Here is a 50474-nt window from a genome sequence, read left to right on the forward strand (position 1 = left end):
TCCCAGCAGTGACCGCACCAGCAGTGCCCGTCCGCATAGCGATCGGGAAGACCGCGGTCCCCGCGTAGCACCGGAACGCAACGCAGCGGACCTGCGCAGTTCCAACCGCCCGGACCGCGACCGTTCACCGGAGATTGATCCGGATGTGACAGGCCAGGAACTGGACAAGGTAACCCGCGCCCAGCTTCGGATCCTCGACGAGCGCAACAACGAGTGGGTATCCAAGCACTTGGTCATGGCCGGGCGTTTGATCGATTTTGTTCCTGAGCTGGCTTTCGAGCACGCGCTGGCTGCAAGCCGTCGCGGTGGCCGTCTGGCCTGTGTCCGTGAAGCTGTTGCCATGACAGCCTACGCGGCAGGCAAGTACGGGGAAGCCCTGCGTGAATTGCGCACCTTCCGCCGCATCAGCGGTTCCAACGTCCACTTGCCGCTCATGGCTGACTGTGAACGCGGTCTGGGCCGACCCGACAAAGCTATTGACCTCATCCAGTCCGAGGACGCACAAACGTTGGACACTGCTGGCAAGGTAGAACTGGCCATTGTTGAATCCGGTGCCCGCGGCGACCTTGGCGAAATGGAAGCAGCCCTCTCAGCCCTGGAAATCCCGCAGTTGGATATCAACCGCGCCTTCTCCTTCAGCCCCCGCCTGTTCCGTGCCTACGGCATGGTGCTGCGCGCAGTCGATCGTAAGGATGAAGCCAAGACCTGGGAGCGCCAGGCACTTGTTGCTGAGGAAGCACTGGGTGTGGACGAGGGATTTGACCAGCTCATCATTGATCTGGGCGACGATGAGGACATCCCGTTGGAATCGCCGCGCGTTCGTGTTGCTGATGTCATGGAACCGGCCACCGCGCCGGTCATGGACGACGACGCCAAGGTACAAAGCGCCGAACTCACCTCAGAGGATGGGAGCCAGGACGAGGTCGATACCGATGACGCCGAGTCCTCCTACTTCGAATCCGATGATGCTGAATCAGACGCTGACAGTGTAGAAGAAGATGAGTTCAGCGCTGCTGAAGGCGAGGAATCAGATAATCCCAGCAGTGAGCACTAATATCTTGCTGACTGATTTTGATGCGGTATTGGCGGATCTGGATGGCGTGGTTTACGCCGGTCCAGCCGCCATTCCCGGGGCCATTGAGGCTCTGAATGGCCTTGCGGCCCGCAACGTCAAGCTGGCGTACGTAACGAATAACGCTTCACGTACGCCAGCGCAGGTTGCCGCGCATTTGCGTGAGCTTGGAGCTCCTGCCGAGGACGGCCAGGTGGTCAGTTCAGCCCAAGCTGGAGCGGCCCTTCTGGCCAAAAAATTCCCGGCTGGCACCAAGGTTCTGGTCACTGGCAGCACGGCTCTGGCCCAAGAAGTTCAAGCCTTAGGAATGAGTGTTGTTGCCAGTGCTCATGAGGCACCCGAGGTGGTTATTCAGGGCTTTGACCCGTCCCTTGGCTGGGCAGATCTGGCCGAAGCTACCTACGCCATCAACGCAGGTGCTGTGTGGATTGCTACCAATACCGACATGACCATTCCTCGTGAGCGTGGCATTGCCCCGGGGAACGGGACCTTGGTCGCAGCGGTTCGGGCCGCCGTCGGGCATGATCCGTTAGTTGCAGGAAAGCCTGAGGCGCCCTTGTTTCATACTGCGGCGAGCCGGCTGCAGGTGCTGGCTCCGCTGGTTGTGGGCGACAGGCTGGACACGGATATTCTCGGCGGTAACAACGCCGGTATGGCCACGGCGCTGGTCCTTACCGGTGTTGATTCAGGGGACTCGGCGCTGCGGGCCCGTTCTGCGGAACGCCCGCACTTCATCATTGCGGACTTGGGTGGGCTATATGCCCCCTATCCGGAGGTGACATTCCACGCCGGCACACTCACCTGTGGTGCTGCTTCCGCACGCGTAGTTGTGGATCAAAGCGGGCGCCAAGGCGTGCAGATTGCTGGGCGTGCCGACGATCTCAATGCTTGGCGTGTTGCCTGTGCTGCATGGTGGCGGGCCGTTCCTGAGGCTGCACAGTCCACTGATCCGTTCCTTGACTGGTGCGTGGAACTCCCATGATTGAGCCCGTAACTGAGCCCACCACTGAGCGCGTGACCGTGCCCACTGGAGATCCGTCCGTGGACGCCCTCGTGGACCTGGCTGCATCAACAAGCCAGCTCTCCGCCGGTGAGCACAAAGCGGTGTATTCGGCCGTCATTGAGGGGCTGGAACGCGAACTGGATGCCGATCCCGCAACTGCGCCGGCCGGCACTCCCAGTAAGAACCGGGAGCTACCATGACCAGGCTGGATCAAGAACTCGTTAACCGCGGGCTTGCGCGCTCACGCACCGTGGCGGCAACGCTCATCAAGGCCGGGCGCGTGCAGGTGGGCGGCGCCACGGTCCGCAAGTCTGCGCTGAGTGTGGATGAGCACAGTGACATTATGGTGCTGCCAGGAACGGAAGAGGACTACGTCTCCAGGGCCGGACACAAACTGGCCGGTGCTTTGGCGTATTTCCCTGATGTGTCCATTGCCGGCAAGCGCTGCCTGGATGCCGGAGCGTCCACCGGTGGCTTCACCGATGTGCTCCTACGCCGGGGTGCCGCCACCGTGGCCGCCGTGGATGTGGGGCACGGACAATTGGTGGATTCGCTGCGCAATGATACTCGGGTGGCCGTCCACGAGGGGCTAAACATCCGCTACATGCTCCCGGAAGACATTGGCGGTCCAGCAGATCTCACGGTCTGCGATCTTTCCTTCATTTCCCTGACCCTTGTCATGGCGCCCTTGACGCTCTCAACCAAGGTGGGCGGGCAATTAGTCTTAATGGTCAAGCCACAATTTGAGGTTGGTAAGGACCGGCTGGCCCGGACAGGCGTGGTGAGTAGTGAGAATGAACGACGCCGGGCCGTGGCCCTGGTTGCCTCCGCTGCGGTGGCCAGTGGGCTACTTTTGGAGGGCATTGGGGTGAGTCCGCTGCCCGGGCAAGATGGAAATATTGAGTATTTCCTACTGGCCAGCCGTCTTGTGTCGGCGCCTGCACCTAAGATCGAAGAACAGGACCGCTCCGTGGAGACGTTATTGTCGCTACTCTGGCCCTGAGCCCTCACTGGGCGTTTGGAAAAACGGGCACAACAGCCCCACCAGAACAGCTACACGAGGATGAGGAAACAGCACATGACTCGGCGCGTCTTGATTCTGGCCCATACGGGCCGTGAAGAGTCGATGCTTGCAGCCCTTGAGGCGTGCGTGGAACTACATGCCAACAACATTGTTCCCGTCATGTACGGCGATGAACTTGCCGATATGACAGGTTACTTGGGTGTTTCCAGCGTCAACATGGAAATCCTTGACAGGGATGTCACGCTCGCCGAGATTGAACTTGTCATGGTGTTGGGTGGGGACGGAACCATTTTGCGCGCCGCCGAGATCGTCCGGGATTATGATGTCCCCTTGCTCGGGGTCAACCTGGGCCATGTGGGTTTCTTGGCGGAGAGTGAGCGAGAAGAGCTCATTCAGACGGTCTCCGCTGTTGTTCAACGCAGGTATTCCGTGGAGGAACGCATGTGCCTGGACGTTATTGTCAGGGTGGCCGGCAAGGTCATGGCTCATACCTGGGCGTTGAACGAGGTGGCTCTGGAAAAGGGCAACCGGGAACGCATGATTGAAGTTGTTACCGAAGTTGATGGACGTCCGCTGACCTCCTTCGGTTGCGACGGCGTGGTCATGGCCACCCCCACAGGGTCCACGGCCTATGCTTTCTCCGCCGGGGGACCTGTTGTTTGGCCCACCGTGGAAGCCCTGCTCATGGTCCCCATCAGCGCCCACGCCTTGTTTGCAAAACCACTCGTGGTGGCTCCCACCTCCACACTGGCCGTGGAAGTTTTGAGCCGCAACGGCGCGCATGGGGTCATTTGGTGTGATGGCCGGCGCACCGTGGAACTCCTGCCAGGGGCACGCATTGAGGTCACCCGCTCGGCGAAACCGGTGAAGTTGGCCCGAACCCAGCAATCCACCTTTTCCGAACGCCTGGTGCGCAAGTTTGAGCTCCCTGTCCAGGGCTGGCGCGGGCCCTCCGTGGAGGAGTCTTCGGTACCCACCACACAATTACCCATCATCAGAACGCCCAAGCCCAAGAGTCCTCTTGAGGGGCACCCGGCCGGGCAGATTCCCCAGCCCCCGGACCTGACCATTGTGACCCACACAGAGAGCTATTCAGGAACCACGGGATACTACGGGCAGGACAACGCATGATCGAAGAAATCCGGATCCGGGACTTGGGTGTCATCTCCGAATCCACCCTGCCGCTGGGACCTGGGCTCAGTGTGGTCAGTGGTGAAACCGGGGCCGGAAAGACCATGGTGGTGACCGCCGTCGGGCTCTTGTTGGGAAACCGCGCGGATGCCGGGGCCGTGCGCACAGGAGCCAAAACGGCCTCCGCGGAGGCAACTGTGACCCTGCCAGCGGGGCATCCGGCCCTGCTACGGGCTGTGGAGGCCGGCGCGGACCTTGACGAGTTCGACGGCGGTGCCGAGCTGATTCTGGCCCGCACCGTCAGTGCGGATGGACGCAGCCGCGCCCATGTGGGCGGACGCAGCGCCCCCATTGGTGTCCTCAGCGAAATAGGGGAGACCTTAGTTGCCGTGCACGGGCAGTCGGATCAGATCAGACTCAAGAATCCCTCAGCTCAACGTGTTGCCCTGGATAAGTATGCGGCGGAGGCCAACAAGGGCTTTACCGGAAAGCTGCGCAGTTACAAGAGTGTTTTTGAGCGGTGGCGGGCCGTCCAGGTCCAACTGCAGGAACTGCGTTCCGCGAGCCGGGAACGTCTGCGCGAAGCCGACTCCTTGACCACCGCACTGGCCGAGATTGATGCCGTTGAACCGCTTCCGGCGGAAGATGAAATCCTCAAGGCACAGGCCGTGAAGCTGGGCAACGTGGAGGAACTGCGCAAAGCTACTCTCGGCGCTCATGAGGCGCTCAGTGCTGCTGACTACGGTGACGGGTTGGATGCCATCACCCTCGTGGACAGTGCCAAACGGCAGGTGGAAGCGGTAGCTGACGCGGATGAAGAACTGGTGCAAACCACTAAGCGTCTCTCCGAAGTGGGCTTTTTATTGGCCGATATTGCCCGGGACCTTGCCAGCTATGCCACGAACCTGGACACGGAGGGCCCTGGCCGGCTGGCCGAGGTGGAGGACCGCCGCGGGGAGTTGGCCGTTCTGGTGCGCAAGTATGCTCCCAGCATTGATGAAGTCATTGAATGGGCAGATGCTGCACGGCTGCGCCTGAGCGAGCTCAGCGATGATTCTGGCCGGATTGAAACGCTGGAAGCCGAGGAAGTGGCTGCGCTGGCCGAACTGGGCGTGTTGGCGGGGGAGGTGAGCGCGTTACGGCACAAGGCTGGGGCGAAGCTTGCCAAGGCTGTCAGTGCCGAGCTGAAGGCTCTCGCCATGCCCGATGCCAGGCTGGTCATTGAGATTACTGGTGCCGAACGGAGTATCCACGGCGAGGATGACATCGCCTTCCTCTTGGCACCTCATGCCGGGGCTCTGCCGCGCCCCCTGGGTAAGGGGGCCTCCGGTGGTGAACTTTCCCGAGTGATGCTGGCGCTGGAAGTGGTGTTGGCGGCCGTAGACCCCGTTCCCACTTTTGTGTTTGACGAAGTTGACTCGGGGGTGGGTGGCAAAGCTGCGGTGGAAATTGGCCGCAGGCTTGCCATGCTCGCCGAGCACGTGCAGGTTCTGGTGGTGACGCATCTGCCCCAAGTGGCCGCGTTTGCGGACCATCACGTGTTGGTGACCAAGAGCTCTGTGAGCAAAAACTCAACAGGGATTACCACCAGCAATGTGAAGATTCTCAGCTATGAGGAACGGGTGGTTGAGCTGGCCCGTATGCTGGCAGGACAGGAAGATTCCGCCACGGCACAGGCCCATGCCAAGGAACTGTTGGCACAGGCCGCAAGGGTAGCAAAGTAAAAATAAGGGGTGGGTGCACAGAAATTGTGTACCGTTCGCGAACGTTTATTGGTTCATTAGATGATAGGCTCAAATCCCGTGGTGCAACGATCAAATTCCCGGTTCAGTGGTCAGTCCAAGACGACCAAACATATCTTCGTCACCGGCGGAGTCGCTTCCTCGCTCGGGAAGGGACTGACGGCTTCTAGCCTCGGTCACCTCCTGCGCGCACGCGGCCTCTCGGTAACAATGCAGAAGCTCGATCCCTACCTCAATGTGGATCCAGGCACAATGAATCCCTTCCAGCACGGTGAAGTCTTCGTCACTGACGACGGCGCCGAAACGGACTTGGACATTGGCCATTACGAGCGCTTCCTTGATGAAAATCTTGAAGGTTCTGCCAACGTCACAACAGGACAGGTGTACTCCACCGTTATTGCCAAGGAACGCCGCGGCGAGTACTTAGGTGACACGGTGCAGGTCATCCCGCACATCACTGATGAGATCAAGCGCCGCATGCGCCTGCCATCCGAAGGGGAGAACGCACCTGATGTGATCATCACCGAAATCGGCGGCACGGTGGGAGACATTGAGTCTCAGCCGTTCTTGGAGTCCGCACGCCAGGTGCGCCAGGACGTGGGCCGTAACAACGTGTTCTTCGCCCACGTCTCACTGGTGCCTTACATTGGCCCGTCGCAGGAACTCAAGACCAAGCCCACCCAGCACTCAGTTGCTGCGCTGCGCTCCCTAGGTATCCAGCCTGACGCCATCATCTTGCGGTCAGACCGTATCCTGCCCGACGCCATGCATGCCAAAATTGGCCGTGCCTGTGACGTGGATGTGGAAGCCGTCATTGGCTGCCCGGATGCTTCCAGTATTTACCAGATCCCCAAGACCTTGCACGAGCAGGGACTTGACTCCTACATTGTTCGCGCCCTGGACTTGCCCTTCAAGGACGTTGACTGGACCAAGTGGGACAAGCTGCTCGAAGTAGTGAACAACCCCGCACACCACATTGAGATTGCCCTGGTGGGCAAGTACATCGATTTGCCTGACGCCTACCTGTCCGTGACTGAGGCGCTGCGTGCCGGCGGTTTCGCCAACGCCACCAAGGTCAAGATCCGCTGGGTCCCCTCCGATTACTGCGCCACCGAGGCCGGTGCCCGCACGGCCCTGGCAGATGTTGACGCCATCTGCGTCCCGGGTGGGTTCGGCATCCGCGGTTTGGAAGGCAAGCTGGGCGCTTTGAAGTTTGCCCGCGAAAACCTGATCCCCACCTTGGGCCTTTGCCTGGGGCTGCAGTCAATGGTGATTGAGTACGCACGCAACGTTGTGGGACTCGAAGGGGCTTCCTCCTCCGAGTTTGACGAGGACCCGAAGTACCCGGTCATTGCCACCATGGAAGAGCAGCAGGACATCGTGGACGGCAAGGGAGATCTTGGCGGCACCATGCGCTTGGGACTCTACCCGGCGGTGCTCACGGAAGGTTCTGTTGTAGCCCAAACATACGGCACCACTGATGTTGCAGAACGTCACCGCCACCGCTACGAGGTCAATAACAAATACCGTGAGCAGATTGCAGCTGCTGGTCTTGTCTTCTCTGGAACGTCACCGGATGGCAAGCTTGTTGAATACGTAGAATTGCCTCGCGAGGTTCACCCGTACTACGTCTCCACCCAGGCACATCCGGAACTGAGCTCCCGGCCCACCCGCCCGCACCCGCTCTTTGCCGGACTGGTAGCGGCGGCCCTGGAGCGCCAGAACGCCACACGGTTGCTGGAGGGCTAGATGAGAGACCCTGGTACACCGCTGGCAGGGCCGGGTTCAACTCCTGAACAGGAGGACGGCTCGGGGCCCGTTGCGGATAAATTTAGCACCCGCACCTTGCGGTCCTCCTCGACGGTGTACCAGGGAAGAATCTGGGATGTTGTCTCAGATACCTTCAGTCTCACGCCGGACTCGGAGCCGCTGACACGGGACTATATTGCCCACCCCGGCGCCGTGGCAGTTGTGGTGCTCAATGAAGAAAATCAGGTCCTGTTATTGAGCCAGTACCGCCACCCGGTGCACATGGTTCTCTGGGAAATCCCAGCAGGACTCCTGGATGTTCAGGGTGAGGACTTTGTTGTTGGGGCTGCCCGGGAATTGGCTGAGGAAGCCGATCTTGTAGCAGCGCAGTGGCACGTCCTGACTGACTTTTTCAACTCACCCGGATCCTCCAGCGAGGCCATCAGGATTTATCTGGCCCGGGATCTTAGTCCCGTGCCGCAGGATCAACGCCATGTACGCACGGATGAGGAAGCCGAGATTGCATTCCGGTGGGTTGACTTAGCGGAAGCGGTTGAAGCAGTCCTGTCCGGACGCATCCACAACCCGTCCGCCGTCGTCGGAATTTTGGCGGCAGCACAGGCTAGCGCCGGCGGTTTTAGCCAGCTGCGTGATGCCCATGCGCCGTGGCCGGAACATCCGGCCCAGCGCGGTCAGTGAGTGCCACTGCACCTGCTGACGGGCCGGCGCGTCCGTCAGCGGTAGACCGGCACATCAAGGACTATTTACTGCACGTGAGTGTGGAGCGGGGCCTGGCTGCCAATACGCTCCAAGCCTATGAGCGCGATCTTCGCCGCTACGGACTTTTCCTGACAGCGGCTGGCGTGGACCAGGTGGAACAAATCACCCGGCGGCACATCAGTGAATTTTCCCAAGGTTTATCAGACGGAGCCGACGGCGGATCAGCCCTTGGTCTGCGCTCAGTGGCCCGCACCGTGGTTTCGGTGCGTGGCCTGCACAAGTTTTGGGCTCTCGAAGGCATCAGCACAGCCGACCCGGCCGCTGATGTCCACCCGCCCCAGGCCGGGCGCCGCCTTCCCAAAGCTATTAGCGTGCACAGTGTCACCCGCATTTTGGAAGCTGCCGGGTCGGAGACTCCTGCCGGCTTGCGGGATGCGGCCATGCTGGAATTTTTATACTCCACGGGAGCCCGCATCAGCGAAGCTGTGGGGTTGGATGTGGATGATCTTGTGCTGCCCACGGAATCTGATGCAGGGCCTTCCCTGGTCCGGCTCTTTGGCAAGGGTTCCAAGGAGCGGATAGTCCCGCTTGGCTCTTACGCTCTGCGGGCGCTGGAGGCATATTTGGTCCGGGGGCGGCCCGCCCTAGTGGCTAAGGGCCTGGGGACTCCTGCGCTTTTCCTGAACGCCCGGGGCGGACGAATCAGCCGCCAAAGCGTGTGGACCATCTTGAAAACAGTGGCAGAAAAGGCCCAGATCGAAGGTGAGGTCTCACCCCACACCTTGCGTCATTCCTTTGCCACGCACCTGCTTGAAGGTGGCGCTGACGTCCGGGTGGTCCAGGAGCTGCTAGGGCACGCCTCTGTAACCACCACCCAGGTGTACACCTTGGTCACGGCGGAGACGCTGCGTGAAGTGTACGCTGCAGCGCATCCACGCGCGCTAGGCTAAAGGCTGGCGCGCGCGAATGGGCTGCTGAAAATCTCGCTAAAAGTCTCCCGAGGTAACGTTGCTACGCCGTGACGGCCAAGGCATCGATTTCCACCAGCATGACCTCGTGCGGCAGGTCCACGAAGACAGTGGTGCGTGAGGGCAGTGCGCCGCTGGGCACATTTTCCTTGATGAAATCGCCGTAAACCTCGTTCATGGCGGGGAAGTCCTCACGCTTTGTCAGGTAGACACGGAACATGATGACGTCCTCCACGGAAGAGCCGCCGGCCGCCAGAATGGCCTTCACATTTTCCAGCGTGCGGCGGGTCTGCACCTTCACATCCCCTGCACCAATGTACTCATTGGCAACAGGGTCCATGGGCCCCTGCCCTGAGACCTGGAACATATTGCCCTTCTTCACACCTTGCGAGAAGACGTAAGCAGGTGCCGGCGCGTTGGTGGTCAGTACTACTGTTTTTTCACTCATGGAGTGTTCCTTTCGGTGGAACCCAGCCCAGGTCTTTCGAAACGGCCTCGGTTGCGGTTATTAGTGGTGGCAACAATTTCAGGAGATCTTCATAGCTGAGCAGAACTACGGGCACGGAGATTGACGCTGCCGCCACCACCCGCCCGGAGGCGTCTCGGATGGGCGCAGCAATGCAGTGGACAAAGGACTCGTGCTCGGACTTATCATGTGCCCAGCCTTGTTCACGGACCAGCTCAAGTTCTGTCAGTAGTGCTTCCGGGCTGGTCAGCGTGTTCTCGGTCATCTGTACGTAGTCCAGTCCGGCGGCAATCTGTTCTTGTTGCTGGCGCGGCATATCGGCCAAAATCACCTTCGCCACGGCTGCTGAATGGAGGGCCGCCGTCAGCCCGATCCGTGAGTACATGCGCACCGGGTGGTGGGATTCGTACTTGTCGACGTACACCACTTCGGCCCCTTCCAACTGAGCCAAGTGAATGGTGTGGCCTGTGGTCTGGTTGATGGCGGCCAGGTGTGGGCGGGCCGCCAGGCGAATGTCGCGCTCCTCAAGGGCCTTGGCAGACAATTCGAAGAGCTTGCGTCCCAGCTGGAATTCACCGGCCCGGTTGCGGACCAAAAAATGCTCACTCTCAAGGGAGTGCAGCAGGCGCATGACGGTTGTCTTGTGGACGTCGGCGTTCGTGGCCAGCTCATCGAGCGTGGCTGGCCCATTGGCTAGTTGGGTGAGCAGGCCAAGGGCCCGGATTAGGCTCTGGCTCATGCCAGTCCCCCTGATAGTGCGGGGGAGTCGATCCGCCCCGGCGCCACATGGGTGCCCGCCCAGTCCGCTTCCGAGCAGGCCAGGATGCGCTCCAGTACCTCTGCCTCCGGTAGCGGGCCGCGGTCGCCGGGGACGGTGAGGGTGCAGGCCGCGCTGAGATGCCCACGCCGCAGCGAGGAGCGTTGGTCCAGGCCGCTGAGCATACCGCTGAGGTAACCGGCCGCAAAGGCGTCACCGGCACCAACAGGTTCCAGCACCGTGACGTTCAACGACGGCACTTCCACCCGTCCGCCGTCGCGCATGAGTGCAATGGCGGAGCTGGCAGCATTCTTGAGCACAATCACCGCCGTGTCCGGCAACAGGGCCCTGAGCTGCGCCTCGTCATTGGTGCCGAAGGCGGGCAGGGCCTCATCCGTACCAACAAGCACGACGTCGGACTGGTTGGCCAGGGTGCGCAGCACCGCCTTGTCCGTGCGGCGCCACAGTGCCTCGCGCCAGTTGACGTCGAAGGATACCAAGCGGCCGTGGCGCGGTGCGGTGAGGACGGCAGTGAGCATCTGGCGGCAGCCGGGGGAGAGGGCCGCAGTGATGCCACTGAGGTGGATCAGGCCGGCCGCTTCCAGCAGGGACGATACGGCCGGGTTGGTCAACATGGCCGGACTCATGGCGGAGGCGGCCGAGCCTTGGCGGTAATACAGCACCGAGCTTTCTGCTGTCGCGGAATTCAGCGCCGCCGGAACTTTCACATAAAGGCCGGTGGGCAGTTCCTCATCCATTTCCACCCCGCTGACACCCACTCCGTGGGAGGCGAGCTCGGCCAAGATGCGAATGCCAAAACCGTCGCGGCCGGTCCGGCCAACCCAGTGTGCCTCAACACCCATGGCGGCCAGTCCCATGGCCACATTCGACTCAGCGCCGCCCACTCCGTAATAAAGCTCCGTGGCTTCGGCCAGTGGCACGTTGCCAGTGGGGGTGAGCATCGCCATCGTCTCTCCGAGGCATACAACTGATGGCATGAACTGGTGCACTTTCTCTCTTGGGTGGGATGGTTCGCCGGGTTAGGGCAATGCCCGGCACATATTGTGGCCCGAATCTCATGGCCGCCTTGACTGGCGAATCCTGACCATGTTAGACATGTTCGTGGTGAGTTTGCAACTAGCGTTGCAGAATACGCAACCAGGCCACAGGGTTGGCCTGTGAAGGGACTATTGACAATGGGCAGCAACGCACCGTCATCGGACGGCACGAACATTTCAGGCACTAGCGCACCAGGCGCGAACACCTCAGGCATCAACGACGAACTGGTGGATGCCCTGGGTGCGCGGGAACTGGGGTGGTGCTACAAGGCCCTGCCTGCCGCCGCGCACGGCCGCAGCGCGGGCGACTACGTGGCCTCCGGAGTCTCCCTCGCCGAGCTGCAGACTCCCTTGCTGACACTTGACGCAGCAGCCATGGCAGCCAACGTAGCCCACATGGCTCGCTGGTGTGCGCAAAAGGGTGTGCTGATTGCCCCGCACGGCAAGACCACCATGGCCCCGCAAATGTGGCGGAACCAGCTCGAAAGCGGTGCCTGGGGGATCACGTTGGCCAACGCGTCCCAGCTGCGCGTGGGCCATGAGTTTGGCCTGCGCCGGGTCATGCTCGCCAACTCCCTGACGGATCCCCAAGCCATCACCTGGCTAGCCGGGGCACAGGGGCCCGATTTCTCTGTGGTCTCATGGGTTGACTCCCTGCAGACCGTGGCGTTGCAGGAAGGCGTCCTGGCCGGTAGCCCCGGCGCCGTACTGGATGTCATCGTTGAGCTTGGTGGGGCAGGCGGGCGCACAGGTGTGCGCAGCATTGCCGGGGCACTTGAGATTGCCCGTGCCATCCGCGCCGCCACCCACCTGCGCCTGGTTGGCGTGGGCGGCTACGAGGGCTCCCTCGCACACACGGCCGACGTCGGAGACCTCGCCACTGTGGGCGGCTACCTTTCGGGTGTGAAGGAGCTGCATGAGCAGCTGCTGGCCGAGGGGCTATACGCTCCCGGTGCCGAGCTCATTGTCACGGCAGGCGGCAGCGCATACTTTGACGACGTGGTGAACGTGCTGGGCTCCTGCCGTGCCGAGGCAACAGATAGCAGCCCCCAGATTGATGTCATTATCCGCAGTGGCGCCTACATGGTCCACGACGACGGCTTCTACAGGGGCATTTCACCCTTCGCTCGCGGCGGAGAAGCAGCAGCCGGACAGGCCCCCTTTGCTTCGGCCATGCACGCGTGGGCGCGGGTTGTCTCCCAGCCTGAACCCGGCCTTGCCATCCTTGACGCCGGCAAGCGCGACCTGCCTGTTGACGAAGGACTGCCGGAGCCACAAATGCTCGGCACTACCCTGGGCGGGCCCCTGGAAACCCTGCACGGAGCCTCCATCAGCGCCGTCAACGACCAGCACTGCTTCCTGCGTTTTGACCCCGCCACAACCACCGTCGCCCTTGGCGACGTGGTCCGTCTGGGCCTCTCCCACCCCTGCACGGCCTTCGACAAGTGGACACTGATCCCCGTCCTGGCTAACACGGCGCACCCAGAGACCGCGCACCCAGAGGCAGCAAATTCCAACGGCTACCAGCTCGTGGATCTCATCCACACCTTCTTCTAAGCCATGGATATCAACAACAACCAGGCCAGCACTGCCGAGCGGACCATCATCAGCAATGCCACTGTCGTGGACGGGAGCGGGGCGCATGGGTTTCTGGCAGACGTGGTGCTTGAAAATGGTGCGATCCACCAGATAGCCGCACCGGGTAGCCATGCCGGCCAAGCGGGCGTTATCGATGCCACTGGCCTTGTCTTGAGCCCCGGATTCATTGACATGCATGCCCATTCGGACCTGCAACTTTTCCTGGCACCGGGCCACTATGCCAAGCTCAGCCAAGGCGTCACCACCGAGCTGCTGGGCCAGGACGGGCTCTCCTACGCACCCATTGACGACGCCACCCTCACAGGTGTGCGGGCGAAGATTGCCGGCTGGAATGACAACCCGGAAGACTTTGATTTCTCGTGGCGCACAGTGGGGGAGTACCTGGACCGGCTCGATCAAGGCATTGCCACGAACGCCGCCTACCTTGTCCCACAGGGCACTGTCAGGGCCATGGTTCGCGGCTTCCACGACGGTGCAGCAACCCCGGAAGAGGTGGCAGCCCAGCAAGGGATCATCCGCACCGCCATGGAGGAAGGCGCCGTAGGCATGTCCTCCGGGCTGACCTACACGCCCGGAATGTACGCAACCACGCAGGAGTTGGCACATCTGTGCTCCACTGTGGCGGATTTTGGTGGTTTCTACGCCCCGCACCACCGCTCCTACGGCAAGGGCGCGCTCGAGGCTTACGGCGAAATGATCGAGCTCAGCCGCACAACCGGCTGCGCCCTGCACCTCTCCCACGCCACCATGAACTTCGCCCCCAACAAGGGCCGTGCCCCCGAACTTCTCGGGCTCATCGACCGAGCCTTGGACGAGGGCGTGGACATTACCTTGGACACGTACCCCTACCTTCCCGGAGCCACAACCCTCTCGGCTATCCTGCCCAGCTGGGCGTCCGCCGGCGGGACCGAGGCGACTATGGCGCGGCTGCGTGATGCGCACACACTGGCCCGCATCCGCGAGAACGTGGAAATCTACGGTTCGGACGGTTGCCATGGGGTGGTTGCGGAATGGGGAACCCTGGAAATTTCAGGAGTCAAAAATCCTGAGCTGGATGCTTGCGTAGGTAAAACCATTGAACAAATTGCTGCGGAGATGGGGGAAGACCCCTTTGACACCTTTGTGCGGATCTTGCTGCAGGACAGCATGGCAACCGGCATCCTGCAGCATGTAGGGCACGAGGAAAACGTCCGGGACATCATGGTTCACCGTACTCACTGCGGCGGCAGTGACGGCATCCTTGTCGGGGCGAAACCGCACCCGCGGGCCTGGGGCACGTTCCCGCGCTTCCTTGGCCACTACAGCCGGGAGCTGGGACTGCTCAGCCTTGAGGAAATGCTCCATCACCTCACAGGGCGCCCCGCAGCACGGCTGAAACTTGTGGACCGCGGCTTGATCCGTGAGGGGTACGCCGCCGATCTAGTCCTTTTTGACCCAAAAACCATCAATGCCACAGCAACATTTCAAAACCCGCGGCAGCCCGCTGCGGGCATCCACTACGTCTTTGTCAACGGCATTGCCGCCATCGAAGCGGGCACACCCACCGGCGCCCTCGCCGGCCGGGCACTGCGCCGCACTCCAGAAGGAACCCGCCCCACACCATGAACGCCACCGAATTCATTGCCCGGCTCGAAGATGACCGCACCCTCGCTGTGGTCCGTGCCCCCAAAATTGCCGATGCCGCCGAACTCTGCCATGCCCTCGTGGCTGGCGGCATCAACAGCGTCGAACTGACATACACAACCCCGAACCTGCTCCAGCACCTTACGCGTGCGGCCGGAACTGCCTCCCAACACGGCGCCGTCGTCGGCGTGGGCACAGTCTTGACGGCCGAGCAGGCCAAGGCTGCAATTGACGCTGGCGCGCAATTCCTGGTCACCCCGGGGCTCCGGCCCGAGGTGGCCCAAGTGGCCGTCGCTGCTGGCATCCCCTTCGCCATGGGGGCTATGACCCCCACCGAGGTGGCCATGGCGCTGGACCTAGGCTCCGCCGTCGTGAAGATCTTTCCCGCCAGCGCCATGGGCCCGTCATACCTGAAGGACCTGCAGGGCCCTTTCCCCGGCATCAAGCTACTGCCCTCAGGCGGCATCAATTCAGCCAATGCCAAGAACTTCCTCGACGCCGGGGCACTTGCCGTCTGCTGCGGCACGGCCGTGGTGCCGCCTGCCGTCGTAGCCGCCGGCACATGGACAGAGATCACAGCCCGCGCCGGCGCCTTCACCGCAATCCTTTCCTAATCAACTATTCTTTGGATAATTTCATATGACAAGTTTCATCAACTGGCTCCACCACGACACGGCGGGGCTGTTGCTTCTTGCTGCCGTGGGCATTGCCGTCCTGCTCATCCTGATCATCAAGGTCAAACTCGAACCCTTCATTGCTCTGCTGGTGGTGGGCGTCCTCGTGGCTCTGGCCGGCGGAGTTTCCGTGCAGGATCTGGTGGGCTCAGCCACCAAGAGCAGTGACGCCATCATTGAGAAGGGTTTCGCCGGGATTCTCGGTCACATCACTGTCATCATTGGTTTGGGCACAGTGCTGGGCGCCATCCTGGAACGCTCCGGCGGCGCCGAGGTCCTCATGGGCCGACTGGTAAAACTCTTTGGCGAAAAGGGCACCCCCCTTGCCATGGGTGTCACCGGCTTTGTGTTGGGCATCCCGGTCTTCTTCGACATTGGCATCTTTGTACTGGCGCCTCTGGTGTACGTTGCAGCGGTTAGGGGCGGGAAGTCACTTGTGCTGTACGCCCTGCCTCTGCTCGCGGGACTGTCCGTCACGCATGCATTCCTGCCGCCGCACCCCGGCCCGGTAGCCGCAGCCGGTCTGTTCCATGTGGACTTGGGCTGGCTCATCATCATGGGCCTGGCCTGCGGTATCCCCGCATGGTTTGCCTCCGGAATCCTCTGGGGAAGCTGGATTGGCAAGCGCGTCATGGTCAACGTCCCCGAAGACCGCGTCATTGATGAATCCGATGAGGCAAAGCGGATAGGTGAACCTGCCCTTGGCACCGTACTGCTCGCCATCGGCATGCCCATGCTCCTGATTCTCGGTGGCACGTTCGGGAACATCTTCGTGCCCGACGGCGGATTGCGCACCGCCCTGCAGTTCGTGGGAAACCCGGCCATCGCCTTGACCATTGCCGTGCTGCTGGCCATGTGGTTGCTGGGCACCCGGCGTGGCATGAGCCGCGAAGAGTTGGCCGAGCTGACCTCCAACTCCTTGCGCCCTGTTGGCATGATCCTGCTCGTTGTGGGCGCCGGCGCATTCTTTGGTGCCGTGCTGGGAGCAACAGGTGTGGGCACCGCCGTTGCGGATTCTCTTGCCACTGCCGGGTTGCCGTTGCTGCTCTCTGCCTTCGTCATAGCGGCCGGCATGCGGATCGCTCAAGGTTCGGCCACCGTTGCCATTGTGACCACGGGCGGCATCTTGGCCCCCAGCGTCCTTGCAGCCGGGTATTCACAGCCGCAACTGGCGCTGCTGGTCATGGCCATCGCCTCCGGGTCAGTCATTGCCAGCCACGTGAACGACGGCGGTTTCTGGATCATCTCCAAGTACTTCAACATGTCCGTCAAGGACACCCTGAAAACCTGGACGGTGCTGGAAACGGTCCTGTCCGTAGTTGGCTTCGGTATGGCTGCACTGCTCTGGCAGTTCGTCTAACAGAACACAGAATACTGAACGCGAAGGCTCCCGGACACATTGTGTGTCCGGGAGCCTTCGCGTTCACGCACTTGTTCAGGTGTATTGGCCAGAGGGCCACGCTTATTTCAGTGCAGCATTGCTGCGGCCTTGCGTGAGCCGAGCTTGACGGAGATCTGCAATCCCGCCTGTGCAGCCATGGGACCCACCTCCCGCACCTTGGCGGGGGTCATGCGTGAAGTCAGTGAGGACACGCTCAGGGCAGCAACAACCATGTCATCGTGGTTGAAAATGGGCGCGGCCACGCACCGGACCTCGGGCTCGTTTTCACGGTCATCAATGGAGTACCCGCGGCGCCGCACCGAGCTCAGTTCAAGCCGGAGCAGTTCCGGATCTGTGATGGTTTTCGAGGTGATGGCTGCCAGCGGTACCGAAAGGATGGGGGCCACAACTTCCTCCGGGCTGTACGCCAAAATAGCCTTGCCCACGGCCGTGCAATAGGCGGGCATTGAGGCTCCAATCCGGGAAGCCATGCGCACTGTGGCCTGGTCTTCAACCTTGTCCAGATAGACCACGTCATGGCCTGAGAGAACCACCAGGTGGACGGTGTTCGCCGTCATGCGCATGAGGGCACGTAGTTCTTCATTCGCGGCGCTGCGCAGATCCAGGGAGTCAAGATAAGACTGGCCCAACCGCAAACTGCCAAAACCCAGCCGGAACCTACCGCTCACCCTGTCCCGCTCAATGAGGTTCTTTTCCATGAGCGGCGCGGCAAGGCGCAGCACGGTGCTCTTGTTGACGCCGGAGAGTTCCGCCAACTCTGCCAAAGCCAGGCCCTCCGGAGAGGGGTGGTCCGAGACAACCGCTAGCAGCAACAGAGCCTTACGCAGTGAAGAAGAGTCATTGCGTTTCTCGCCTACTGTGCCGCCAGTTGCCGCTGTTCCCGCAGCGTCCACGGCAGTCATGATGTTATACCTTCCACGCCAACGGCAGCATGGCTCGCACGGAGTTCCTGCTCGTAGTCGCGCTTCCAGCCGGCTATCCCGGGGCGCTGTTGCCACGGGTGGGGGCCGTCCAAAGGACGGAACGCCACTCCCATGGCTGCCAGCCGGTCCAGGTGGCTGGACTCCAGCCGGTGCCGGAAGTCACTGAAGTCACGGTGATCGGGATTGGACCAGAACACCTCGGCTATGGCACTCAACCGTGGGTATGCTGCGTAGTCCACATGACGGGCAGTGGGCAGGTGTTCGGTCCAAATGTTGGCTTGCGCCCCCAAAAGACGGCCCGGGTAGTCCCGTCCTGCCGTGTCAGGCATCGGCTCAAATCCGTACACGGCTTCCAGCGAAGTAACGAAGCCCACCGGGACAGGTTCGCCGTCGCCGTCGGCCTGCCGGTGATCAAGGTAAAGCTTGTGTTCCGGGCACATGACCACGTCATGGCCACCGGCCAAGGCATCCAGCCCGCCTTGGTATCCGCGCCAGGAATGCACCAAAGTGCCTTCTGGCAGGCCAAAGTCGCCCACCTCATCCCATGCTGCACATTTGCGCCCCAAGGTGTGCAGATGCGCAGCTAGCTGGCCAATGAACCAGCCGTGCAGTTCCGCTACGGAGCCCAGACCGAGTTCGGCAGCGCGCTGGCGGGCGAACGCGCTAGATTCCCACTGATCACTTGGCACCTCGTCCCCGCCCAGGCTAATCCAGGGGGAGGGGAAGATCTCCGCAACCTCTTCGAGGACATGGCGGTAGAAGGTGATGGCAAAGTCCGTGGGCTCAAGGACCGTAGTGTTGATGCCCCACCGCGTCCACACCTCCAGTGCCGCACCGGCCGGCCCCAAATCCGGGTAGGCGGCAATGGCGGCCTGGCTGTGCCCGGGAACATCAATTTCCGGAATGACCGTGATATTGCGTTCGGCTGCGAAAGCCACAATCTCCCGCAGATCATCCTGGGAGTAGAAACCGCCGTGCGGTTGGCCGTCAAAAACCCCGGCACGCCACGCACCCAGAGATGATTCGCGCCGCCACGCACCCACCTCCGTCAGTTTCGGGTAGCGATTGATATGAATACGCCACCCTTGATCATCCGTGAGGTGCAGGTGCAGAACGTTGAGTTTGTGCATTGCGGCCACTTCAATGAACCGAAGCACATCATCCTTGGGCTGGAAGTGGCGGGCCACATCCAGCATCACGCCACGATAGCCAAACCGCGGCTTGTCAGTGATGGTCACCGCTGGCAACTGCCAGCCGCCGGCAGGGGCTACGGAAGCTTGCCGGAAGGCGCTGGTGCCCAGTAACTGCAAGAGGGTCTGTGCAGCATAAAAAGCCCCGGCCTCAGAGGAAGCAGAAATCTGCACGGAACGCTCAATGCTGAGCGAATACTCTTCCGGCGCAAGAGAGCTGTCATAGGCGAAGGTGATGGTTGCACCGCTGGCCGAGGCCGCAGGCAGATCCCAGCCGGTTGCGGCGCCCAGTGCGCGGGCCAACCACCGCCTGGCACCGGCAAGTTGCGGGCAGGAGGCCAAGGAAGTGCCAGAGTTCAGCTCCAAGACCTCTCCGGAGGGTTCGGCAATCACTGACCATGGACGGGGGACCAAGAGATGGGATGTCAAGGAAAATCCTTCGTAAAGTGCAAAAGGGTGGTTTACATGTCTGCCTGCTGCAAGGTTAGCCCTTGACTGCGCCGGCGAGCCCTGACACCAATTTGCGTTGGACAGCGATGAAGAAAATCAGGACAGGAATGGTCATGATGACCGAGCCGGCCATGATGGCACCCCAATCGTTTTGATCTGGTTTGAAAAACGTCAACAGAGCCATGGGCATCGTGGAGTTTTCCTGGGCCGAGATGATGAACGTCTTTGCGAACAGGAAATCATTCCACGTGGAGATAAAGGAAAACACAGAACAGGCCACTACGCCGGGGGCGACGAGGGGGAACAAGACTGAGCGGACAAAGCGGAAGCTGCTGGCGCCGTCGAGCTTGGCAGCCTCTTCCAACTCGATCGGGACAGCAGCAACAAAGCCGCGCAGCATCCAGATGGCGAAGGGGATGGAGAAACCCATGTGGACAAGGATCAAGGAGCCCAAATGGTTCAGCCCGATGGCCGGGATCGCGTCGCCGAAGCCCTTGAACAGGAAAAACAACGGGATGGTCAGAGCCTCGATGGGCACCATCTGCGCAACCAGGATGATGATGAGCAGCTTGGTGCGCATTTTAAAGTTGTACCGGGTCAGCGCCACAGCCGCCAGAAATGCCAGCGCAGTGGAGAGCACCACCACGCTCAGTGCCACAATCAGGGAGTTCATGAAGTACTGGCCGAAATTGTTCACACTGAGCACCCGGGCGAACGAGTCAAGCGACGGGGTCAGCGTCCATGGAGTGGAGTCACCGGCGTCGAGCGCGGTTTTGGGTTTTAGCGCTGATAGAACCATCCAATACAGCGGGAACGCGACGACCGCGGCAATGATGACGCCAATCAGGTTCACCCCGATGTTCTTCGGTGGCTTCTTGGTGCTCGGAGTGCGTTGCCTGGCGGGGGCCGCGATGGGAGCCTTGATGCTGGTTTCGAGTGTGGTCACAGTACTTCACCGTTCCTTTTGAGCAGGCGCAGATAAACGAGGGTCACGACGAGCAGGATCAGTGTCATGATGACCCCAATGGCCGAGCCCAGTCCGTAGAGGCTGGCGGCGAAGGCCTGTTGATAGGAGTACACGTTCAAAACCATGTTTTGCCCCGCAATGCCGCCGCCGTTTGTCATGACGTAGATCTGGGAGAAGACCTTGAAGTTCCAGATGATGGACTGGATGGTGATGATGATGACAATGGGGCGCAGCATGGGCAACATGATCGAGTAGAAAATACGGGGGAGGGAGGCGCCGTCGAGCCTGGCAGCCTCGATGGTTTCCGTGGGCACAGCCTGGATTCCGGCATAGAGGGTCACCATGACAAAGGGGAAAGAACACCACACTACTTCGCTGGCCACCAAGCCAAAGGCCGTCCACTTCTCATAGGTCCAGGAGAAGTCGTTGAACCCGGACAGGCCAACACCTATCAGTACCTTGTTGATCAGGCCCTGGGTGGAGTCAAAGAGGAACAGCCACACGGCACTGCCTGTCACGGCGGGTGTTGCCCATGCGCCCAAGGACACGGCAAAGAGAACTGTCCGCACCCAGGGGCGCAGGCGGGAGGCGAACACTGCCAGGGCGCCGCCCACTAGAAGCGTCAGCACCACGCAGGCACTGGCGAAGATGACGGTGTCGCGCAGGACGGTCCAAAACTCAGGATCGCCCATGAGGATTCGGTAGTTTTCCAGACCAGTGAACACGAGCGGGGCGCTGCCACTGACCTGGGCCTGTCGGTAGTCGTACAGGGACATGTTGATGAGCTGGTACAGCGGATAGCCCAGGAGGGCTATCAGGACAATGAGAGCTGGAGCCAAATACAGCCAGTGTTCAACCCGGGATGCCCCGCTGACGCGCTTCTTGCGCATCAGCGGGGCAGTGGGTTTCTCGTCCTGCAGGGAAGGCGCAGCGGTGACGGGAAATTGAGTGGACATCAAAAACAGCCTGTCTGGAAGGTGGTGGGCACTACTACTTGGCTTCGAAGATCTTGTTCATGGCGGCAGCGGCATCTGCGCTCGCCGTCTCGACGTCGGCCTTCCCAGTGACAATCTGCTGGTACATGCCGGTGAAGATGCCCTTGGCGTCAATAGTTGACCAGGTGTCTGTGATTGGCACGAAGTTGGTTCCGGCAGCGATCGTGTCAATGAAAGGGGCCACGTAGGCGTTGTCCTCTGCCACGCTCTTCTGTACGTCGCTAAATGTTGGCAGGTTACCCATCGCATCGAACATGGCCTGCTGGTTCTTCTTGCTGGCCAGCTCCTTCACAAAGTCAGCCGCCAGGGTATGGCGCTTGGAGCTCTTGAACACGCCCAGGTTGTTGCCACCTGCGAAGGCCGGGGCAATGGAGCCGGCGGTGAGGCCAGGAACGGGAACTACTGCGAACTTGTCCTTGAATTCACTTTCAGCAACGGCCTTGTAATTGAAGTCGCCACCAATCGTCATGGCAGCCTTGCCGGCAATGAACTGCTGGACGCTGGCGTTGCCACCAAATTCTGCGCAGGTCTTGGGCGGGCAAATATCGTCCTTGACCAGGTTCGTATAGGCCGTGATGCCTGCACGGGACTCTGCGGAGTCCAGACCGGAAGTGAACGTTCCCCCGTTATCGGCAGCAATGCTGCCACCATGGGCCCACAAGTACGGCATGGCTGAGAACTGTGAGGCGCCACCGACAGAGATGCCGAGTGTGTCAGGGTTTTTGGTGCGGATGGCGCGAGCTGCCGTCTCAATCTCGGCCAGGGTCTTGGGAACTTCGACGCCGGCCTCCTTGAGCAGGTCTGTGCGGTAGTACAGGGCCCGGACGCCCACGAACCACGGCACACCGTAGTTCTTGCCGTCAATGGCGGTTGTTTCAAGGACCTTGGGGTCCAGATCCTTGCCTTCATCCCATGCTTCAATGTCCGCAGTCATGTCGGAGAGGCCACCTGCTGTGACGTAGCTGGCCAGGTCGGTGTTGCCGAATTCGGCCACGTCGGGTGCGCTGGAAGGGTCGTTGAAGGCGGCTTTGAACTTCTCGGCGCGGGTGTCAACAGGGATGTACTGGACATCTACTGTGACGTTCTTGTGTTTGCCCTCGAAGGCGGCAATGGTGTCATCGACCACCTTTGACTTGGGGTCCTGGTTCACTTCCGAGAACAGCCAAACACGCAGGGTGCCGGTGGCCTCATCCTGGGATGAAGCAGCATTCTCCGAGGTGGGAGGAGCGCAACTGGTCAATGCCATGGCGGCCAATGCGGCCACGGCGAGGGTACGGGTGAATTTCACGGTGTCTCCATGGTTTTTGGTGGGGTGCGGTGATGACTGCAGGAACTGCAGTGAGCATGAGATGACCATAGGAGAGTGCCGGTGCGCGAATGAAGCCCAAAGATCAAAAGTTTCGCTATGCAAAACTAAGCTTCACCGGTTGGTTTTTGCAGATTGTTTGTGCTGCTCGCCACACAATGAAAATGTGTTTCATATTTACTGACTGTGAGCTGCTGCATATTTCCACAGTGGGGGACTATTGTGAAAGATTCCGCCAAAATCTGCGTAATTTTCTGCCGTCGGGGAGTTTCCTCCACTCGCTGCCGGATGTGAAAATGTGTCATCACGGCCGTGGTTGGACTCTTCTGGCAGGGCTGGAAGGTGTTTGTCCTCGCTGGACTACCGCCGGAGTGCGTTTTGTAAGGCAAAATCGGGTACCGCATAGCGCGTGCACCTTGTGCATGTCCGGAATGGGGCTGACCGGCACGGCGGACCGGCGCCTACCTAGCGGGCACTTTGACTGGGCACTGCGGCTGGGTGCTCCGCCCGCGTGGAGCACGGCATAAGCTGGGATCATGAGTGCTGCTGATGTAACCCTATGTTTCCTCCTCCGTGAAGGCCCAGCCGGAGAAGAAGTGCTGCTCGGTCTGAAAAAGACCGGGATAGGAACAGGCAAAGTGGTGGGGATCGGCGGCCATGTGGAGCCGGGAGAAAGCGTTGTCGCCGCTATCTGCCGTGAAGTCGCAGAAGAAACCTGCATAACCATTGAACCCATGGATCTTGTGCCCGCTGGGACTGTGGAGTTCCTCTTCCCGGCCAAGCCTTCCTGGGATATGTTCACCACGGTGTTCCTGTGCCGGGTGTTTGCCGGGGAGGCGCAAGAAAGCGAAGAGATTTCACCTCAGTGGTACCCCGTCCACGAACTGCCGCATGAACATATGTGGGCCGATGCCATTCATTGGCTGCCAGCATTTTTGACAGGGGAGCGCGGCCATTGGCGGGTTGAGCTCAATGACGACAATGAGACGGTGGCTTCAAGCGTGCACACGCCACCGCGTGGAGCCGTTCCGGGGGATCACTTCGGCAGCTAGCTAGCCGGTGCGGAGGCAGGTGCTGGAGCTGGTGCAGTGGTGGGAGCCGGAGGCAGGTGCTGGTGCTAAGGCTTGGCCACTGTGAGCAGGAACGCCGAATCTTCGAGGGCCTCCACGCTGTGACGGGCCAGTGGAACTACCAAGTGGTCACCGGGAGATCCCTCCCAAGAAACATCGCCAGCTCTCAAGACTAGCTTTCCCGCGATGACGTGAACTGTGGCTTCGCCAGGGTTGTCATGCTCGTCCAAGGAGGAGCCTGCCGTCAGGGCCACCATGGTCTGCCGCAGAACCCGCTCATGGCCACCATAGACAGTCCGAGCGCTGCGGCCGCTGCTTTTAGTCTTCGCGGAAGCCAAGAGCTCCCGTGCCAGTGCCGTCAGGGATGACTTTTCCATGATGCTCCTTGAAGAGGTGGGTTCAACAACGTCTCTTCACAGTACTCCGAAGCCGCCGTCTTCTCGCCCCACGTGGTGTGGGCCGTTGAGAGTGTCGGCATTTGTGTTGCCCGCCCGCCGGGGCTCATGGAGTTTTCCTATGCGCCAGTGAAGTGGCTGCGCGTGCGCAGCTGACACTGTTGCGCCGCGCCAGCACCCAACGTGGAGCATAAGAGAACTCGCCGGTTGCAAGCCTACAAACAGGTGTGGCGCAGCAACTGCCATCGAAATTTCGATGCAATTACTGCGCCACCGCTGGTGACAGCCGAGAATTTACGCCACGTGGCGCTCAGCAACACCGTTGTAAGCGCTCAAGGGGCGGATCAGGGCATTAGCCGCGCGCTGCTCCATGATGTGTGCCGTCCACCCGGTGATGCGTGAGGCGATGAACAACGGCGTGAACATGTCAGTATCGAAGCCCATCAGGTGGTAGGTGGGCCCGGCGGGGTAGTCAAGGTTGGGCTTGATAGCCTTGGCCTCGCCCATGGCCTCCTCCAGACCGTCGTAAAGGCCCATCATTTCCGGACGTTTGTAGTGCGTGATCATCCGCTCCAACGCAGCCTTCATGGTGGGCACGCGGGAATCGCCGTTCTTGTAGACCCGGTGGCCGAACCCCATGATCTTCTTCTTCGCGGCCAGAGCATCCTCCATCCACGCCTTGGCTCGGGTGGCGGCCTCCTCCCGCGATTCGTCGGAACGGATGCCCAGCTCCTCGAAGGTGTGCATAACTGCCTCGTTGGCTCCGCCATGCAGCGGGCCCTTGAGTGCACCGATTGCGCCGGTGACGGCCGAGTGCAGATCCGAGAGCGTGGAGGTGATGACCCGTGCCGTGAACGTTGAAGCGTTGAAGGAGTGCTCGGCGTAGAGGACCATGGAGACGCGGAACGCATCCACCACCTCGGGTGCCGCCTCTTCGCCGAAGGTCATCCACAAAAAGTTCGCTGAGTAGTCCAAATCCGTGCGAGGCTGAACAATTCCCAAACCACGACGGCGGCGCTGATCGTAGGCAACCACGGCAGGGAACTGTGCAAACAGTGACTGTGCCTTATCCAGCTCAGCCTCGGGGGAGGAGTCCTGTGCCAGGGCATGGTTGGCTCCCATGACGGAGACCGCTGTGCGGCCCACATCCATGGGGTGGCAATCCAACGACAATAGGTCAATGGCGGCCTTGACGCGTGAATCCAGTGACCGGTTGGCCCGCTCAAAGGCTTCAAAAACAGTCAGTTCCTCCTCGCGGGGCAGTTCGCCGGTCCACAGCAAAAGAGCTACTGCTTCAAAAGACTTGCTGGCTGCCAGCTCCTGGACCGGATAGCCGCGATAAAGCAACGAGTTTGAGTCCGGATTGACCTTGGAAATGGCTGTGTAATCGGCAATGACCCCGGCAAGACCCTTGCGTACTTCTTCTTCACTCACAGTGTGCACTCCTTCTTCATGCGACTTTGCATTGTGGATCCCTGTAGACCTAGAGGTTCGAGTTGTTGCTTTCGATGTCAAGACTGGGAATTTGGAAGTTGAAAATCCCAGTATCGAAGTGGTTGTACGCCTCATAGTCAACCAGATCATAAAGACGGGCCCGCGTCAGCATTTGTGGCACGGAACTTTCTTGTGTGCCGTTGGCAGCAATCGCGTCCAAAACCCGCTCGGCCGCACCCATGGCACTACGCAACAGCGTGACCGGGTAAATGATCATGGCAACGCCTGCCGCGGCCAAGGCATCCCTGGTGAACAACTCGCTCTTGCCAAACTCCGTCATATTCGCCAAAACCGGCACGTCCACAGCCTTACACACAGCCTCAAACTCCGCCACAGATTTCATGGCTTCCGGGAAGATCGCATCCGCCCCGGCATCAACAAGCGCCTTGGCCCGGTCAATGGCCGCATCCAAGCCTTCCACGGCACGGATGTCGGTGCGGGCCATGATCAAAAAGTTCGGATCGCGCCGGGCATCGGCGGCGGCGGCAATGCGCTTGATAGCCGTATCCAGATCCACCATGTTCTTCCCGTCCAGGTGGCCGCAGCGCTTGGGGTTGAACTGGTCCTCAATATGGCAACCAGCCAGCCCGGCATTTTCCAGTTCTTGGATGGTGCGGGCCACATTCATGGGCTCACCAAAACCGGTATCGGCGTCAATCAGGCACGGCAGATCCGTCATCCGCGCAATTTGCCCGCCGCGGGTGGCCACCTCGGTCAACGTGGTCATGCCAATATCTGGCAGGCCCAGATCGTTGGCGAGGACCGCGCCCGAGATGTAGACGCCGTCGAACTTCTTTTCCTCAATGAGCCGGGCTGAGAGCGGGTTGAAGGCGCCAGGGAACTGGCGTGCCGCGCCCGGAACCAGCATGGCACGCAGATCCCGGCGCTTCTCTTCAGCAGTTTTCTTGGAGTACAACATGTTAGAACAGGCCCTTGGGTGCGTTGGCCAGATCCACTACGCCGGGAGCCGCCTGAATGTTCAGCTGCTCCAGTTCTCCTGCGGCCAAGTTGGGCAGGTTCTCCGCTGCCGCAATGAAACGGGTAATCTCGGCTTCCTCCACGAGACCGGTGGCCAGGGTGCGGAACTTGTTGATGTACTGCGCGCGAGCGAAGGGCCGGGCGCCGAGCGGGTGGGCGTCTGCCACAGCAATCTCATCCGTGATGAGAGTACCGTCGGTCAGGGTGATGACAACTGAGCCGCCGAAGGCCTTCTCGGAGATGTCCAGGGAGTGGTAGCGGCGCGTCCACTCTGCGTCCTCCTCCGTGGTGACCTTGTGCCACAGTTCCACCGTATCGGGGCGGGCGGCACGCTCGGGGGCGTAGGAGTCAACGTGGTGCCAGGAACCATCCTGCAGGGCCACGGCGAAAATGTAGGGGATGGAGTGGTCAAGGGTTTCCCGTGAGGCGGTGGGATCGTACTTCTGCGGATCGTTGGCTCCGGAGCCAATCACGTAGTGCGTGTGGTGGCTGGTCTTGATCAGGATACTGGCAACGTTGGCCGGGTCTGTGGCTTCCGGGTGTTCCTTGTTCAGCTTGCGGGCCAGATCGATCCAGGCCTGGGCCTGGTACTCGGCCGAGTGCTCCTTGGTGTACGTGTCCATGATGGCGCGCTTGGCTTCGCCGTCGGCCGGCAGCGGCACGGTGTACGCGGCGTCGGGGCCATCCAACATCCAGGCGATGACGCCGTCTTCGCCCTCGTAGATCGGCACGGGGGAGGTTTGTCCGCGCATGGCACGGTCGGCAGCCTCAACAGCAAGCTTGCCGGCAAACGCGGGGGCGTGGGCCTTCCAGGTGGAGATTTCTCCCTTGCGTGACTGGCGGGTGGCCGTGGTGGTGTGCAGGCCCTGGCCGACGGCCTGGAAGATGGTTTCAACTTCAAGGTTCAGCAGGGTGCCGATACCCGCTGCCGCGGAGGGGCCGAGGTGGGCGACGTGGTCGATCTTGTGTTCATGCAGGCAGATGGCCTTGACCAGGTTCACCTGAATCTCGTAGCCGGTGGCGATGGCGCGGACAAGGTCCGCCCCGTTGGCGCCGGTGTGCTGGGCGACAGCGAGGATCGGCGGGATGTTATCTCCCGGGTGGGAGTAGTCGGCAGCCAAGAAGGTGTCATGGTAATCGAGCTCGCGCACGGCCACACCGTTGGCCCAGGCCGCCCATTCGGGGGAGACCTTCTCTGTGATGCCGAAAACAGAGGCGCCGGTGCCGCCGGTTGAGGGTGCGTGGGTCAGTGCTTGGGCGCGGGCGGCCACGATGGGGCCGCGGTTCAGCGAGGCGATGGCGACGGAGGCGTTGTCAATGACACGGTTGATGATCATGTCGGTGACCTCATCCGTGACGGCTACGGGGTCTGTGGCAACTTTGGCGATCTTGTAGGCTAGCTGGTCCTCGTGGGCCAGGTTCTCTTCGCTCTTGTACACGCGCACAAAGTGATCGATGGTCATGATGTTCCTTTTCGCTTCGGTGAATCAAAAATGGGTGAAAACTTTGGTGAGGTAAAAAATCTTTAGGCAGCTGTGCTCAATAAGTGGCGCAGGCTGTTGTCTAGATGGACGGTGGTGGCGGCACTGGCCACCGCCGGGTTGCCGTTGGAGATCGCCAGGGCAATGGCAGCATGTTCCCTGGCAGCATCGCGTAGCCGGGCCGGGTTGTCCTTGCCCAGGCGCCGGACACGGACTAGATGAACGCGCAGGTTTTTTAGAGCTTGCGCCAAATAGTGATTCGCCACGGCGGCATCCACCGCCACATCCAAGTCAGCCGCCAGCTGGTAGTAGTCCGCGCGGGTGGGGTCTTCTTCTGTGATGAGCTCCCCGGCGTTGGCGAGCTGGCGGTGCAGGGCGCTAAAAATTTCCGGTTCGCCCCGTTTGGCAGCCAGCTCGGCAGCCCGGCACTCCAGGGCTGAGCGTAGTTCAAAGAGCTCATCGAGATGATCGAGGGAAATTTTGCTGACCACCATGCCACGGCCGCTTTGCGGTTCCGCCAATCCCTCCGCCGTCAGTTTGGCCAAGGCTTCGCGGATGGGGGTGCGGGACACTCCCAACCGCTCGGAAAGCTCAACTTCGCCCAGCACCGTCCCGGGTGTGAGGCGCCAATTAATGATGTCGCTGTGCAACGTTGCATAGGCGCGATCGCTGGCTCGCATGGTTCCTCCCAGTCGCCGGAATGTTTTGCTTATGGCAAATACATTACCCGTCTATGTATACAAAGACCAGCAGTTTTCCGCCGTTATCTAGAAAATTTAGTAATTATCTCTATTTATGTATACACAAAGGCATGGCGGCTGACTCGATTCAGCGATACTATGGCTCACATCACATCATCGAGTTTGGCTGGCGCAGGGAAGGCAACTCATGGCACACAACGGCACTAGCTACCAGGACGAATATCAACGCAGCATCGATGACCCGGAAGGTTTCTGGCTCGAGGCCGCACAAGCGCTCGATTGGGTGGTAGCGCCTCAGCAAGCGCACAGCGATGTAGATGCTCCTCTTAGCCACTGGTTTCCCGATGGCGAGATGAACACCTCTTATAACGCTCTTGACAGGCATGTTGCGGCGGGTCGCGGAGATCAAATAGCCCTCATCCATGACTCTGCCATGCGAGAAACAATCACGCGCTACACCTACAACGAACTTTTGGCCGCCGTGGCATCCTTCGCCGGGGTGTTGCGCGCGCAGGGCGTGGGAAAGGGGGACCGGATAATCATTTATCTGCCCATGATTCCCGAAGCCGCCATCGCCATGCTCGCGGCAGCGCGGCTCGGAGCCATCCATTCCGTAGTGTTTGGCGGCTTCGCAGCGAGTGAGCTGGCCATGCGCATCAAGGATGCCGCGCCCAAGGTCATCATCACAACCTCGGGCGGGCTGGAGCCAAACCGTAAGGTGGAATACCTGCCCACTGTCCGCGAGGCACTGGAGAAAGCCGGAGTTCCCGCGCTGCCCGTAGTGATCAAACACCGCGACGGATTTGCCACGCAGCCGGCAGATCTAGGCCTGAATGCTGTGGATTGGGACACCGCTCTTGCCACGGCCGTGCCCGCCGCGCCGGTGACTCTGAAGTCAACGGACCCGCTCTATGTGCTGTATACCTCCGGAACTACCGGCACGCCCAAGGGGGTGGTCCGGGATAACGGGGGACACGCCGTCGCACTTTTGTGGACCATGGCGAACCTCTACGATATCCACGCAGGTGACATCTGGTGGACGGCCTCGGATGTGGGCTGGGTGGTGGGGCATTCTTACATTGTGTATGGGCCGCTGCTGGCCGGTGCCACAACGCTGATGTACGAGGGCAAGCCGGTGGGGACTCCGGACGCGGGTGCGTTCTGGCGTGTCATTGCCGAGCATGGTGTGAAGGCACTTTTCACGGCGCCCACCGCGATCCGGGCTATCCGGAAGATGGATCCTGAGGCTGTGCTGCTGAAGAAGTACAGCCTCGGCACTCTCCAAACGCTGTTCACTGCTGGTGAGCGGTTGGATAGCGATACGTACCACTGGGCCTCACGCGTGCTGGAGGTGCCCGTGGTTGACCACTGGTGGCAGACTGAAACCGGGTGGGGCATTGTGGGAAATCCGCGCGGACTGGATCCGCTGCCCATCAAGGCGGGCTCGCCCACACTGCCCATGCCCGGCTATCAGCTGGAAATTGTGGATGGCATGGGCGTCCCCGTGGGTGCGGGCGAGGAGGGGAACATTGTGCTGAGGTTGCCGCTGCCGCCTGGCACCCTGACCACGCTCTGGGGAGACGATCAGCGTTTTGTTGACTCATACCTTTCGGCATTCACGGGGTATTACGCCACGGGGGATTCCGGCTATGTGGATCAAGACGGCTATGTGTTTGTCATGGGCCGCACCGATGATGTCATCAATGTGGCCGGGCACCGGCTTTCCACAGGTGCCATAGAGCAAGTGGTGGGCAAGCACCCGGCCGTGGCTGAATGCGCTGTGATTGGGGTAGCGGATGTGCTCAAGGGCCAAAAAGCTGTGGGTTATATTGTGCTCAAATCCGGGGTGTCCATTACGCAGGAACAACTCCAGCTAGAACTTGTGGCCTTGGTGCGCAAGGAAATTGGGCCGGTGGCGGACTTCAGGAAAGCAATTATTGTTGACGCCCTGCCCAAGACCCGTTCAGGGAAAATTCTACGTAAAACCATGCGCCAGATTGCCGACGGGAATGATTATGTGGTGCCCTCCACCATTGAGGACAGTTCAGTCATCGAGGCGCTTATTCCGTTCCTGCGCGGCTGAGGAGCCTATTGGTGGTGCTGGTTACTGCGGCAGGGCGTGCTCTTCGAGCAGGGCACCCTCTCCCGGCTCCATCGCTTCGTCGGCCGGATCTTGCGGCTGCGAACCCAGATGCCCGCGGGTGAGTTTGTTCATGATCAAGGCGATGGCTCCATCACCGGTGACGTTGGTGGCTGTGCCAAAGCTGTCCAAGGCAATATAGGCCGCGAACATGAGGCCTACCTCAACCTCGCCGAAGCCCAGCATCTGGACCAGCAAGCCTGCAGCAGCGGCGATGGCGCCACCTGGCACGCCCGGGGCTGCAATCATCATGACGCCGAGCATGAGGATGAACGGCAGGTAGGCGCTGAAGGAAATATCGCCGCCGGTAAGCAGTAGAACGGCAATGGAGAAGCAGGTGATCTTCACCATCGAACCGGAGAGGTGGATGGTGGCGCACAACGGCACAACAAAGCCGGCCACCGAGTCAGAGACACCATTTTTCTTTGTTGACGCCAAGGTGACGGGGATCGTTGCGGCCGAGGAAGAGGTGCCCAGAGCCGTGAAGTAGGCGTCGCGCATGTTCCACAGGGCCTTGAACGGGTTGATCCCTGACATGGATCCGGCTACCGAATACTGCATTAGGAGAACAACAAACGTCAAGGCGAAGGACACCACGGCGACCAGCAAGAATTTGGTGACAACAATCATTGCCGAACCGCTTGCTGAGAGATCCATGAAAATGCCAAAGATGAACAGCGGCAGTGCGGGAACAATGATGCGCCGGATCACCGATTCAATAATGCTGCGGAACTCGATGGCACCGCGGAAGAGTACTTTGCTATGGAAGGCCGTCAGGCCAATGCCTATGACGAAGGCCAGCACCAGAGCGCTCATGACGCCAATCACCGGTGGCAAAACGATTTCCGTTGCCGAGTCACCGGCGCTGGCCACCACCGTCAAGTAAGGGGTGAAGCCGGAGCCGGAACCGTCACTAAGTGATTCAAGCCCTCCGCCGGAGAGTGGTGAGGTGAAGAGCCAACGGCTCACAAAATATGCAAGAAGCCCCGCGAGGACTGTGGAACCGTAGGCGATCCCGGCCGTGAGGCCAAGCCATTTCCCCGCACCCTTGCCCAGCTCGGCAATGGCCGGCATGACCAGGCCCAAGATGATCAGGGGAACAATAAAGCCCAGGAACCCGGAGAAGATGGAATTGTAGGTCAGAAATACGCTGCCCAGCCATATGGGCATCACGGGGCCTGTGAGAATACCCAAGATGATGGCCACGATGATCCAGCCAAGCAGGGGGATTGATTTCAGTAACTTCATGGGGGTCCTCGGGTTGGCTCGCGGGTCCGCGCATTGGCGCGCAAGAATTATGTGGCGCAGGGCACGCCTGTGCAATAGTATGCGCAACTGCTTGGCCTATGTTATTCCTGCACAGCATTCCTGCACAGCATTGGTGCACAGCAAGAAGCCGGTCACCCATGGATACAGGTGCCCGGCTTCTTCACGCGTGGAACTCTAGTGCGTGCTGTTGCGCCTGCGTGAAACGGCCATGATGACCAGACCAGCGAGCAGCGCCAAGGCCGCCCCGCCCAGCAGCAGTGTTGAGCTGGCGCCAGTGCTTGCCAGATCATCGGAATTGCTCCCGGCGGAGGGAGTAGCGGAGGGTGTGGTGGAGGGTGAACTGGCCGCGGGCGACGGCGTCCCTTGCGTGGTTGCGGCACTGGTAGTGCCGTCCGTGGCCGGGCCGGTCAGCGAGGGCTAGTGTGGCGAACCCTGCCAGCTGGCCCGCAGCATTCTGAACGGTCACCACATAGTTGCCGCCTTCAAGACCTGTGGGAACCTCCAGGGGCGCTTCACCGGCCTCGTTGGAGCGGACCCACTGGCTCTTTGGAGCCGTGGGTTCAGTGGCGGAAGTGTTCTGGATAGCGGTACGCAACCAAGCATTGACCGGGAGGTTCTTCAGGATGAGGTACTCGCCGCCGTCGAACTCGGTGGAGGGAACACTTAAATCAACGGGGGATACCTTTGGCAGTGCTGCCGGATCCACCAAGGCTGGGGCGGTTTCAGGGGCTGCAGGGGCGGTGCTCCAGTCAACGCCGCTGGTCTTGAAGTAGTTGATGCCTTCAAGGTCCATGCGCCCACCGAAGGTTCCTGCGCGTTGGGTGAAGTTGGCATAGTCTCGTTTGGCTTGCGGGGACCAGCCTACTTTGGCAGTGGCTGGGGTGCGCGGGTACTGGAAGTTTTCGGTCTGGTCCATGGTGCGCATGAACTCGCCCCAATGCACTGTTTCCATACCCAGAATGCGGGCATCGCCAATACCTGGCAGGTGGGTTGCCGGGTCCCAGTCGTAATGGTCCTCGAGGGTGCAGGGGCCGCCGCAGGCCCATGCGGGTCCAACTTCCTGGGCGTTGTCCTGCTTCTGTGGAATGTAGGTTTTCGCGTTCGGCGACAGGATGACCTTGGCATTGTTTTTCTTGATGCTGTTGGCCTCCTCCTGTGTCTTGAAGGTCCATGCTTGGATCACGGAGTTCGGCGGCAAGCCGGCCGTACCGTACTCGCTCCAGCCAATCACCTTTTTGTCCAGGTCGGTGACCTGACGGCTGCGATCATTTTCTTGTCGTCAACCTCAGAAACTTCGGGGGCCTCGTCGCCGCCAATGTGGATGTACGGCCCGGGTGTCATCGCGGCGAGCTGAGTCAGGACTTCCTTGGTGAATTCATACGTTGCCGGGTTGTCAGCGTGTAACGCGGTCCCGCCCACATCCGCGGTGAGCGCGGAGTTGGTTTGTCTGGGTTCGCTCTGCCACTGATTCGTCAGCATGGCTGTCTTACCGGAGATCTCGGTCAGGCGTTGAACTTGAATTGGGCTGCGTTGTCTATGTGTTCCTTCATTTCATCCACGGTGTAGAAGGAACGGGCCACATCAATGCTTACGCCGGGGTGTTCGTAGCGGGGGTAGTCGCTGATGACCACGCCGCCCACGGCCCAGGGCGTGGTCACGACCGAGCTGGATTCAATCCATTGCGGGAAAAGCTGGCGCAACGTCTGCACGCCGTTCAGCGCACCGGCGGATGTGTTGGCAGCGATCTTCAGCCCGTGGGCGTCAGCGGCCAGGGTGTAGCTTTCGGGCTTGTCTTCGGAGCTATCCGGGGCAACGGTGATCTGAACATCGTGGGTGTCCGCCGTTCCCGTGACTATAGGCAGTGTGAAGCCGGTGCTCTTGCGGGCCTTTTGGGCGAAGTAGGTGGCAGCATCCACAGCGTCGCCGGTGGCCACAATGCGGCTTTTGGGGATCAGCCGGAACGTGCCATCAGCGGTAGCCACCGATTCGGCCGGCAACGGCACCAGTGCCAGGTTCTTCGGCGCCACGGGCTGAGCCTTGTCTTAAATCGCTAATTCGGAGATCGGGTAGCCCTACGTGGACCAACGGCTTATGCCTTGCATGCGCAGGAACTTCGCGTTGGCTACACCCAGAGTGATCTCATCAGTACGGCCAGGTCCTACCGTGGAGGTGATGGTTTCTACATCGGTCCAGGTCACGCCGTCGAGCGAAGTCTGGAGAATAAACTTCTTGGCCGCAGCGTTGGGCCAGACAATCTTTACGTGATCTATGGGGCTGGCCTGCGCCAACTCCACCTGAAGCCAGGAGTCATCAAGATAGTTTGAAGACCAGCGGGTGTCGCTGTTGGCGTCTATTGCCTTGGCCGCAGTATTCGTGGGAGCTGGTTTTCCACGTTCGATGCGGTAGCCGTACCTGTCAAGGCCACATTTGTTGGGTTTTCCGCTGGGGCCGGAGGCGAGCCCGGCCGTCGCAGTTCTTCTCAATACTTTCAATCGCTTACTCGCTTTACTCATCTGGGACCGCAAGAGGCATCCAGTGTGGTGTAGCTATTACGTGATGAAACGTTCCACGGCGGTTGCTGGGTAGGCGTCCCGGTAGGCGCCAACGCCTCCTTACGTCAGTGAAGCTCGTGTCAACGACACGAGCTTCACTATGTTTTCCATCACATTACGGCCAAGCCACTTAAGTAAACAGCCACTACTTTATTGACGAGACGCCGTCATAGGGATGAAGATCCGCTCTCTCGCTTCGGGCTCTGGCTTACTTGTTTGCCGCGGTTTGTGGCACGCCGAACAGGCCGCCATCCTTGGCTGACTTGGGCTTGCGAATATGGGTGCCCCACTGGAACGCCAAGAATGTCAATGTCAGCTGAATGGGGAAGGCAATGGAGGGCACGCCGCCTGAGATCAGGCAGATCAACACCGGCAGCAGAACGATCAGGGACAGGTCGGGTCCAATGAGGAAGGCGCGGATGGCTCCGGTAGGCACAGGGCCTGCGGGTCCGGCCAGGGCGGGCATATTCCAGTCGGGGGCAGGGCGGAAACCCGCCCTTAAGGTGGCGGCGCCGAGCCCCGGTCCGGCCAAGAGAGCGAGAATGAGTAAAGCCGGTGAGCCCACACCCAGTGCCAGAAGCAAGCCGAAGCAAATAATTGCCCACAGTGTCATCGCTGCACCCGGAACAATATAGTGCACCTGCCGGACGGTCTTGGCCGGCAGCGGCATGAGCGTATCCACGGCAGGGTTGCCAGCCGAGAAACGCGCGGTGGCACCGAGTGCGGTTGCGGAGAAGTGCGCACAGAGGTAAATGGCTACGGCAATGAGGATTGCGTTGCCGAGAAACTCCACGGAGGCCAAGGAGGCGGGGATGGCGGCCAGCACCAGCACCCGCAACAACGTGGCGGGGGAGCGCAGCGCCATGGTTGCATGCGTGCTGGCCAGCGTCTTGATGCTGCGGGCGTTGGCAGTCCCCTTGGTGAAAATTAGTTTGAGCCGCACCCGGCTGTTACCGGTGGCCGGTCCCGTACTGAACGAACGGGAGAGCTCGGTGGCGTCCATGGACAGCAGTGAGCTGGCCGCATACGCCCCGGCTGCAGCGCTCTTCTTCAGCGCCGCCGTGGTGATCCGCTCCAGATTCAGGTACACCAGTGCCAGTAACCCCAGCGCAAGGGCCAGGAGCAGCAACGGCCAGCGTGCGCCGTCGGCCACCAGAAGGGGCCAACTCGTGGGGAGGTATTCCAGCCAGGCGGTTTGCCTACCGGTGATGGCGCTGGTGCCCGCCACATTGTTGTACAGAGCCGTGGCTACGAGTGTCAGGGGCGCAAGTAGGGTGATGGCCCCCATGGCCTTCTTCAGCCACGCGCCGGAGCCGGTGACTTGGCACCAGGCCGCGATCCCATACAGGAGCCAGGCCAGGCCAAGCCCGCACAGCACGGCTAGGGCCAAGTTCCCGGGCGTGGGGTCGGCTGCCATGCCCAGGGATAGCGGCAGCACCACAATGACCGCGGCAATGCTGGGCCATGCCATTGACTTTAGGAACCCTGGCTGGATGAAACCTCGACGGCGGACCGGAAGGCCCAGCCACCATGCGGTTTGCGGCACGGACATGGCTACGGGACCCATGGTCATTTCCAGGGTCAGTAGCCCGGCTGCCAGTGTGAGGAGCACTGTTGCGCTGGCTTGGAGAAGCGTGACGGAGTGGAATCCCGGGGCTACGGCGGAGGCAAGCAGTGCCGATTCGTCTCCCACGCCCAGGCTGTGGCGCAGTGCCACGATGAGGGCGCCGGCCATGGTCACCAGGGTGAGCCCGCCCAGGATGGAGGTATACACCTCGGAGATGAGCTCCATGAGACCGCCCTGGGTGCGGCTAAGGCCTGCCCGGAACGTGTACTGGCGAATTTCCTTGGCGCTGAAGCGCTCGTTGGTTTCCTTAGTCATGGGATTAGTCCGCGTGCGGGTTCTCTGAAGCAATGGCCTCGGCGGCCCGGCCGGGTGTCATGGCGTGGATGGTGTCCGCAATGAACAGGGCCTTTGTGGCTACGGTGATGAGGAACTCGGGATCGTGCGTCACCACCAGCAGGGCTAGTCCAGAGTCCACCTCGGCCCGCAAGCGCGCTGCCAGCTTGTGCCGCATGGACGTGTCCAGGCGCTGCTCCGGCTCATCCAGTACCAGAAGGGAGCGGGGGCGGACAAAGGCCGCAGCCAGGAGCATCCGGCGGCGCTGGCCGGAAGAGAGGTTGTACGGACGGGATTTGGCCAGCGCAGAGAGCCCAAAGAATTCCAGCTCAGCGGAAATCACATCCTCCACCTCGTCCACACCATGCCCGGCGCACACAATAGCCAGGTGCTCCTCCACCGTCAGGGCGGGGAAGAACGCGTCATCGTCAAAGACCACAGCCACCTCGCGGCGGAAATCCAAGGTGCGGTCATCAACTTCGTTGCCGTTGATCAACGTTGTCCCGGACACGGCCTCAAGCTGGCCCACCACAGTTTTCACCACAGTGGACTTACCCGCACCGTTGGGCCCCACCAGGGCTAGAGACTGTGAAGAATGCAGGCTAAAGCTGGCCACCCCACACACAGCCTTTCCGGCATATCCAGCCTGGAGCTTCTCGGCCCGGACAACGTCCTTGCGTGCCGGGATTGGACGGTGGTGCTGGTTCGCACCGGAGTGGTTCGTTGCTTTGCTCATCACTCTCGAAGTATATGCGGGGCAACATTCAGCCTCAGCTTGAGGGTCAAGGCTCAAAACCCATCAGGGGCAAATGTTCAAAACATGGCGCCGGCAACCGGTAACCTAGTAGATGGCAGTGGAGAGAATATTTTTAGCGGCGAAAGCGTGGACTGACAGGTGAGCAACGAGCAGGGTGCAACGGCACTTGCCGGCGAGGACGTACTGGGCCCCACGGGGCGCCCCTTGACGGAATTCCCCGAACCCCCGGTCCTTACCTCCCATGGTCCCGCGCGCATCATCGCCATGGTGAACCAAAAAGGTGGCGTAGGAAAAACTACTTCGACCATTAACTTAGGTGCCGCTCTGGCCGAAGCTGGGCGCAAAGTGTTACTGGTGGACTTTGATCCGCAGGGTGCGCTATCGGCAGGTTTTGGCACCAACCCCCATGAGCTAGACATCACTGTGTACAACGTTTTGATGGACCGCAAAGTGGATATTCGCGACGCCATCATCCACACCGACGTTGAGAACATTGACATTCTCCCCGCCAACATTGACCTCTCCGCCGCTGAGGTGCAGCTGGTAAATGAAGTGGCCCGCGAGCAAGTCCTGGCCAGCGCACTGCGCAAGGTGGAGGATGACTATGACGTGGTTCTCATTGACTGCCAGCCGTCCTTGGGCCTGCTGACCGTCAACGCCCTGACCGCAGCTCACGGTGTCATCATCCCGTTGATCTGTGAATTCTTCGCTCTGCGCGCCGTGGCGCTGCTGGTGGAGACCATTGACAAGGTCCAGGACCGGCTCAATCCAGGTCTGCAGGTGGACGGTGTGCTGGCAACCATGTATGACGCCCGCACCCTGCACGGCCGCGAGGTCTTGGCCCGCCTAGTGGAAGCATTCGGTGACAAGGTCTTCGAGACTGTCATCAAGCGCACCATCAAGTTCGCCGATGCCTCCGTGGCCGCTGAACCCATCACCTCCTTTGCGAGCAACCACCAAGGCGCCGACTCTTACCGCCGGCTCGCCAAGGAACTGATCGCCCGAGGCGGCTCGCCCTAACTTGAATTCACCACAGAACGTCGCGGGGATCGCGGCAGATACACCCACAGCAGCAACACCCGACGCCCAGGCAGTCGGGACCACCACCCGCTTTGAGGTGCGGCTGGACAACTTCACAGGCCCCTTTGACCTGCTGTTGGGGCTTATTTCCAAGCGCGAGATGGATATCACAGATGTGGCGATTGCCACAGTCACGGACGAATTCATCAGCTATTTGAAGGCTTTGGCGGATCTGGGGCAGGACTGGGCGCTGGATGAGGCCAGCGAATTTTTGGTGCTGGCCGCCACCTTGCTGGACCTCAAGGCCGCCAGGCTCTTGCCAGCTGGTGAGGTGGAGAACGACGACGACCTGGCCCTCTTGGAGGCCCGTGACCTTTTGTTCGCACGGCTTTTGCAATACAAGGCGTTCAAGGAAGTAGCCACTCTCATGGGTGCCGAACTTGAACGGGAAGCGCGCCGCTTCCCCCGCCAAGTAGGGCTGGAGCCTCATTTTGCCGCACTTTTGCCCGAATTAGTGTGGCGCCATACCCCCCAACAATTTGCGCAGTTGGCGGCCCGGGCCATGGAAACCAAGGACCCGCCCCGCACCACTGTGGGATTGACCCATCTGCACGTTGCACCCGTCAGTGTCCGGGAGCAAGCCGCCATTATCACCGCCATGCTCACAGCCGGCATGCCGTTGGCACCACAGGTAATGGGTGCCATGGGGTCAACAGCGGGCACGGAGACAACGGAAATCTGGGTTGCGCAGCCGCTCACCTTCGCCGCGCTCACTGCCGATGCGCAATCCTCCATGGTGGTCATTGCCAGGTTCCTGGCCCTGCTGGAATTGTTCCGCGACCAGTTGGTGAGCCTTGAGCAGCCAAATCCGCTGGGGGAATTAACAGTGCTCTGGACTGCTGGACTGCTGGGCTCTGGAGAGAGGGACTCTTGAGTGCGGGCGCAGATCCCTCGCCGGCCAGCGGGCAGGACTCAGATGGCGTGAGTGACTTCGATGACGAGAGTGGGATTGACCATGCCTGAGCACACACCAGCACTTGATTCCGCAGCGCCCGATTCCGCAGCCTCCGCCGGGCTCCTTGATTCCCGTGACAGTGTGCGGGCGGCTTTGGAGGCTGTTCTCATGGTGGTGGATGAGCCAGTTTCCGAGGAGGCGCTGGCCGCCGTCGTGGGATTACCAGCGCTCACGGTACGTGAGCTATTACACGAACTGGCAAGGGAGTACGACGGCTATACTGGAAAGGGTGACACCGTACCGGTTCGTGGCTTTGAACTCCGGCAACTTGCCGGTGGTTGGCGTGTTTATTCACGCGCAGCCTATGCCGAGATCGTGTCAGCGTTTGTTGTGGACGGCCAGACGGCCCGGCTCACACAGGCGGCCTTGGAGACGTTAGCGGTGATTGCCTATCGCCAGCCTGTCTCCCGAGCCCGCGTCTCCGCCATTCGCGGCGTGAACGTGGACTCTGTTGTGAGGACGCTTGTGCAGCGCGGGCTGATTGAGGAAGTGGGCACCGATCCGGTGTCCGGGGCATTCCTATACCGGACCACGGCGTACTTTTTGGAACGGCTGGGGATGGAGAACGTGGACGAGTTGCCGCAAATTGCACCGCACTTGCCCGGTCTGGAAAACCTACAGGATTTCGATGATTCACACTTTTAGCATGACCACAACATTTAGTACTTTAAGGATTATGTAATGACACCGTCACCCCGTTCCGGAAACTCCTCCGGCCAAAACCAGCCTCGCGGCGGCAAGCCCCGCTCAGGTGCGCCCAAGACCGGAGGCTTCAAGTCCGGCGGTTCAAAGTTTGGCGCACCCAAATCAGGCGGCTACAAGTCCAATTCCGGCGACGGTCACCTGAAGCCCGGCGCCCTTCGTGCCGCAGGCTACAACGCCGAGAAGGCTAGTGCAGCCAGCGCAAGCGGGTACAAGTCAGGTGCCCCCAAACTGGGCGGCCCCAAGGCTGCTGCCAACAAGCCCAAGACCGGCGCTCGTAAGCCGAGCCAGACCGGTGCCCGCCCCTACAACAATGAGCAGTATGGCCGCACCGTCAGCTCCAGTAAGGCCCGCCCCACCGAGCAGAACCGCCGCCCGTTGCGCACCACTGACGACATTGACATTCACAATGCCGAAGGCGTGCGCCTGCAAAAGGTCATGGCCATGGCCGGTGTGGCCTCACGGCGCTTGTGCGAGGACATGATCCTTGAAGGTCGCGTGCAGGTTGATGGCGTCACCGTCAACCAGCTGGGGCTAAGGGTTGATCCGCAAGCAGTGGAAATCGTCGTTGACGGCATGACCATCCAGACTAATGATGAACTGGTCTACATGGTGTTCAACAAGCCCAAGGGTGTTGTTTCCACGATGGAAGACCCCGAAGGCCGTCCCTGCATCAGCGACTTCCTCAAGAAGCGCCAGACCGCGGAGCGGCTCTTCCACGTTGGCCGTTTGGACACCGGCACGGAAGGGTTGTTGCTGCTGACCAATGACGGCGAACTCTCCAACCGCCTGAGCCACCCCAAATACGGTATCCCCAAGACCTACCTGGTACAGGTCCGTGGGCCCATGGCACACGGCGTTGGCGCTCAGCTCAAGGACGGCGTTGAACTAGAAGATGGTTGGCAGAAAGTTGACTCCTTCCGTTTGGTTGACTCCACCCCCGGCCACGTCTTGGCTGAGGTAGTTTTGCACTCCGGAAAGAACCGCATTGTGCGCCGCATGTTTGACGCCGTGGGCTATCCGGTGGAGCGCCTCGTGCGTGTCAAGTTCGGCCCCATTGCTCTCGGCGATCAGCGTCAGGGCAGCATTCGGGTTCTGGGCCGTCACGAAATTGGTTTCCTGCTTTCAGATGTGGGGATGTAAGCAGCGGATGAATCCTTCGCACTTGAGCGGAGCCGTGCTGGTCCTTGGCAGCGGGCTGCTGGGGGCCAGCATTGGTTTGGGGCTGCGGGCCCGCGGTCTTGACGTGGTCCTCAGCGACCCCTCTCCGTCGGCACAGGCCGTAGCTGTAGACATTGGTGCCGGGCGCGCCTTCGTCCCGGCGCAAGAGCTGCACCCAGAGCTGGTAGTGGTGGCTGCGCCGCCGGATGTCTCCGCGCAGGTAGTGGCCGGGGCTCTCACCCAGTACCCGTCCGCCGTAGTGGTTGACATTGCCAGCGTCAAGGGAGCCATCTTGGCTCAGCTAGAAGCCATGGACTCTCTGGCGCCGGGCGCGCTGGCCCGCTACGTGGGCACACACCCCATGGCCGGGCGTGAACGTTCCGGCCCTGTGGCAGCACGGGGCGAGCTGTTCAACTCGATGCCCTGGGTGCTTTGTCCCTCAGAGTTCAGTAGTGCCCACGCTATCAAGGTGGCGCATTCGCTGGCGATTGACTTGGACGCCGTGGTGTTCCGTTTCACCGCTGAGGAGCACGATGCTGCCGTGGCTTTGGTCTCGCATCTGCCGCAGGTCATGGCGTCTTTGGTGGCGAGCAGACTGGCGGAATCGCCCTCAGCCGCGCTCTCGCTTTCGGGGAACGGGCTTCGCGATGTGACCCGGATCGCTGCCAGCGACCCTGCCTTATGGGTTCAGATTCTCGGTGCCAACGCACCGAAACTGTTGGAGATCATGCAGGGGGTGCGTACCGATTTGGATCGGTTGATCAACACGCTTAGTGCTCCAACAGCTCCCGGGGCACGCCTGGATTTGGCCCAGCTCATGACCGAAGGAAATGAAGGTCAGAGCCGGATTCCTGGCAAGCACGGCGGCCCGCCTCAGCAGTATTCCTGGTTGACGGTTCTAGTTGATGACAAGCCCGGACAGATCGCCAAACTGCTGACTGAAATTGGAGACATTGGTGTAAATGTGGAGGATCTGCGCCTAGACCACTCGGCGGGACTGCAAGTAGGCATGGTGGAACTCTCCGTGCTGCCCGCCAAGCGTGTGGCACTCGTGGAGGAATTGACGGCACGTGCGTGGAAGGTACTTCAATGAGCAATGCAGATGTAACAGAACAGCAGATTCGCCAGGGCAAATCCCTGGTGGTGGCGGTGGACGGCCCCTCCGGTTCCGGCAAGTCCAGCGTCAGCAAGGCCGTGGCAACACGCCTCGGACTGGCATTTCTGGATACCGGTGCCATGTACCGTTCCGTGGCCTGGCACTGCCTGAACGGCCGCATCAGCTTCGCCGACGCGGCCGCCGTTGAGGCGGCCGCGCGAACCGTCAAGATGGCACAGAGTATGGATCCGGGGACGGAAATGTTCACGATCAACGGCATTAACGTCACCGCCGCCATCCGAGAACCGAAGATTTCCGAGGCCGTCAGCGCCGTCGCCACCAACCTTGGAGCCCGCGCCGAACTGATCCGCCGCCAGCAAGCACTCATTGCAGAACACGGGCGCCGGATCGTGGTTGAGGGACGGGACATCACCACGGTGGTTGCCCCCGACGCCGAGGCGCGCCTGATCCTGACCGCCAGCGAGGAAGCCCGGCTGCGCCGGCGCGGCCTGCAATTGGGCGGCACCCAGAGTGCCGAACAGCTGGCCGAGCAGGTCCTGGCACGCGACGCCAAGGACTCCACCGTGGTCGATTTTCAGCGTGCGGCCGACGGCGTGTACACCGTGGACTCCTCTGATCTGGACTTCGATGCGACCGTTGACGCCGTCATCGCCGTGGTGCGCAGGGCCGTAAACGCGGGTCCGCCTGTATGAGCGAAAAGCAAAAACAGCTGCGGAGTATTTCGGCCGCCCCGTCACGGTGGAGAACCCATTGGAGCCGTCCGCTGGGCCGGTTCCTGGACCATGTGGTGTACAACACCGCTGTGGTGGGACTGGAGAACATTCCCGTCACAGGTCCTGTGGTGTTTGCCGCCAATCACCTGAGCTACCTGGACGGACCCGTCATGGTGGGGGCGAGCAGCCGGTACATGCACGTCATGGTTCGCCATGACATGTTCAAGGGTTTCCTGGGCTGGGTATTACAAGCCTCCGGACAGATCCCCGTCAATAGATCAGGGGACCGTGCCGCACTGCAATACGCTAAAGCGGTCCTTGACCGTGGTGATTGCGTCGGGATCCTGCCAGAAGGTACCCGGGGGAGCGGAGACGCCGCGAACGTCAATAGCGGGGTGGCATGGCTGGCACTTAACTCAGCGGCCGCCGTCGTGCCTGTTGCCGTACTTGGCACCCGGAACCGGGGAGAACATCGAGATAAAATTCCCTCACCACGGCGCAAAATGCATGTGGTGTTTGGACAACCATTGACAATCACGCGTGAACCCGGTGTTTCCGGCCGTGTTTCAATGGACAGAGCAACCGAACAAATTCGCCTGCGGCTGGCGTCACACATTGCCGCATCCCAAGCCGCAACAGGGCAGGATTTGCCTGCGGATGATCACCTATCTTCAAAGCACAAAGGACAGCAACCATGAGCGACTCCAAATCAGCCACACCCGCTGATGACCAGGAATACGTGCCCACAGGCACCGACCAGATCGCTGAGCGGCTGGCGGCCATTTCCGATGAGGACGCCGACGCACGCGCAGCAGGCCTCCTCGCAGGCCTAGCCAACTACGAGCTCGACGACGCTGACGCGGCCTTGCTGTCCGGCGAATTCGACGACGGCGAGGACTATGACCCCACGCGGCAGAACCCGATTCTGGCCATTGTGGGACGGCCCAACGTGGGTAAATCCACGCTGGTCAACCGAATTCTCGGCCGCCGCGAGGCAGTGGTGGAAGATACTCCCGGCGTGACCCGTGACCGTGTCCAGTACGACGCCGACTGGAGCGGGCGCCCTTTCACGCTCGTCGATACCGGTGGCTGGGAGCGGGATGCTCGCGGACTTGATTTGCGTGTGGCCGAGCAGGCTGAAATTGCCGTAGAGATGGCTGACGCCGTTCTGCTGGTGGTTGATGCCATTGTGGGTATTACCGCATCAGATGAAGCCATTGTGCGCATGCTGCGTAAGTCCAAGAAGCCCGTCATCCTGGTAGGTAACAAGATTGATGATCTGGTCCAGGAAGCCGATCTGGCAATGCTGTGGGGCCTTGGCTTGGGAGAGCCGCTTCCTGTCTCGGCGGTCCACGGCCGCGGTGTGGCAGACATGCTGGACAAGGTCTTGGAGGTTCTGCCGGAGTTCTCCGCAGTAGCCGGTCTTGAACGTACCGGCGGCCCGCGCCGCGTTGCCTTGATTGGCCGCCCGAATGTTGGCAAGTCTTCGCTGCTGAACAAGCTGGCCGGAACAGAGCGCGTAGTTGTTGACAACGTTGCCGGAACCACTCGCGATCCCGTGGATGAAATGATTGAACTGGGTGGACGCACCTGGCGTTTTGTGGACACGGCTGGTATTCGCCGCCGCGTGCACATGCAACAAGGTGCTGACTTCTACGCCTCCTTGCGCACCCAGACAGCGTTGGAAAAGGCTGAGGTGGCCGTGGTGCTGCTAGCCGTTGATGAAGTGCTCAGCGAGCAGGATGTGCGCATCTTGCAGTTGGCCATTGAATCCGGCCGTGCCTTGGTGTTGGCGTACAACAAGTGGGACTTGATGGACGATGAGCGCCGCAAGTACTTGGAACGTGAAATTGACCAGGACCTGGCACACGTAAGCTGGGCCCCGCGCGTGAACATCTCGGCCCTGACGGGCTGGCACAAGGACAAGCTTGTCCCCGCCTTGGACCTGGCCTTGGAAAACTGGGATCGCCGCATCCCCACAGGCCGTCTGAATGCGTTCCTGGGCGAACTGGTCTCGGAGCACCCGCACCCCGTGCGCGGTGGCAAGCAGCCCCGTATCCTGTTCGGCACCCAGGCCTCGAACCGTCCGCCGAAGTTTGTCCTGTTCACCACCGGCTTCCTGGACCCGGGCTACCGCCGCTTCATTACGCGCCGCCTGCGTGAAACCTTCGGTTTCGAGGGAACACCCATTGAAGTTGCCATGCGCGTGCGTGAAAAGCGCAGCAAAAAGAAGTAGACAGTCCCTCTTCCCCGGCCGGAAATCACTCCGGCCGGGGTGTGAGACGCCAATCACAGTCAAAGTGGTCAAGGCGCCCGAGAATATGGGGTAAACTTTTTTCCGATGGTTCAGCCACGGAAGATAACTTCCAAAGGACCGAACCAATCGGGCTGTAGCGCAGCTTGGTAGCGCACTTGACTGGGGGTCAAGGGGTCGCAAGTTCAAATCTTGTCAGCCCGACCGATGCAAAACCGCTCAAACACTGGTGAAAGCCAGGGTTTGAGCGGTTTTTTGTTGCCCACTAACATTTCGGCGGTGACGTAAGGCTTCCCCTGAGACTTCCTAGGTTGGCCCCTAGGACATGGCAGTGGCCAACCAGACAATAAAGAGCAGTGCCAGCAACGAGGCATAGATGCGAAGCGCCAGCAATAACCATCGATGGGCTTGTGTGGTCCGTTCTTGGTTTTTAGGTGAGGTGCCGGCTCGAAGCGAAAACATGGGTGGACTCCTGCCTAATCAGCTTGATAGGAACAGCGGCCGGGCAAACCTGTCGATGTGGGGTACCGCCATGCTCAAGTAGGCGCGCGGCGCCGCCCGAGGACCAGGTCCCCTGCATCCGGGCACTGTGCCCGAGTGCGGCTGAACGTACCCGTTACCGTTGGCCCATCCCTGCCGCGCGGGCTTTGATAATGGTCTGTGCCCTGTCTGCGGCGCCTAGTTTCGCAAAGACGTTGGACACCAAATTCCAGATGGTTTTGCTGCCAAGGCCAAGATCCGCGGCCGCCGCCCACTCAATGGCCGTTTGCTCCGCTTCCTTCAGTAGGTAGCCGAGCAACCCAGGCTTGAGACAGGCAAACACGGATTCGTCATCTTCGAACATGGTCAACACGGAAATTTTCACACCGGGAAGGTCCTGCACCAGCCGCCGTGGGTCACCTCATCTTTAATCAGTGCTGGCATGTGCAGATCCAGCAGCACCACATCGGGGCGCAATTCCATGACAAGTTCCACGGCGGCCCGTGCGCCCGCAGCCTCGGCCAGCACACCCAGTCCTTGGCACCCACGAGTCCGGGTCCCCGCCGTCGTCAGTGACAGTCAGGGTTCAGCAGGGCCGCCCGCTATCCTGTGGGTTGCTGGCTGCCGTTCATTCTTGGACGTGCCAGTGCTGTGGTCTCCGGTGCGTCTTAGCCTGGCGCCCCTGCGCCCATTCACTCCATCGCCAGCACAATCTTTCCCCGGGCATGGCGTGTGCGTACTTTCGCCAATGCGTCCAGGGCCTGTGCGAAGGGAAACACCCGTTCGAGTTCCACACGGAGGGTTCCGCGAACAATGTCCCCCATGACCTCCACCAGTTCCTGCTGCACGTCAAGGCCATAAGGGACGCCCATCGCCTGTATCCCGCGTTCCCGCGTCAGCTCATCACCGGAGATGCTGATCAAGGATCCGCTGTCCTTCACCACGGGCAGGCTGGCACTAGATGTTCCGGGCTGGATTGCCAGGGCCGCATCTACGCCTCCGGGCCGCCAGGCAAGAACCTGCTCTGGCCAAGTGGGGTCGCGATAGTCAACAGCCAAATCCGCACCGAGTGAGAGTAAGTAGCCGCGATTAGCGGCAGATGCAGAGGCGCCTACCCGCCAGCCGCGCCGCACCGCGAGCGGGATGGCCAGTGTGCCGATGGCGCCGGAGCCCCCTGCTACAAACAGCGAACCTCCAGCTCGGATGGGCGGCAGCGCCCGCAATGCACGCAGCACGGTGTTGCCGGCGACAGGCACCGCCGCGGCGCTCACAAAGTCCATGCCGTGAGGAATCGGCACAATGAGCGATCCGTTCTTGACGGCAACAAACTCCGCCCAGGTGCCACCTTTTGCTTGCATTGAACTGACAAACGCAATCCGATCACCTACCAGATGGCCTGCCACCTTGGCACCCACAGCCTCAATGACGCCAGCGCCCTCAATTCCTACGGGATAGGGGAAGATGGCATCAGTCGGCAGAAAGTAGGAGTCGTGGATACCTACGCCAATTGCATGGACACGCACCAGCAACTCATCGTCGCTGATGTCCGGTATGGGCACCTCCGCGAGGACCACGCGCTGACTCCCGGGGCTCGGGGAGACAAAGGCTTTCATTGTTTGCACAACTCTCCTGCGCTTGATCTTGGGTGGCGTGGCACCGGGGCCTGCCCTTGGGGATGGTCAGCCTCAAGTGGGCGGGCCACCCTGTCTTGAGTATTGCAGTTCCCGGCAGGTGTGCAACACTGCGCTACTTGACTAATTCCGATCCCTTGGCGCAGGCCGAGCCCGGGCTGCCACCTGTCCGGCGCCACCATACAGAATTTGAGAGGAGAGACGTGCCGCCGCCAAACAAGGGGCTTTGCGGTCGCAAGAGCTGATTGCTTGTTCATGGTGGGCTCTCCTGCGCCTTGTGGGTGGGTCTGATTGTGGGTGGGTCTGAACTGCTGGGCATGGAATACGGGAGCTTTCATTGTTCCCGGCCCGAATCAGCAATAAACAGGGGTGCGGGTCCCGCCGGGCCGGGCGTCTTGCCCGAGCCGGAGGGGGATCCAGTCCTTGAACCAAGCGCGTCCTGCCGGGAGACTTGGCCCAGGGCACTTAACCGGCTGGTGATTGCAGGGCTGTTGCTGATAGCCGTGGCTGGCGCCTGTGCGGGCGAGGGGCCGAAGTGGTGTTCCAGCGCACTAGGTTAACGCCGTTGAGCCAATCCATTCCGTTCGTTGCCCAGGCCGTGGTAGGTGCCAGCTGGGCCATTCCCGGAGCCGCACCAGCCTGGCTTCGCCGGCGCAACATCTTGGGCTGAGTCATGATGGGCGGGGTGGTTGCCACTGTCACGGCGCTCTCCATCTTTTTGCTGATAGGCCTCCTGCCTGTGCTGTATCCGACCGGAACATGGCTAGGCAGGGTATGGGTAGTGCCCACTGTGGTCTTGGTGGCCGGTGACGTACTGCCGTACTGCCGTGCTGCTGCAGCGGGGATGACTCCGGGTACCGGTGCGCTTGGGTGTGGTGCGCCGCCGTGGTCTATGCGGCCGGGTGTTATGGCTCTGGGGAAAGTGCTGTCTGCGGCTGATCCGGACGGTGCACCCTGAACGCCAGCAACTCACGTGGCTGATCGTCACGGTGGCGCTGTTGATGGGTGAACAGTTCCTTGGCGGAACAGTGCCCGGGCAGTGGGTGCTGAGTCTGTCCTTGTACCTTTCTCCCCGTTGCCATAGCCGTAGGCGTCCTGCGCTACCGGTTGCTGGGCATCCAGGCACTGATGCGCAGTGCCCTCGTCTATGCGCTGCTGACGGGGTGCATCATGGCGGTCTACGCGGCAGTGCTTGCTGTGGCCGCGGCACGCCTGACAGGAGACCCCGTGACAGCCCTTGTGGCGGCGGCCCTCATTGCCGTAGGCATCAGCCCCCCTGCGCACCAGCGTGCAGTGGACCGCTTCCTCTACGGCAAGGGTGCTGACCCATGTCCGCCGTGTCAGGACTCGGTGCACTCGCCGCAGGGGCCGCGGATCACGAGCTCCTCCACGTTGTGACCACAGGGATCGAGGACGGCGTCCGTGCTCCCCACGTGCGTATTGCAAGGCTTGACGTCGGTACGCTCGCCTCTGTGGGGGTGCCGGGTGCCACCGTTGATGGGGAACGCGCCGTCGGCCCTGTGTTCACCGCACCCCTGACCCTGGGCGGGCGGGATGCGGGCACGCTTGAACTGGATGGCCGGACGCCGGGGGAGCGTTACCCAGGGTGGGACAAGGGGATGTTGCGGGCCATGGCGCCGCAACTTGCCGCCGAGATCCATGCACTCTCCCTCACGGCGGAACTGGCCCACCAGCGCGACGCCGTCCTCGAGGCTACGGCCCGTGAACGTGAACGCCTGCGCCGGGACCTGCATGACGGCCTCGGATCGCTGACCGGCGTCGGGCTGGGACTGGCAGCCCTCAGGGACGTCGTCAGCGGGGAGCTTGCCCGCCTAGTCCCTGTGCTGGATAGGAAGGTTGCTGCATCAGTGACCGAGATCCGGCGCATCCTGGACGGGCTCCTCCCCGAGGCCCTAGTCAGGCACGGGCTTGCCCATGTGCTGCCGGTGCGGCCTGCTGGCTGTTTCCGTGGACGACGACGACAATGGCTTCCGCGCTCATCCCGCCGACGGGGTTGGGCTGGCATCCATGCGGGTCAGGGTCACCAGGGTCATAGCCACTAGGTGGGAGCATGAGCATCAATTCCTCGGCGGGCGGCACTGGCGTACGGTTCGCACTTCCCCTCGACTCGGAGCAACCGCGAGCCTTCCAACTTCCGCCCGCCCATGCTTCATGAGCTCAGGTCCCGCCCGGCCAGGTATACATGCCTGGGGTTGCAGGCCAACACCGGCGGGCGGTGATTATCCAGATTGGGAGGGTTCCCGGTGAATAAGCCTGTAAGCCTGATCATCGCCGACGACCATACCATGTTCCTTTACGGGCTTGCCGCTGCGCTCGCAGCCGGGACTGACCTGACTGTGGTGGGTCAGGCGCGCGACGGCCCCTCACTGATGCTGCTAGTTGAGCGGGAACGCCCTGATGTGGTCTTAACCGACTTGGATATGCCACCAGTGGACGGCACCAGCGCCATCTTCGGCATCACTGGGGCCTATCCTGACATCCCCGTTTTGGTCTTGTCCATGCACAGCGGCGATGAAGAAGTCCTCGGGGCCATCCGCGCGGGAGCCTGCGGGTACTTGCTCAAGGGTGCGGTCCGGGATGAGATTGTGCAGGCTGTGCTGGTGGTGGCCGCTGGGGGAACAGTGTTTGGCAGCGTTGTTGGACGCCGTTTTGGTGGTCAGTCACGACCGCTTCTTCACTGACAAGATCGCCAACCGCCGCCTTGTTTTCAACCCGGACGCGCCCGGGCAGATTGACGTTCATATGGGCTAGCCGCCTGGTTTTCGTTGCCGGGCGCATGGGGTGGGTTGCCGTTCAATGGATCA

At 61.0% G+C, this 50474-nt stretch carries 52 protein-coding genes and 1 tRNA gene; 28 read left to right on the top strand and 25 right to left on the bottom strand.

Translation table 11 applies throughout. The features are described 5' to 3' along the window. The 9 genes from RY113_RS17370 to xerD form a co-directional block, all read left to right on the top strand. On the top strand, positions 1-1054 hold a 1054-nt coding region (locus tag RY113_RS17370; RefSeq protein WP_396334260.1), incomplete at its 5' end, for a tetratricopeptide repeat protein. Then, entirely contained in the window at positions 1044-2054 is a 1011-nt protein-coding gene (locus tag RY113_RS17375) for an HAD-IIA family hydrolase (RefSeq protein WP_315915643.1), read from the top strand. The genes RY113_RS17370 and RY113_RS17375, both read left to right, overlap by 11 nt. Then, positions 2051-2275 (top strand): hypothetical protein, encoded by a 225-nt coding sequence (locus RY113_RS17380; RefSeq protein WP_315915644.1) that lies wholly within the window; start codon positions 2051-2053, stop codon positions 2273-2275. The genes RY113_RS17375 and RY113_RS17380 overlap by 4 nt, the downstream gene beginning before the upstream one ends. Continuing rightward, positions 2272-3078: a TlyA family RNA methyltransferase gene (locus tag RY113_RS17385; protein ID WP_315915645.1), complete on the top strand. Its 807-nt coding sequence runs from the start codon at positions 2272-2274 to the stop codon at positions 3076-3078. Before RY113_RS17380 ends, RY113_RS17385 begins: the two co-directional genes overlap by 4 nt. Before the next feature lie 75 nt (positions 3079-3153). After that, the gene (locus tag RY113_RS17390) at positions 3154-4230 is read left to right on the top strand and encodes an NAD kinase (RefSeq protein WP_110105975.1); all 1077 of its coding nucleotides are present in this window, start codon (positions 3154-3156) and stop codon (positions 4228-4230) included. Beyond that, positions 4227-5954 (top strand): DNA repair protein RecN, encoded by a 1728-nt coding sequence (gene recN, locus RY113_RS17395; RefSeq protein ID WP_315915646.1) that lies wholly within the window; start codon positions 4227-4229, stop codon positions 5952-5954. Before RY113_RS17390 ends, recN begins: the two co-directional genes overlap by 4 nt. Positions 5955-6014: 60 nt before the next feature. Next, a complete protein-coding gene (locus RY113_RS17400; RefSeq protein WP_110105977.1) occupies positions 6015-7721 on the top strand; it encodes a CTP synthase in 1707 nt (568 codons plus the stop codon). Then, a complete protein-coding gene (locus RY113_RS17405; protein ID WP_315915647.1) occupies positions 7722-8420 on the top strand; it encodes an NUDIX hydrolase in 699 nt (232 codons plus the stop codon). Next, entirely contained in the window at positions 8387-9391 is a 1005-nt protein-coding gene (xerD, locus tag RY113_RS17410; RefSeq protein ID WP_396334261.1) for a site-specific tyrosine recombinase XerD, read from the top strand. The genes RY113_RS17405 and xerD overlap by 34 nt, the downstream gene beginning before the upstream one ends. Positions 9392-9452: 61 nt before the next feature. Here the strand turns inward: xerD and RY113_RS17415 are convergent, their stop codons facing one another. Genes RY113_RS17415 through RY113_RS17425 form a run of 3 tightly spaced genes read right to left on the bottom strand, consistent with a single transcriptional unit; the run spans position 9453 to position 11630 of the window. Then, complete coding sequence (locus tag RY113_RS17415; RefSeq protein WP_315915649.1) at positions 9453-9857, bottom strand: RidA family protein; 405 nt, start codon at positions 9855-9857, stop codon at positions 9453-9455. Further along, the gene (locus RY113_RS17420; RefSeq protein ID WP_110105980.1) at positions 9850-10614 is read right to left on the bottom strand and encodes an IclR family transcriptional regulator; all 765 of its coding nucleotides are present in this window, start codon (positions 10612-10614) and stop codon (positions 9850-9852) included. The genes RY113_RS17415 and RY113_RS17420 overlap by 8 nt, the downstream gene beginning before the upstream one ends. After that, complete coding sequence (locus tag RY113_RS17425) at positions 10611-11630, bottom strand: sugar kinase (RefSeq protein WP_315915650.1); 1020 nt, start codon at positions 11628-11630, stop codon at positions 10611-10613. Before RY113_RS17425 ends, RY113_RS17420 begins: the two co-directional genes overlap by 4 nt. 180 nt (positions 11631-11810) lie before the next feature. Between RY113_RS17425 and RY113_RS17430 the strand changes: the two genes are divergently transcribed. Genes RY113_RS17430 through RY113_RS17445 form a run of 4 tightly spaced genes read left to right on the top strand, consistent with a single transcriptional unit; the run spans position 11811 to position 16946 of the window. Next, on the top strand, positions 11811-13247 hold the full coding sequence (locus RY113_RS17430) for an alanine racemase (RefSeq protein WP_315915651.1): 1437 nt from the start codon (positions 11811-11813) through the stop codon (positions 13245-13247). A gap of 3 nt (positions 13248-13250) precedes the next feature. Further along, entirely contained in the window at positions 13251-14894 is a 1644-nt protein-coding gene (locus RY113_RS17435; protein WP_315915652.1) for a D-aminoacylase, read from the top strand. Continuing rightward, positions 14891-15526: a bifunctional 4-hydroxy-2-oxoglutarate aldolase/2-dehydro-3-deoxy-phosphogluconate aldolase gene (locus RY113_RS17440; RefSeq protein WP_315915653.1), complete on the top strand. Its 636-nt coding sequence runs from the start codon at positions 14891-14893 to the stop codon at positions 15524-15526. Before RY113_RS17435 ends, RY113_RS17440 begins: the two co-directional genes overlap by 4 nt. 25 nt (positions 15527-15551) lie before the next feature. Beyond that, positions 15552-16946 (top strand): GntP family permease, encoded by a 1395-nt coding sequence (locus tag RY113_RS17445; RefSeq protein ID WP_110105984.1) that lies wholly within the window; start codon positions 15552-15554, stop codon positions 16944-16946. 107 nt (positions 16947-17053) lie between these two features. Here RY113_RS17445 and RY113_RS17450 read toward each other — a convergent pair whose 3' ends face one another. The 5 genes from RY113_RS17450 to RY113_RS17470 form a co-directional block, all read right to left on the bottom strand. Beyond that, complete coding sequence (locus RY113_RS17450) at positions 17054-17890, bottom strand: IclR family transcriptional regulator (RefSeq protein ID WP_315915654.1); 837 nt, start codon at positions 17888-17890, stop codon at positions 17054-17056. Continuing rightward, positions 17887-19530: a beta-N-acetylhexosaminidase gene (locus RY113_RS17455; RefSeq protein WP_315915655.1), complete on the bottom strand. Its 1644-nt coding sequence runs from the start codon at positions 19528-19530 to the stop codon at positions 17887-17889. The genes RY113_RS17450 and RY113_RS17455 overlap by 4 nt, the downstream gene beginning before the upstream one ends. 55 nt (positions 19531-19585) lie before the next feature. Then, a complete protein-coding gene (locus RY113_RS17460; protein WP_315915679.1) occupies positions 19586-20410 on the bottom strand; it encodes a carbohydrate ABC transporter permease in 825 nt (274 codons plus the stop codon). Positions 20411-20493: 83 nt separating this feature from the next. Then, entirely contained in the window at positions 20494-21474 is a 981-nt protein-coding gene (locus RY113_RS17465; protein ID WP_110105987.1) for a carbohydrate ABC transporter permease, read from the bottom strand. Between the two features lie 34 nt (positions 21475-21508). Continuing rightward, the gene (locus RY113_RS17470) at positions 21509-22801 is read right to left on the bottom strand and encodes an extracellular solute-binding protein (protein ID WP_315915656.1); all 1293 of its coding nucleotides are present in this window, start codon (positions 22799-22801) and stop codon (positions 21509-21511) included. A gap of 554 nt (positions 22802-23355) precedes the next feature. Here RY113_RS17470 and RY113_RS17475 point away from each other — a divergent pair. Beyond that, positions 23356-23871: an 8-oxo-dGTP diphosphatase gene (locus RY113_RS17475; protein WP_315915657.1), complete on the top strand. Its 516-nt coding sequence runs from the start codon at positions 23356-23358 to the stop codon at positions 23869-23871. Positions 23872-23936: 65 nt separating this feature from the next. Here the strand turns inward: RY113_RS17475 and RY113_RS17480 are convergent, their stop codons facing one another. The 5 genes from RY113_RS17480 to RY113_RS17500 all read right to left on the bottom strand — a co-directional run bounded on the left by RY113_RS17480 (position 23937) and on the right by RY113_RS17500 (position 28917). Further along, on the bottom strand, positions 23937-24266 hold the full coding sequence (locus RY113_RS17480; protein WP_110105989.1) for a cupin domain-containing protein: 330 nt from the start codon (positions 24264-24266) through the stop codon (positions 23937-23939). A 312-nt stretch (positions 24267-24578) separates the two neighbouring features. Continuing rightward, entirely contained in the window at positions 24579-25718 is a 1140-nt protein-coding gene (locus RY113_RS17485; protein ID WP_315915658.1) for a bifunctional 2-methylcitrate synthase/citrate synthase, read from the bottom strand. Between the two features lie 49 nt (positions 25719-25767). After that, positions 25768-26697, bottom strand: a complete 930-nt coding sequence (prpB, locus tag RY113_RS17490; RefSeq protein ID WP_315915659.1) for a methylisocitrate lyase — start codon at positions 26695-26697, stop codon at positions 25768-25770. Between the two features lies 1 nt (position 26698). Further along, a complete protein-coding gene (locus RY113_RS17495; RefSeq protein ID WP_315915660.1) occupies positions 26699-28219 on the bottom strand; it encodes an MmgE/PrpD family protein in 1521 nt (506 codons plus the stop codon). Positions 28220-28281: 62 nt separating this feature from the next. Continuing rightward, positions 28282-28917: a GntR family transcriptional regulator gene (locus RY113_RS17500; RefSeq protein ID WP_110105993.1), complete on the bottom strand. Its 636-nt coding sequence runs from the start codon at positions 28915-28917 to the stop codon at positions 28282-28284. Between the two features lie 208 nt (positions 28918-29125). Between RY113_RS17500 and RY113_RS17505 the strand changes: the two genes are divergently transcribed. Further along, positions 29126-31021: an AMP-binding protein gene (locus RY113_RS17505; protein WP_315915661.1), complete on the top strand. Its 1896-nt coding sequence runs from the start codon at positions 29126-29128 to the stop codon at positions 31019-31021. A gap of 21 nt (positions 31022-31042) precedes the next feature. Here RY113_RS17505 and RY113_RS17510 read toward each other — a convergent pair whose 3' ends face one another. From RY113_RS17510 to RY113_RS17540, 8 genes are all read right to left on the bottom strand, one after another. Continuing rightward, complete coding sequence (locus tag RY113_RS17510) at positions 31043-32326, bottom strand: dicarboxylate/amino acid:cation symporter (protein WP_315915662.1); 1284 nt, start codon at positions 32324-32326, stop codon at positions 31043-31045. A 195-nt stretch (positions 32327-32521) separates the two neighbouring features. Continuing rightward, on the bottom strand, positions 32522-32632 hold the full coding sequence (locus RY113_RS18550) for an LPXTG cell wall anchor domain-containing protein (protein WP_396334263.1): 111 nt from the start codon (positions 32630-32632) through the stop codon (positions 32522-32524). Position 32633: 1 nt separating this feature from the next. Continuing rightward, positions 32634-33578, bottom strand: coding sequence for a family 20 glycosylhydrolase (locus RY113_RS17515; RefSeq protein WP_315915663.1), 945 nt, complete (start codon positions 33576-33578; stop codon positions 32634-32636). After that, positions 33575-33826: a family 20 glycosylhydrolase gene (locus RY113_RS17520; protein ID WP_315915664.1), complete on the bottom strand. Its 252-nt coding sequence runs from the start codon at positions 33824-33826 to the stop codon at positions 33575-33577. Before RY113_RS17520 ends, RY113_RS17515 begins: the two co-directional genes overlap by 4 nt. Positions 33827-33849: 23 nt before the next feature. After that, on the bottom strand, positions 33850-34374 hold the full coding sequence (locus RY113_RS17525; RefSeq protein WP_315915665.1) for a beta-N-acetylhexosaminidase: 525 nt from the start codon (positions 34372-34374) through the stop codon (positions 33850-33852). Positions 34375-34419: 45 nt separating this feature from the next. Further along, positions 34420-34830, bottom strand: a complete 411-nt coding sequence (locus RY113_RS17530) for a discoidin domain-containing protein (protein ID WP_315915666.1) — start codon at positions 34828-34830, stop codon at positions 34420-34422. A 277-nt stretch (positions 34831-35107) separates the two neighbouring features. Beyond that, positions 35108-36781: a DUF6297 family protein gene (locus tag RY113_RS17535; RefSeq protein WP_315915667.1), complete on the bottom strand. Its 1674-nt coding sequence runs from the start codon at positions 36779-36781 to the stop codon at positions 35108-35110. Positions 36782-36785: 4 nt separating this feature from the next. Continuing rightward, on the bottom strand, positions 36786-37535 hold the full coding sequence (locus RY113_RS17540) for an ABC transporter ATP-binding protein (RefSeq protein ID WP_315915668.1): 750 nt from the start codon (positions 37533-37535) through the stop codon (positions 36786-36788). 159 nt (positions 37536-37694) lie between these two features. On the opposite strand from RY113_RS17540, the gene RY113_RS17545 reads away from it, so the two are divergent. From RY113_RS17545 to RY113_RS17585, 9 genes are all read left to right on the top strand, one after another. After that, complete coding sequence (locus RY113_RS17545; protein ID WP_315915669.1) at positions 37695-38576, top strand: AAA family ATPase; 882 nt, start codon at positions 37695-37697, stop codon at positions 38574-38576. Between the two features lies 1 nt (position 38577). Next, positions 38578-39510 (top strand): segregation and condensation protein A, encoded by a 933-nt coding sequence (locus RY113_RS17550; RefSeq protein WP_396334262.1) that lies wholly within the window; start codon positions 38578-38580, stop codon positions 39508-39510. Between the two features lie 81 nt (positions 39511-39591). Continuing rightward, positions 39592-40236 (top strand): SMC-Scp complex subunit ScpB, encoded by a 645-nt coding sequence (gene scpB / locus RY113_RS17555; RefSeq protein WP_257032483.1) that lies wholly within the window; start codon positions 39592-39594, stop codon positions 40234-40236. A gap of 36 nt (positions 40237-40272) precedes the next feature. Then, complete coding sequence (locus RY113_RS17560) at positions 40273-41436, top strand: pseudouridine synthase (protein WP_110106003.1); 1164 nt, start codon at positions 40273-40275, stop codon at positions 41434-41436. Between the two features lie 7 nt (positions 41437-41443). Further along, positions 41444-42547, top strand: coding sequence for a prephenate dehydrogenase (locus RY113_RS17565; protein ID WP_315915670.1), 1104 nt, complete (start codon positions 41444-41446; stop codon positions 42545-42547). Continuing rightward, positions 42544-43263 carry a (d)CMP kinase gene (cmk, locus tag RY113_RS17570; protein WP_110106005.1) on the top strand — a complete coding sequence of 240 codons (720 nt, stop codon included), beginning with the start codon at positions 42544-42546 and terminating at the stop codon, positions 43261-43263. Before RY113_RS17565 ends, cmk begins: the two co-directional genes overlap by 4 nt. Beyond that, a complete protein-coding gene (locus RY113_RS17575) occupies positions 43260-43982 on the top strand; it encodes a lysophospholipid acyltransferase family protein (protein ID WP_315915671.1) in 723 nt (240 codons plus the stop codon). The genes cmk and RY113_RS17575 overlap by 4 nt, the downstream gene beginning before the upstream one ends. After that, the gene (gene der, locus RY113_RS17580; RefSeq protein WP_110106007.1) at positions 43979-45520 is read left to right on the top strand and encodes a ribosome biogenesis GTPase Der; all 1542 of its coding nucleotides are present in this window, start codon (positions 43979-43981) and stop codon (positions 45518-45520) included. The genes RY113_RS17575 and der overlap by 4 nt, the downstream gene beginning before the upstream one ends. A gap of 148 nt (positions 45521-45668) precedes the next feature. Next, positions 45669-45742 (top strand) — tRNA-Pro (locus tag RY113_RS17585). 114 nt (positions 45743-45856) lie between these two features. Here the strand turns inward: RY113_RS17585 and RY113_RS17590 are convergent. From RY113_RS17590 to RY113_RS17605, 4 genes are all read right to left on the bottom strand, one after another. Further along, positions 45857-46000, bottom strand: a complete 144-nt coding sequence (locus RY113_RS17590) for a hypothetical protein (protein WP_315915672.1) — start codon at positions 45998-46000, stop codon at positions 45857-45859. Positions 46001-46154: 154 nt separating this feature from the next. Further along, on the bottom strand, positions 46155-46403 hold the full coding sequence (locus RY113_RS17595; RefSeq protein WP_315915673.1) for a hypothetical protein: 249 nt from the start codon (positions 46401-46403) through the stop codon (positions 46155-46157). Continuing rightward, positions 46400-46546, bottom strand: a complete 147-nt coding sequence (locus tag RY113_RS17600) for a hypothetical protein (RefSeq protein ID WP_315915674.1) — start codon at positions 46544-46546, stop codon at positions 46400-46402. Before RY113_RS17600 ends, RY113_RS17595 begins: the two co-directional genes overlap by 4 nt. 164 nt (positions 46547-46710) lie before the next feature. Then, complete coding sequence (locus tag RY113_RS17605) at positions 46711-47631, bottom strand: NADP-dependent oxidoreductase (protein WP_315915681.1); 921 nt, start codon at positions 47629-47631, stop codon at positions 46711-46713. Between the two features lie 703 nt (positions 47632-48334). Between RY113_RS17605 and RY113_RS17610 the strand changes: the two genes are divergently transcribed. From RY113_RS17610 to RY113_RS17625, 4 genes are all read left to right on the top strand, one after another. After that, a complete protein-coding gene (locus RY113_RS17610; protein WP_315915675.1) occupies positions 48335-48607 on the top strand; it encodes a hypothetical protein in 273 nt (90 codons plus the stop codon). A 170-nt stretch (positions 48608-48777) separates the two neighbouring features. Beyond that, positions 48778-49047, top strand: coding sequence for a hypothetical protein (locus RY113_RS17615; RefSeq protein ID WP_315915676.1), 270 nt, complete (start codon positions 48778-48780; stop codon positions 49045-49047). Continuing rightward, complete coding sequence (locus tag RY113_RS17620) at positions 48978-49712, top strand: histidine kinase (RefSeq protein ID WP_315915677.1); 735 nt, start codon at positions 48978-48980, stop codon at positions 49710-49712. Before RY113_RS17615 ends, RY113_RS17620 begins: the two co-directional genes overlap by 70 nt. Before the next feature lie 201 nt (positions 49713-49913). Beyond that, positions 49914-50351: a response regulator transcription factor gene (locus tag RY113_RS17625; RefSeq protein WP_315915678.1), complete on the top strand. Its 438-nt coding sequence runs from the start codon at positions 49914-49916 to the stop codon at positions 50349-50351. The last annotated feature ends 123 nt before the right edge of the window (positions 50352-50474 follow it).

It is taken from the genome of Arthrobacter sp. lap29 (genome assembly GCF_032458965.1).
GTDB lineage: Bacteria > Actinomycetota > Actinomycetes > Actinomycetales > Micrococcaceae > Specibacter > Specibacter psychrochitiniphilus.

Bases quoted from the DNA above. Each gene is read 5' to 3' on its own strand.
- RY113_RS17380 (WP_315915644.1), top strand. From the start codon at position 2,051: ATGATTGAGCCCGTAACTGAGCCCACCACTGAGCGCGTGACCGTGCCC.
- RY113_RS17385 (WP_315915645.1), top strand. From the start codon at position 2,272: ATGACCAGGCTGGATCAAGAACTCGTTAACCGCGGGCTTGCGCGCTCA.
- RY113_RS17390 (WP_110105975.1), top strand. From the start codon at position 3,154: ATGACTCGGCGCGTCTTGATTCTGGCCCATACGGGCCGTGAAGAGTCG.
- recN (WP_315915646.1), top strand. From the start codon at position 4,227: ATGATCGAAGAAATCCGGATCCGGGACTTGGGTGTCATCTCCGAATCC.
- RY113_RS17400 (WP_110105977.1), top strand. From the start codon at position 6,015: ATGATAGGCTCAAATCCCGTGGTGCAACGATCAAATTCCCGGTTCAGT.
- RY113_RS17405 (WP_315915647.1), top strand. From the start codon at position 7,722: ATGAGAGACCCTGGTACACCGCTGGCAGGGCCGGGTTCAACTCCTGAA.
- RY113_RS17415 (WP_315915649.1), bottom strand. From the start codon at position 9,857: ATGAGTGAAAAAACAGTAGTACTGACCACCAACGCGCCGGCACCTGCT.
- RY113_RS17420 (WP_110105980.1), bottom strand. From the start codon at position 10,614: ATGAGCCAGAGCCTAATCCGGGCCCTTGGCCTGCTCACCCAACTAGCC.
- RY113_RS17425 (WP_315915650.1), bottom strand. From the start codon at position 11,630: ATGCCATCAGTTGTATGCCTCGGAGAGACGATGGCGATGCTCACCCCC.
- RY113_RS17435 (WP_315915652.1), top strand. From the start codon at position 13,251: ATGGATATCAACAACAACCAGGCCAGCACTGCCGAGCGGACCATCATC.
- RY113_RS17440 (WP_315915653.1), top strand. From the start codon at position 14,891: ATGAACGCCACCGAATTCATTGCCCGGCTCGAAGATGACCGCACCCTC.
- RY113_RS17445 (WP_110105984.1), top strand. From the start codon at position 15,552: ATGACAAGTTTCATCAACTGGCTCCACCACGACACGGCGGGGCTGTTG.
- RY113_RS17450 (WP_315915654.1), bottom strand. From the start codon at position 17,890: ATGACTGCCGTGGACGCTGCGGGAACAGCGGCAACTGGCGGCACAGTA.
- RY113_RS17465 (WP_110105987.1), bottom strand. From the start codon at position 21,474: ATGTCCACTCAATTTCCCGTCACCGCTGCGCCTTCCCTGCAGGACGAG.
- RY113_RS17475 (WP_315915657.1), top strand. From the start codon at position 23,356: ATGAGTGCTGCTGATGTAACCCTATGTTTCCTCCTCCGTGAAGGCCCA.
- RY113_RS17480 (WP_110105989.1), bottom strand. From the start codon at position 24,266: ATGGAAAAGTCATCCCTGACGGCACTGGCACGGGAGCTCTTGGCTTCC.
- prpB (WP_315915659.1), bottom strand. From the start codon at position 26,697: ATGTTGTACTCCAAGAAAACTGCTGAAGAGAAGCGCCGGGATCTGCGT.
- RY113_RS17495 (WP_315915660.1), bottom strand. From the start codon at position 28,219: ATGACCATCGATCACTTTGTGCGCGTGTACAAGAGCGAAGAGAACCTG.
- RY113_RS17500 (WP_110105993.1), bottom strand. From the start codon at position 28,917: ATGCGAGCCAGCGATCGCGCCTATGCAACGTTGCACAGCGACATCATT.
- RY113_RS17505 (WP_315915661.1), top strand. From the start codon at position 29,126: ATGGCACACAACGGCACTAGCTACCAGGACGAATATCAACGCAGCATC.
- RY113_RS17510 (WP_315915662.1), bottom strand. From the start codon at position 32,326: ATGAAGTTACTGAAATCAATCCCCCTGCTTGGCTGGATCATCGTGGCC.
- RY113_RS17520 (WP_315915664.1), bottom strand. From the start codon at position 33,826: ATGCTGACGAATCAGTGGCAGAGCGAACCCAGACAAACCAACTCCGCG.
- RY113_RS17535 (WP_315915667.1), bottom strand. From the start codon at position 36,781: ATGACTAAGGAAACCAACGAGCGCTTCAGCGCCAAGGAAATTCGCCAG.
- RY113_RS17540 (WP_315915668.1), bottom strand. From the start codon at position 37,535: ATGAGCAAAGCAACGAACCACTCCGGTGCGAACCAGCACCACCGTCCA.
- scpB (WP_257032483.1), top strand. From the start codon at position 39,592: ATGCCTGAGCACACACCAGCACTTGATTCCGCAGCGCCCGATTCCGCA.
- RY113_RS17560 (WP_110106003.1), top strand. From the start codon at position 40,273: ATGACACCGTCACCCCGTTCCGGAAACTCCTCCGGCCAAAACCAGCCT.
- RY113_RS17565 (WP_315915670.1), top strand. From the start codon at position 41,444: ATGAATCCTTCGCACTTGAGCGGAGCCGTGCTGGTCCTTGGCAGCGGG.
- cmk (WP_110106005.1), top strand. From the start codon at position 42,544: ATGAGCAATGCAGATGTAACAGAACAGCAGATTCGCCAGGGCAAATCC.
- RY113_RS17575 (WP_315915671.1), top strand. From the start codon at position 43,260: ATGAGCGAAAAGCAAAAACAGCTGCGGAGTATTTCGGCCGCCCCGTCA.
- der (WP_110106007.1), top strand. From the start codon at position 43,979: ATGAGCGACTCCAAATCAGCCACACCCGCTGATGACCAGGAATACGTG.
- RY113_RS17590 (WP_315915672.1), bottom strand. From the start codon at position 46,000: ATGTTTTCGCTTCGAGCCGGCACCTCACCTAAAAACCAAGAACGGACC.
- RY113_RS17605 (WP_315915681.1), bottom strand. From the start codon at position 47,631: ATGAAAGCCTTTGTCTCCCCGAGCCCCGGGAGTCAGCGCGTGGTCCTC.
- RY113_RS17615 (WP_315915676.1), top strand. From the start codon at position 48,778: ATGCGCAGTGCCCTCGTCTATGCGCTGCTGACGGGGTGCATCATGGCG.
- RY113_RS17620 (WP_315915677.1), top strand. From the start codon at position 48,978: ATGTCCGCCGTGTCAGGACTCGGTGCACTCGCCGCAGGGGCCGCGGAT.